Here is a 56,394-nt window from a genome sequence, read left to right as displayed (position 1 = left end):
TGCCGACGACCACCGGCGCGGTCGGGAAATCGAAGCGCCGCATCGCCACCCCGAGCAGGCCGATCGCATACAGCAGCACCAGATCGAAGGCCGATTGGCGCATGCCGTACACGCCCACCGTCGCGAAGATCAGGATGCCCGCGTACAGCGGCGCCTTCGGGATCTTCAGCAACTTGACCCACAGCCCGACGAGCGGCAAGTTCAGCACCAGCAGCATCACGTTGCCGATGTACAGCGACGCGATCAAGGCCCAGACCAGCGCCCCGTTGGTGTCGAACAGCTGCGGCCCCGGCTGGATACCGTAGTTCTGGAAAGCCCCCAGCAGGATCGCCGTCGTGTTCGAGGTCGGGATGCCCAGCGTCAGCAGCGGCATCAGGGTGGCGGTGATCGCCGCGTTGTTGGCGGCCTCCGGCCCGGCCACACCCTCGATCGCGCCGATGGTGCCGAACTCCTCCTTGTGCTTCGAGAGCTTCTTTTCGGTCGCGTAGCTGAGGAAGGTCGGAATCTCGCTGCCACCGGCGGGAATCGTGCCGAAGGGCACGCCGATGAAGGTGGCGCGGATCCACGCCGGCCACGAGCGCTTCCAGTCGCTGCGGCTCATGTGCACGCGGCTCATCCGGTTCTGCGTCTCGACCGCGCGGCCCTCGTACAGCACGTTGTAGAGCGCCTCGCCGACCGCGAACAGGCCCACCGCGATCAGCACGACCTCGATGCCGTCCATCAACTCCGGCACGCCGCCGGTGAAGCGAGCGGTGCCCGAGATCTGATCCAGCCCGACCAGGCCGAAAGCCAGCCCGACCGCCAGCGCCGTCAGCCCGCGCAGCGTGCTCTGCCCCAGCACCGCCGACACGGTGGTGAAGGCCAGCAGCATCAACATGAAGTACTCGGGTGGTCCGAGCTTGACCGCGTAGTTCGCGACGATGGGGGCGCAGAACGTGACCAGGACCGTGGCGATCGTGCCCGCGACGAAGGAGCCGATCGCCGCGGTGGCCAGCGCCGCGCCGGCACGGCCGCTCTTGGCCATCTTGTTGCCTTCCATCGCGGTCACCATCGACCCCGATTCGCCCGGCGTGTTCAGCAGGATCGAGGTCGTCGAGCCGCCGTACATGGCACCGTAGTAGATGCCGGCGAAGAAGATCATCGAGGCGGTCGGCTCGACCTTCAGCGTGATCGGCAGCAGCATGGCCACCGCGGTGGCCGGCCCGATGCCGGGCAGCACGCCCACCGCCGTGCCGATGATGCAGCCCAGGAGCGCCCACATCAGGTTGATCGGGGTGCCGGCGGTCGCGAAACCGTGCAGCAGTTGATTGAGGATTTCCATTTCAAATCCATCCGGTCGAGGTGAGGCCCGGCAGGCCGATCGCCAGCAACTGGGTGAACATCCAGAACACCGGGGCCGAGATCGCCACGCCGATCAGCGCATCTACGGCAATCGCCTGCAGGCCGACGCCGCGCGCCCCCTGGGCCCATTTGAAGCCGCGCGCCGCGAGCACGAAGCACAAGGTGCAGCTGAGGATGAAGCCGATCGTCGTGATCAGGGCCGCGTTGGCGAGGATGCCGGCGCTGACCCAGGCGAACCCGACCCAGTCGCCCCGCGCGGCGCCCGACGCCTCCTCCATGTTCCGGAAGCCGCCCGTGGCGGCCTCCCAGACCAGCCAGCCGCCGCACAAGGCGAGCATCGCGCCCACCAGAAGGGGCAGGAAGTTCGGGCCGACGCCGGCATAGCCGGCCTCGGCGCTGAGCTGCAGCCCGCCGACCAGGAACAGCGCACCGGCGCCGAGCACGCCGGCACCCAGGAGGGCTTGCTTCACGTCCACGTCAGATCATCCCGGCCTTGACCATCACCGCACGCAGGCTGGCGAACTCGTCGTCGACGAACTTGTCGAAGTCGGGGCTGGTCAACAGCGCCGGCGTCCAGCCGTTCTTCTGCAGCGCCTCGGCCCAGGCCTTGGTCTTGGTGGCCTTCACGATCATGTCGACGAGCGCCTTGCGCTGCTCGGGCGTGATGCCGGGTGCAGCGTAGACACCGCGCCAGTTGCCGATCACGACATTGATGCCCTGCTCCTTCAGCGTCGGCACGTTGATGCCCTTGAGCCGCGCATCGGAGGTGACGCCGATCGCGCGCATCTTGCCGGCCTCGATGTAGCTCTGGAACTCGCTGTAGCCGCTGCCACCGATGGTGACGTTGCCACCCAGGATCGCCGCCGTCGCCTCGCCGCCCCCGCGGAACGGCACGTAGTTGATCTTGGCCGCATCGACACCGACCTCGCGGGCGATCATCGCCGCGGCGATGTGCTCGGTCGAGCCGCGCGAGCCGCCGCCCCACTTGATGCTGCCCGGGTCCTTCTTCATCTGCTCGACCACGTCCTTCATCGTCTTGAAAGGCGAATCGGACGGCAGCACGAAGACGTTGTACTCGCTCGTCAGGCGGGCCAGCGGCGTCGCCTGCGACAGGCTGACCGGCGGCTTGCCGGTGATGATGCCGCCCAGCATCACCGCGCCCATCACCATGATCGCGTTCGGATCGCCCTTGCTCGCATTGACGAACTGCGCCAGGCCCAGCGCCCCGGCGGCGCCACCCTTGTTGTCGTAGCTCACCGTCGCCGCGGCGCCCGCCTCTTGCAGCGCCTTGCCCAGCGCGCGGCCGGTCGCGTCCCAACCACCACCCGGGTTCGCCGGGATCATCATTTTCAGGTTGGCGCCGGCGGCGAGCGCCTGCAGCGGCAGGCCGGAGCTCGCGGCCAGTGCGGCCAGGGATTTGAGGAAGGTATCGCGGCGCATCGCACAGTCTCCTTGTGATGATTGGGTGTGGACGTTCGCATGCTCGCGAATGGGGCTGTCATCCGGCTGTCGGCGGGGCTAGGGAAACCCCGAATGCCTGGGCGGACACGGTCGGCCGCCGGTGCTAAGGTCGCGCCCGTGAAACTGCTGTTGATCGAAGACGACCCCGCCCTGCAGGCCACGCTGCAACGCACGCTGGAACGGCGCGGCATGCGCGTGGCCACCTGCAGCGATGGCGCGCGGGCATTGGAGCGCTGGCAGGCCGCCGTGCCCGACGTGGTCCTGCTCGACTTGAGCCTGCCCGGCCTGGATGGCCTGAAGGTGCTCGAACGCGCCCGGGCCGAGGGCCTCACCACACCGGTCATCGTGCTGACTGCCCGCGGCACGATCGGCGACCGCATCATCGGCCTGAACACCGGCGCCGACGACTACCTGCCCAAGCCCTTCGACCTCGACGAGCTGGAGGCGCGCATCCGGGCGCTGGCACGCCGGCACGCGCAGGCCGGCGCCGCGCCAGCCGCGCCCGAGTTCGCGGGCCTGCGATGCGACCCCGACAGTGGCGCGGTCTACTTTCGCGGCGAGGCGATGGAGCTGCCTCCGCGCGAGGCCACGCTGCTGCGCGCGCTGCTGCAGCGCCCGGGCCATGCGCTGGCCAAGGAGCGGCTGTTCGAGACGGTGTTCCCGGGCCAGCCCGAGGTGCAACTGGAAGCGATCGAGGTCGTGGCCTACCGGCTGCGCAAGCGCCTGGCGCCCACCGGCGTCCAGCTCGTCACGCTGCGTGGCCTGGGCTACCTGCTGAAGGCGCCGGCGTGATCCGGCGCTGGTGGGCCCGCCGCTCGCTGCGCGATCGGCTGATGATCGGCATCCTGGCGCCGGTGCTGGTGTTCTCGCTCGTCAACACGACCGTGCTGTACCGCCAGGCCTTGAAGGCCGCGGACACCGCCTACGACCGCACCCTGCTGGCCACCGCCAAGTCGATCGGCGACCTGCTGGAGGTCAGCCTGGAGGCCGACCGCCCGCACCTGAAGTCGACGCTGCTGTATTCGGCGCTGGAAGCCTTCGAGGCCGACAACCGCAGCCGCCTGTACTACCGCGTGACCGGCTTCGACGGCGAGATCGTGTCGGGCTTCGACGCCCTGCCCGCCTGGCACGGCAGGATCCCGCAGAAGGGCCCCTACGCCGCCCTGGTCGACTTCTACGACGACCACTACCGCGGCACGCCGGTGCGCGTGGCGGTGCTGCTGCAGCCGGTCACCTGGGCCGGCGGCCAGGGCATGGCGACGATCCAGGTGGCCGAGACGCTGGAGCTGCGCGAGACGCTGGCGCGCAGCCTGCTGCTGGACACGCTGTGGCGCCAGGCCGCGCTGCTGCTGCTGATCGCCGGCGTCGTCGTCTTCGTCGTGCAGCGCGCGACGCGCCCGGTGCAGGATCTCAGCCTCGCGCTGCGCTCGCGTGCCGAGGGCGACCTGGCGCCGCTGGACGACAGCGGCGTGCCGCGCGAGCTGCAGCCGTTGGTGGCGGCCACCAACCACCTGATGGGGCGCCTGAGCCGCTTGCTGGACCACCAGACGCGTTTCGTGCGCGACGCGTCGCATCAGCTGCGCACCCCGCTGGCGGTGCTGAAGACCCAGGTCCAGTCGGCCCAGCGCGGCGATCTTGAGCCGCAGCAGGCGCTCGGCGAGATCGGCGACACCGTCGACCGGGCGACCACGCTGGCCAACCAGATGCTGGCGCTGGCCAAGGTCGAGCAGGTGCGCCAGCAGGCCGACGCACCGGTGCTGGACTGGGCCGAGATCGTGCGCGCGGTGGCACTCGACCTGTCGGCGTTGATCGTCGAGCACCAGCTCGATTTCGACATCGACACCCAGCCGGCGCCGGTGCGCGGCCACGAATGGGCGCTGCGCGAGCTGTCGCGCAACCTGATCCACAACGCGATCAAGCACGGGCGTGACGGCGGCCGGCTGGCGATCCATCTCGTGACCGACGCTCGCCACGCCGCACTGACGGTGTCCGACAGCGGCATGGGCATCACCGACGAGCAGCGTCATCGGCTGTTCCAGCCCTTCTCGGCCGGCCTGGGCGCCGGCAACGCCCGCGGCGGGTCGGGCCTGGGGCTGGCCATTTGCCACGAGATCGTCTCCACGCTGGGCGGCCAGATCGAACTTGACAACCGCATCGTGCGCGGCGCGGTCGAGGGCCTGGATGCGACCGTACGCCTGCCGCTCGCCACGACACCGAAGTGACGATCGGCCTGAGCGAAAATCAAGCCGTGAAGGAACCCAAGCTGACGACAGCACCGGTCCGCCTGGACAAATGGCTCTGGGCGGCGCGCTTTTTCAAGACCCGTGCGCTGGCGGTCGAGGCCATCGGCAAGAACCGGGTCGACGTGAACGGCCAGCCGGCCAAACCCTCGCGCGACCTGCGCGTGGGTGACCAGCTCAGCCTGCGCGAGCCGGGCCTCCCGCCACGTACCGTGCAGGTGCTTGGCCTGAGCGAGATCCGCGGCCCGGCGCCGGTGGCGCAGACCCTGTACACCGAGACCGCCGAGAGCCTGGCAGCCCGCGAGGCGGCGCGCGAAGCCAGGCGCCAGGGCATCGAGCCGGCCCAAGCCATCGAGCATGGGCGCCCGACCAAGCGCGATCGCCGCCAGTTGGCCGACTGGAACCGCTGGAGCGCCTCGGCCGACGAATAGGCCCGCTGCGCCGCCAGCACAGATTCGCGGTTTTCTTGCGCCCGAGCGCAAAAAGCCCTCTTGAACCGGTGGGAAACGGCCCCAAATGGCGGCGGAACCCGGTAATTCGACGTCCTTCGACCCTTTCGACAATGAGCAACAACGACGCCACCCCGACCCCGCAGCCCGAAGCCACGCCCGCCGCGGCGAACGCCGCCGACGCCACCACCAGCCCGGAGGCCCAGCTGGCGCAGGTGCAGGCGCAGCTGAACGAGGCGCAGGATGCCTTCCTGCGCGCCAAGGCCGAGACCGAGAACGTGCGCCGGCGCGCCGACGAAGAGATCAGCAAGGCGCGCAAGTTCGCCGTCGAATCTTTCGCCGACAGCCTGCTGCCGGTGAAAGACAGCCTCGAAGCGGCCATCGCGATGCCCGACGCGCCGGCGCAGAAGGTGCTCGAAGGCGTGCATGCCACGCTGCGCCAGCTGAGCCAGGCGCTCGAGCGCAACAAGGTGGCCGAGATCAACCCGCCCGCCGGCACCAAGTTCGACCCCCACCAGCACCAGGCGATCAGCATGGTGCCGGCCGAGCAGGAGGCCAACACCGTGGTCGCGGTGCTGCAAAAGGGCTACCTGATCGCCGAGCGCGTGCTGCGCCCGGCGCTCGTCACCGTGGCGGCGCCCAAGTAAGCCGCTTCGAGGGCAGGTTTTTCACAGGCCCCGGCCCTTGAAGATGCCCGAGTTATCCACAAATCGAAACCAGACACCCTAACGATTCAGGAGCCACGAACATGGGAAAGATCATCGGCATTGACCTCGGCACGACGAACTCGTGCGTTGCCATCATGGAAGGCAACAACACGAAGGTCATCGAGAACTCGGAAGGCGCGCGTACCACGCCGTCGATCATCGCCTACCAGGAAGACGGCGAGATCCTCGTCGGTGCCTCCGCCAAGCGCCAGGCCGTGACCAACCCCAGGCACACCTTCTACGCGATCAAGCGCCTGATCGGCCGCAAGTTCACCGAGAAGGAAGTGCAGAAGGACATCAACCTGATGCCCTACTCCATCGTGGCCGCCGACAACGGCGACGCCTGGGTCGAAGAGCGCGGCAAGAAGCTGGCGCCCCCGCAGGTCAGCGCCGAGGTGCTGCGCAAGATGAAGAAGACCGCCGAGGACTACCTCGGTGAAGAGGTGACCGAGGCCGTGATCACCGTGCCGGCCTACTTCAACGACAGCCAGCGCCAGGCCACCAAGGACGCCGGCCGCATCGCCGGCCTGGACGTCAAGCGCATCATCAACGAGCCCACCGCGGCGGCCCTGGCCTTCGGCCTGGACAAGCACGGCAAGGGTGACCGCAAGATCGCCGTGTTCGACCTCGGCGGCGGTACCTTCGACATCTCGATCATCGAGATCGCCGATGTCGATGGCGAGAAGCAATTCGAGGTGCTGTCGACCAACGGCGACACCTTCCTGGGCGGCGAAGACTTCGACCAGCGCATCATCGATTACATCGTCACCGAGTTCAAGAAGGAACAAGGCGTCGACCTGACGAAGGACGTGCTGGCCCTGCAGCGCCTGAAGGAAGCGGCCGAGAAGGCCAAGATCGAGCTGTCGAACAGCACGCAGACCGACATCAACCTGCCGTACATCACGGCCGACGCCTCGGGCCCGAAACACCTGAACATCAAGCTAACGCGTGCCAAGCTCGAAGCGCTGGTCGACGAGCTGATCGAGCGCACGATCGAGCCTTGCCGCACCGCGATCAAGGATGCCGGCGTCAAGCTCAGCGAGATCGACGACGTGATCCTGGTCGGCGGCATGACCCGCATGCCCAAGGTGCAGGACAAGGTCAAGGAGTTCTTCGGCAAGGAGCCGCGCAAGGACGTCAACCCCGATGAAGCCGTCGCCGTGGGCGCGGCCATCCAGGGCCAGGTCCTGGGCGGCGAGCGCAAGGACGTGCTGCTGCTGGACGTCACCCCGCTGTCGCTCGGCATCGAGACGCTGGGCGGCGTGATGACCAAGATGATCAAGAAGAACACCACGATCCCGACCAAGTTCAGCCAGGTGTTCTCGACCGCCGACGACAACCAGCCGGCCGTGACGATCAAGGTCTACCAGGGCGAGCGCGAGATGGCCTCGGGCAACAAGAGCCTGGGCGAATTCAACCTCGAGGGCATTCCGCCGGCGCCGCGCGGGCTGCCGCAGATCGAGGTGACCTTCGACATCGACGCCAACGGCATCCTGCACGTCGGCGCGAAGGACAAGGCGACCGGCAAGGAAAACAAGATCACCATCAAGGCGAACTCGGGCCTGACCGAAGGCGAGATCGAGAAGATGGTGAAGGACGCCGAGCTGAATGCCGCCGAAGACGCAAAGAAGCTCGAGCTCGTGCAGGCTCGCAACCAGGCCGACGCGATGATCCACTCGGTCAAGAAGAGCCTGGCCGAGCACGGCGACAAGCTCGACGCTGGCGAGAAGGAAAAGATCGAGTCTGCACTGAAGGACGCCGAGGAAGCGCTCAAGAGCGACGACAAGGCGACCATCGACGCCAAGACCGAAGCACTGATGACGGCAAGCCAGAAGCTCGGCGAGAAGATGTACGCCGAGCAGCAGGCGGCACAGGGCGCGGCAGGCGGCGCGGGGGCTGAGCAGCCCTCGGCGTCGCAAGCGCAGCAGCCGGCCGACGACAACGTGGTCGACGCGGAGTTCAAGGAAGTCAAGAAGTGATGAGCCGTCACGCCAACAGGCGTGACGTCCTATCTCGCCGAGTTCGAACGTCAGGCCAGGCGCCTGACGCTCAACTCGGCGGTTTGCGTTGAGACACCGAGACCTTGCATGGCAAAGCGTGACTACTACGAAATCCTGGGCGTGGCCAAGAACGCCTCGGATGACGACATCAAGAAGGCCTACCGCAAGCTGGCCATGAAGTTCCACCCTGACCGCAACCAGGGTGACGGCGCGAAGGTCGCCGAGGAAAAGTTCAAGGAGGCCAAGGAAGCCTACGAGATGCTGTCGGACGCGCAAAAGCGCGCGGCCTACGACCAGTACGGCCACGCCGGCGTCGACCCGAACGCGGGCGGCTTCCGCGGCGGCCCGGGGCCGGAAGGCTTCGGCGGCTTCGCCGAGGCGTTCGGCGACATCTTCGGCGACATCTTCGGCGGCCAGGGCGGCCCCGGCGCCGGGCGCCGGGGTGGCGGTGGCGGCCAGAAGGTCTACCGCGGCAACGACCTCTCGTACGCGATGGAGATCACGCTGGAGGAAGCGGCGCTCGGCAAGGACAGCCAGATCCGCATCCCCAGCTGGGAGCATTGCGAAGCCTGCAGCGGTACCGGTGCCAAGCCCGGCACCAAGGCCAAGGCCTGCACCACCTGCAATGGCGGTGGCACGGTCCACATGCGCCAGGGCTTCTTCAGCATCCAGCAGACCTGCCCGCACTGCCATGGCACCGGCAAGATCATTCCCGAGCCCTGCACCGTGTGCGACGGTGCCGGCAAGGTCAAGAAGCAGAAGACGCTCGAGGTCAAGATCCCGGCCGGCATCAACGAGGGCATGCGCATCCGCTCGGCCGGCAACGGCGAGCCGGGCACGAACGGCGGCCCGCCGGGCGACCTCTACATCGAGATCCGGATCAAGCAGCACGACATCTTCGAGCGCGACGGTGACGACCTGCACTGCACCGTCCCGGTCGGCCTGATCACCGCCGCGTTGGGCGGCTCGATCGAGGTGCCGACGCTGACGAGCAAGGTCGAGATCGAGCTGCCCGAGGGCACCCAGCACGGCAAGACCTTCCGCCTGCGCGGCAAGGGCATCAAGGGCATCCGCTCCAGCTACCCTGGCGACCTGTACTGCCACATCACGGTGGAGACGCCGGTCAAGCTGACCGAGCACCAGCGCAAGCTGTTCAAGGAACTGGACGAATCCTTGAAGAAAGGCGGCGACCGCCACTCGCCCAACGCCAAGAGCTGGACCGACCGGGTCAAGGACCTGTTCAAGTAAACGGCCCGGGCAGCCGATAAGCCCAGGGAAAGGCCCCCCGGCAGTCCGCCGGGGCCGCTCTGCTCGACCTTGGGCCCGGCTGCATGTTGTTTCGCCAGCTTTACACCGTCGACGATGCCGGGCCGGCTCGCCAAGGAGCGCAGCCGTGACGCGCGCCGACCGTGACTTCAGCTCCTGCAAGGCGCTGATCATCGACGGTCACCCGACCTCGCGCAGCATTCTCGCGGCCCAGTTGCGCGACCTCGGCGTCGGCACCGTCATCCAGTGCAGCCGCATCGCGGACGCCCGCAGACAGCTCGAGGCGCGTGAGTTCGACCTGGTGCTGTGCGAGCAGCACTTCCAAGACGGCAAGGCCTCGGGCCAGTCGCTGCTGGACGACCTGCGCCGCGCCCAGTTGCTGCCCTTTTCCACCGTGTTCGTCATGGTGACCGGCGAGGCGAGCTACACCGCCGTCGCCGAGGCCGCCGAATCGGCGCTCGACAGCTACCTGCTCAAGCCGTTTGCCGCTACGTCGCTCGCCGAGCGCCTGCTGCAGGCCCGCAAGCGCAAGCGCGTGCTGCGCGAGATCTTCACCGCCGTCGAGTCGGGCGATTTCGACCACGCCGCCCGGCTGTGCCTGGTCCGGTTCCATGACCGGGCGCCCTACTGGCTGTACGCGGCGCGCATCGGCGCCGAGCTGCTGCTGCGGCTGGGCCGGCACGACGCCGCGCAGAAGCTCTTCCAGGCCGTCATCGACGCCCAGGCCCTGCCGTGGGCGCGGCTGGGCATCGCGCGCTCCCAACTCGAGGGCGGCAAGGTGCAACAGGCCAGGCGCACACTCGAGGTGCTGATCTCCGACGATCCCAGCCATGCCGATGCCTACGACGTGATGGGCCGGGTGCACGTCGAACAAGGTGCGTTCGGCGAGGCGCTGGAAACCTACCGCATGGCGACGCAGCTCACGCCCGGCTCGATCGAGCGTCTGCAGCGCCAGGGCATGCTGGCCTTCTACGTCGGCGAGCACGCCGAGGCCCGGCGCGCGCTGGAGCGGGCGGCCAGCATCGGCATCACATCGAAGATGTTCGACCTGCAGTCGATGGTGCTGCTGGCTTTCGCGCGTTTTCGCGACAAGGACGGCAAAGGCCTGCAGCGCTGCGCCGACAACGTGCGCCACGTGCTGGAGCGCAATGCCGAGAGCCCGCGGCTACGTCGTTTCGGCGCGTTGATCGACACGCTGGTCCTGATGCTCAACCGCCAGGTCGCGCGGGTGCTCGACCAACTGCGTTCGATGGCACACGAGATCCGCCGGCCCGACTATGACGTGGAAGCCGCGCTGAACATGGTCACGCTGCTCTCCGAGCTGGCCGCCGCCGAGCTGCGGCTCGAGGAAGCCGACGAGTGGGTCGACAACCTGGCGATGCGCTTCTGTGTGTCCAAGAGCCTGTCCGAGTTGTTGGCCAAGGCCGCGGGAACCCACCTGCCCTATGCAGACCGCGTGCGTGGCGCCCACGCCAAGGTAACCGCGCTGGCCGAGGCGTCGATGAACCACAGCCTCAACGGCGAGCCGCGGACAGCCGCCAAGGCCCTGCTCGCCCACGGCGCCAAGACGCAGAACACCAAGCTGATCGACATGGCCCGCATGGTGCTACAACGCCACGCCGAGAAGATCGACGACGCGGCCGACCTGCATGCCATGGCTGACGAGCTCTACGCCAAGTTCGCCTCGTCCACCACGCCGGGCTTCAATGCGAGCAACCACAACCGCCAGTCCGGCGGTCTGGCGCTTCGCGCGTCGGCGACACCCTCAGTCGCCGCGCCCATGGCCCCTGCCGACCGCACCGTGTCGGCCGCCTAGAACAGGCTCTGCTGCAACGGCGCTGCACCCGCCGCCGGCCCGCGGCGCACGAAGCGTGTCAGATCCAGCTCGACGCGCTGCTGGTTCAACCCCAGCCTCGCCGCCGCCTTCTCGAACCGCTGCCGCACCAGTTCGGCCCAGAGCCCTTGGCCGGTCATGCGCTGGCCGAAGCGCGCGTCGTAATCCTTGCCACCGCGCAGGTCCCGCAGGCGCGACATCACCCGTTTCGCGCGCTCGGGGAAATGCGCCTCGAGCCATTGCTGGAACAGCGGGTTCACTTCCCAGGGCAGACGCAGCACGATGCTGAACGCGCTGCGTGCGCCAGCCTGGGCCGCGGCTTCGAGGATGCGCTCGATCTCGGGCTCGTTGATGAACGGGATCACCGGTGACACGCTCACCCCCACCGGCACCCCGGCTTGGGCCAGGCGCTCGATCGTGCGCAGCCGCCGCTCGGGCAGCGCGGCGCGTGGCTCGAGGATGCGCGCCAGCGCGCCATCCAGCGTGGTGATCGACACATAGGCAGCCGCCAGGCCCTGCGCAGCCATCGGCCCGATCAGGTCGAGGTCACGCTCGATGCCGGAAGATTTCGTGATCACCGAGAACGGGTGCTTGAACTCGGCGAGCACCTCGATCACCGAGCGCGTGATGCCGAGCTTGCGCTCGGCCGGCTGGTAGGCATCGGTCGCCGAGCCGATGTTGAGCGCCAGCGGTTCGTAGTTGGGGTTCTGCAGCGTGGCCCGCAGCCGCTCGGCTGCGTTGACCTTGGCAAAGACCTTGGTCTCGAAATCGACGCCCGGCGACAGATTCAGGTAGCTGTGCGTCGGGCGTGCAAAGCAGTAGATGCACCCGTGCTCACACCCGCGGTACGGGTTGATCGACACGTCGAAGTTGATGTCGGGCGAGTCATTGCCGGTCAGGATGGTCTTGACCCGCTGCTCGATGACCTGGGTGACCGCCGGCGCCGGCTGCTCCACGACGCGCTGCTCGAGCGTGCCCCAGCCGTCGTCGAAGCTCTCGTGGCGCTCTACCGTGAACCGGTGCTCGATGGCCCATCCGGTGCCCCGGCCCTTGGGCGGCACGATGAGCATGGGCTGGGCGACCCCGGTCGGCGTCGGGCGCTGGTGCGAAAGTTGGCTTGGCATACTGTGAATATATACAGTATGCCGGCACGTGCCAAGCGCCCGGGCGAATCCGGGACTCCGGCAGGGTCAGTATTCCTGCCCGTAGGCGTCCGGCGCCATGTTGTCGAACTTGGTCAGTGGCTTCAGGAAGGTCAGCTTCACCGTGCCGACCGGGCCGTTACGCTGCTTGCCGATGATGATTTCGGCGACGCCGGGCTCCTTCGAGTCCTTGTTGTAGTAGTCGTCGCGGTAGATGAACATGATCACGTCCGCGTCCTGCTCGATGGCGCCCGATTCGCGCAGGTCGCTCATCATCGGTCGCTTGTCCGTTCGGGTTTCGACCGAGCGGTTGAGCTGCGACAGCGCGATCACCGGGCAGTGCAGTTCCTTGGCCAGCGCCTTCAGGCCGCGCGAGATTTCGCTGATCTCGGTCGCGCGGTTCTCGCCGCTGGAGCTGTTGGTGCCGCTCATCAGCTGCAGGTAGTCGATCACGATCAGGCCCAGCTTGCCGCACTGGCGCGCCTGGCGCCGGGCGCGCGCGCGCAGCTCGGCCGGATTCAGCGCGGGTGTCTCGTCGATGAAGACCGAGGCCTTGGAGAGCTTGTCCACCGCTTCGGTCAGGCGCCCCCAGTCGTCGTCGCGCAGGCGCCCGGTGCGCAAGCCCGACTGGTCGATGCGGCCCAACGAGCCGACCATGCGCAAAGCCAGCTGCGACGCGCCCATTTCCATCGAGAACACGACGACCGGCAGGCCCTCTTGCACGGCAACGTTCTCGGCGATATTCAAGGCGAAGGCGGTCTTGCCCATCGACGGGCGCGCCGCCAGGATGATCAGGTCGCCGCCCTGCAGGCCGGCCGTCATGCGGTCCATGTCGAAGAAGCCGGTGCGGACGCCCGTCACCTCCTCGGCGCCGTTCTCGGCCAGCTCGGTGACGCGGTCGATCAGCTGCATCACCAGCTGATCCATGCTCTGGAAACCCTGCTTGGTGCGCTGGCCCTCCTCGCCGATCTTGAAGATCTTGCCCTCGGCCTCGTCGAGGATCTGCGAGACCTGGCGACCCTGCGGGTTGAAGGCCTGGGTCGCGATCTCGTCGCTCGCCGCGATCAGCTTGCGCAGGATCGCGCGCTCACGAACGATCTCGGCGTAGCGGCGCAGGTTCGCCGCGCTCGGCACGCTCTGCGCGAGCGCGTTCAGATAGGCCAGGCCGCCACATTCCTCGGCCTTGCCGAGCGACTGCAACTGCTCGAAGACCGTGATCACGTCGGCCGGCTTGGTCGCGTTGATCAAGCCGCCGATGGCGCCAAAGATCAGCCGGTGCTCGTAGCGATAAAAGTCGCTTTCGTTGAGCACGTCAGCTGCCCGATCCCAGGCGCCGTTGTCGAGCAGCAGGCCGCCCAGCACGCTCTGCTCGGCTTCGATGGAGTGCGGCGGCACCCGCAGCTTGGCGACTTCTTCGTCGCGCGGCTCGGCGCGCGGGTCGTGAGCGTCGAAGATCGTGGTCATGTCAACGGTGGATGTGACTCAACTGGTGAACAACCCTGTGGATTCTTGGCCGGAGGCTGTGGAAAACCATTGGGCCAAAACGCGAAAGGGCCGGGGTGACCCGGCCCTTTCATCGATCAGGAATCTACGCTGATCAGTCGGTTTCGCCAACCACCTTCACGGTGATCTCGGCCACCACATCGGTGTGCGCCGCAACGCTCACCGGGAACTCGCCGACCGCCTTGAGCGGGCCGTTGGGCAGGCGAACCTGCGCCTTGGCGACCGGGAAGCCGGACTTGCCCAGCGCTTCCGCGATGTCGTGGTTGGTGACAGAACCGAACAGGCGGCCGTCAACGCCGGCCTTCTGGCTGATCGTGACAGTCAGGCCGCTCAGCTTCTCGCCCACCGCTTGCGCGGCGGCCAGCTTGTCGGCGGCGACCTTCTCCAGCTCGGCGCGACGGGCTTCGAATTCCTTGACCGCGGCCTCGGTCGCGCGACGGGCGCGCTTGGTCGGGATCAGGTAGTTGCGGGCAAAGCCGTCCTTGACCTTGACGATGTCGCCCAGGTTGCCCAGGTTGGCCACCTTGTCCAGCAGGATGATTTGCATGGCGGGTGCTCCTTAGACCTTGTGTTGATCGCTGTACGGCAGCATCGCCAGGAAGCGCGAACGCTTGATGGCGTTGGTCAGCTGGCGCTGGAAGAAGGCGCGCGTGCCGGTCAGGCGAGCGGGCGTGATCTTGCCGTTCTCACCGATGAAATCGCGCAGCAGATCGACATCCTTGTAGTCGATCGACTCGACGCCGGTCACGGTGAAGCGGCAGAACTTCTTGCGGCGGAACAGCAGCGACTGCTGGTTGCGCTTCGGACGGCGATCCTTGGAAAAACGGGATTTGGGCGGGGGCATGATGACCTCTGAAAATTGATGATCCGGTGTTCAAACAGGTTCGTGGGCTCGTCAGGCGTCGATCTCGGTCACGTGGAACACGAGGCCTTTGCCGTTGCGCGAGGCAGCCAGGAAGCCGGCGAAGGTGGCCGGGGCTCCGAGCGCCAGGGCTGCGGCGGGCCGCGTGATCGCCCCGATCGCCACCGCCTTGAGCTGCATCGCAACCTGGCGGGGCTGGCCATCTTCGCTGACCTGGGACTGGTGCTTGAGCATCAGGTCCAGGGCCGGCAAACCGGCGGGGGTGTAACGCATCGCGCCTCGCTCGACCACCTCGGCGGCCAGAACCAGCCGGTTCATGGCGTGACCTCGGCGCCGGGCGACGAACCCGCGGGCTTCAGGCGGCGGACTCCTGGGCGGCCTTGCGGGCCTCTTCCTTTTCGACCGACTTCATCATCACCGACGGCGTCGTCTCGGCCTTGTCGACCTTGACGGTCAGGTGGCGCAACACGGCGTCGTTGAAGCGGAAGCCGGTTTCCAGCTCGGTCAGCACGTCCTTCGAGCACTCGATGTTCAGGCACAGGTAGTGCGCCTTCGCGAGCTTCTGGATCATGTAGGCCAGCTGGCGGCGGCCCCAGTCCTCTACACGATGCACCTTGCCACCACCGTTGGTGACCAGGGTCTTGTAGCGCTCCAGCATGGCCGGAACCTGTTCGCTTTGATCCGGATGGATCAGCAGAATGATCTCATAGTGACGCATGAACTCTCCTTGTGGATTCCGAAGAATGGAAGCCGCCCCGCGCGTCAAATGCAGGTGCGGCAAGGGGAAAAGCCGACCATCATAACAGATCGGGCCGATTGAACTGGGGCACGCGGTGCCGAGGAGTCCGGCACCACCCTCCGAGAGGGCGCACGGCCCCCTTCGGAACGGCCGTGCGCTGGCCGCGCAACCCGGCCCTGATCAGCGGACGCCAGCCAGGCGCGTCCAGGTCTCGATCACTGAATCCGGATTCAGCGAAATCGACGCAATGCCCTCGGCGGCCAGCCATTCGGCGAAATCTGGGTGGTCGCTCGGGCCCTGGCCGCAGATGCCCACGTACTTGCCGGTTGCCCGGCAGGCGGCGATTGCACGCGAGATCAGCGCCTTGACGGCCGGGTCGCGCTCGTCGAAATCCTCTGCCAGCTGCGCCAGGCCGGAATCGCGGTCCAGGCCTAACGTCAGCTGGGTCAGATCGTTCGATCCAATCGACATGCCGTCGAAGTGCTGCAGGAACTGCTCAGCCAGGATGGCGTTGCTCGGCACCTCGCACATCATGATCAGGCGCAGGCCGTTCTGGCCCCGCTTGAGGCCCCGCTCGGCCAGCGCCGCGGCCACCCGCTCGGCCTGCCGCACGGTGCGCACGAAGGGGACCATGATCTCGACGTTGGTCAGCCCCATGTCGTTGCGCACCCGCTTCAGGGCCTCGCACTCCATGCCGAAGGCATCGGTGAACTCGCCGCTGATATAGCGCGAGGCACCGCGGAAGCCCAGCATCGGGTTCTCTTCGTCCGGCTCGTAACGCGAGCCACCGATCAGCTTCTTGTACTCGTTGGACTTGAAGTCCGACAGGCGCACGATCACCGGCTTGGGCCAGAAGGCGGCGGCGATCGTCGCCACGCCTTCGGCCAGCTTGTCGACGTAGAAGGCGCGCGGCGAGGCGTGCCCGCGGGCCACCGACTCGACCGCCTTCTTCAGGTCCGGGTCGACGTTCGGGTAGTCGAGGATGGCCTTGGGGTGCACCCCGATGTTGTTGTTGATGATGAACTCGAGCCTGGCAAGGCCGACGCCCGAATTCGGCACCTGCGAGAAGTTGAACGCGAGCTGCGGGTTGCCCACGTTCATCATGATCTTCACCGGGCAATACGGCAGCTCGCCCCGCGTGACCTCGGTGACCTCGGTTTCCAGCAGCCCGTCGTACACGTGGCCGGTGTCGCCTTCGGAGCAGACCACCGTGACCAGCGCGCCGTCATGCAGCGTCTCGGTCGCGTTGCCGCAGCCGACGACCGCCGGAATGCCCAGTTCGCGCGCGATGATCGCCGCATGGCAGGTGCGCCCGCCGCGGTTGGTGACGATCGCGCTGGCACGCTTCATCACCGGCTCCCAGTTCGGGTCGGTCATGTCGGTGACCAGCACGTCGCCCGGCTGCACGCGGTCCATCTCGGCAATCGAGTGCACGAGACGCACGGGCCCGGTGCCGATCTTCTGGCCGATCGCGCGGCCTTCGGCCAGCACCGTCGAGTGGCCCTTGAGCTTGTAGCGGTGTTCGACCTGGCCGTCGGCCTGGCTGCGCACGGTCTCGGGCCGGGCCTGCAGGATGTAGAGCTTGCCGTCGACGCCGTCCTTGCCCCACTCGATGTCCATCGGGCGGCCGTAGTGCTTCTCGATCACCAGCGCGTACCTGGCCAGCTCGGTCACCTCAGCGTCGTTTAGCGAGTAGCGGTTGCGCTGCTCGGGCGGCGTGTCGACCGTCTTCACCAGCTTGCCGCTCTTGGCCTTCTCGTCCGGCGACGCGAACTCCATGCGGATCAGCTTGGAACCCAGGCTGCGGCGAATGACCGCCAGCTTGCCGGCTTCGAGGGCCGGCTTGTGCACGTAGAACTCGTCCGGGTTCACCGCGCCCTGCACCACCGTCTCGCCCAGGCCGTAGCTGGCGGTGATGAAGACGACGTCCTTGAAGCCCGACTCGGTGTCGATCGTGAACATGACGCCGGCGGAGCCGACGTCGGAGCGCACCATGCGCTGCACACCGGCCGAGAGCGCCACGTCCGAGTGGGCAAAGCCCTTGTGCACGCGGTAGCTGATCGCGCGGTCGTTGTACAGCGACGCGAAGACCTCCTTCATCTTGTGCAGGACCTCGTCGATGCCGTGCACGTTGAGGAAGGTCTCCTGCTGCCCGGCGAACGAGGCATCGGGCAGGTCTTCGGCCGTGGCCGACGAGCGCACGGCCCAGGTGGCGTCCGGCGAGTCGCCGGCCACGCGGGCGTATTCGGCACGCACGGCAGCATCCAGCGCCGGCGGGAACGGCGCATCGACCACCCATTGCCGGATCTCGGCGCCGGCCTCGGCCAGCGCGCGCACGTCGTCGGTATCCAGCGCAGCCAGGCGCTTGTTGATGCGCTCGGTCAGCCCGCCATGGGTGAGGAATTCGCGAAACGCGTGCGCCGTGGTGGCGAAACCGCCGGGCACGCGCACACCCGAGGCGGCCAACTGGCTGATCATCTCGCCGAGGCTGGCGTTCTTGCCGCCGACCGCCTCGACATCGGTCATTCTCAGGTGTTCGAACGGGGCGACCAGGGCGGTCGCCAGGTGGCTGGATGACATGGAAAAGCTCCTTGATGACAAAAAACCTGGCGCCGTGCCACCCCTGTTGCCACGCCGGGGGCCCACGCTGCAGCGCGTTGGAAGGATTGTTCGAGGCTGCAGGGGCTCATTTTCCGCGGCATGTTCCGGTGCGGTTACGCAACCGGACTCAAGGAGCACGTCATTGGCTTCATTCTACGAAGGGATTGCCTATCATCGCTGACTCCTGGCTGAAACCGAGCAGCGCATGCCCAATCGCACCGTGTTCTTTGTCTCCGACGGCACCGGCATCACCGCCGAAACCTTCGGTAACTCGATCCTGGCCCAGTTCTCGGCCAAGCCGCGCCACATCCGGCGGCCCTTCATCGACACGGTGGAGAAGGCCGAAAAGGTGGTGGCCGAGATCAACGCCACCGCCGCCACCGAGGGCAAGCGGCCGATCGTCTTCATCACGCTGGCCAACGAGACCGTGCGCGCCATCCTGACCACCGACCACTGCAAAGGCATGGTGATGGACATGTTCGCCGCCTTCGTCGAGCCGCTGGAGATCGAATTCGGCATCAAGTCGAACCACCGTGTCGGGCGCTTCTCGGATGCCGCCAAGAGCCAGGAATACAACGACCGCATCGAGGCCATCAACTTCTCGCTCGCCCACGACGACGGCCAGTCGGCCAAGAATCTGCAGGCGGCCGACGTGATCCTGGTCGGGGTCAGCCGCAGCGGCAAGACGCCGACCTCGCTCTACCTCGCGATGCAGCACGGGATCAAGGCCGCCAACTATCCGCTGATCCCCGAGGACTTCGAGCGCGGCCACCTGCCCTCTTCGCTCGCGCAGCACAAGCGCAAGTGCTTCGGCCTGACGATCGACCCGGAACGGCTGGCACAGATCCGCAACGAACGGCGCCCCGGCAGCAAATACGCAGCGATCGAGAATTGCCGCTACGAGGTGCACGAGGCCGAGCAGATGATGAAGCGCAGCGGTATCTCCTGGCTCAGTTCGACCCACAAGTCGATCGAGGAGATCGCGACGACCATCCTGCGCGACATCCGGCCGGACCGGCTGGTCTACTGACCCTCACCGAGCGTCGCGGCGAACAGGCACACCGCCGCGGCCGCCGCGACGTTGAGCGACTCCTCCCCGCCCGGCTGCGGGATGCGCACCGTCTGTGCGCAGCGCGCCATCAGCGCCGGGTCGACGCCCTGCCCCTCGTGGCCCAGCACCCAGGCGCAAGGCCGCGGGAGCCTGGCCTGGCCCAGCAGCAGGCCACCGTGCGAACTGGTGGCCAGCAGGGGCACCTGCAACTCGGCCAGATCACCAGCCTGCAAGCCCTCGATCAGGCGCAGGCCGAAATGCGCGCCCATGCCGGCACGCAACACCTTGGGCGACCACAGCGCCGCCGTGCCCTTGATCGCAAGAATCTGCCGCACCCCGAAGGCCGCGGCGCTGCGCAGGATGCTGCCGACGTTGCCGGCGTCCTGCAGCCGATCCAGCACCACGCTGGCGGCGGCAGGCTCGATGGCCGGCGCGTCGGGCGTCGGCAGCAACGCACCGATGCGCCCAGGCGACTCGAGCCCGCTCAGGCCCTTGAACATGGCGTCGGGCACGCGCAGCACGCGGCGCGCCCGGCCCGCCCAGGCGCGCCAGTCCGGCCGGTCGAGCCAGGCGCTGTCGGCGAACACCAGCGCGTCCAGCATGACGCCGCGCTGCAGCGCCGCCCCGACCAGGTGGTCGCCCTCCAGCCAGACCTCGCCCAGCTTGCGGTAGGCACCCGGGTCGCCCGCCAGCTTGCGCACCCGCTGCAGCAGCGGGTTGTCGCGCGAGCTGATCAGCAGCGGTTCGGTCACCAGGTTCTCTCCAGCGCTTCGCGCACCGGTGCGAATGTGCGCCGGTGCACCGGCGAGGCGCCGTGCAGACGCAAGGCCTCGAGGTGCTCGGGGGTCGAGTAACCCTTGTGAGACGCGAACCCGTACTGGGGATGGGCCGCATCGAGCTCGAGGCAGAGCCGATCCCGGTGCACCTTGGCCAGGATCGATGCCGCCGAGATCGACGGCACCGTCGCGTCACCCTGGACGATGGCCTCGGCCGGAATGCGCAGCACCGGCAGCCGGTTGCCATCCACCATCACCTTCGCCGGCAGCAGGCGCAGGCCCTCGACCGCGCGCCGCATCGCCAGCATCGTGGCGTGCAGGATGTTCAGGGTGTCGATCTCCTCGACACTGGCCTGGGCGATGCTGCAGCACAGCGACTTCGCGCGAATCTCGTCGAACAGCGACTCGCGGCGCTTCTCGGTCAGGACCTTCGAGTCCTTCAGGCCCTTGATCGGCTTCAACTCGTCGAGGATCACCGCCGCGGCCACCACCGGCCCAGCCAGGGGCCCGCGGCCGGCCTCGTCCACGCCGGCCACCAAGCCGGGCGCATCGAACACGAGCGTGATCTGCTCAGGCTTGCTGGAGGATTTGCGCGATCGCATCGCCGGCCTTGCGCGCCGTATCCTGGCGCAGTGACAGGTGCAGTTCATTCAGCCGGGTCGCCAGCGTCTCGCGGCGAGGCGCGTCGTCGAGCCAGGCCAGCGCCTCGCGGGCCAGGGCCGATGGGGTCGCGGCATCCTGCAGCAACTCGGGCACGATGAACTTGCGGGAAAGGATGTTGGGCAGGCCGAACCAGCGCTGGTAGGCCCGGCGCTTCATGTACTGCCAGTTGAGCCAATGCATGCGGTAGGTGATGACCATCGGCCGCTTGAACAGCGCCGCCTCCAGCGTGGCGGTGCCGCTGGCGATCAGCGTCACGTCGCAGGCCGCCAGCGCCTGGTGCGAACGGCCGTCGACCAGTTGGATGGCCGCGCCCCCTGCGTGTTCGGCGAGCAGCGGTTCGACCATCGGGCGCAGCCCGGGCGCCACCGGTAGCACGAAACGCAGGCCGGGCCGCATCCGCGCCATCAAGGCAGCGGCTTGCAGCAGCACCGGCGCGATGTAGCGGATTTCGCTGCGCCGGCTGCCCGGCAGCAAGGCGACCACGGTGTCTTTCTCGGCCAGACCGAGCGCGCCGCGTGCGGCGGCGCGCGGCGGTTCGAGCGGGATCGTGTCGGCCAGCGGATGGCCGACGAAGGTGGCCGCGACGCCGTGTTCGGCCAGCATCGCCGGCTCGAAGGGGAACAGGCACAGCACGTGGTCCGCCGCGGCCGCCAGCTTCCTGGCCCGCTCGCCGCGCCAGGCCCAGATCGACGGACAGACGAAGTGCACGGTCTTGATGCCGGCCTCGCGCAGCGGCGCCTCGAGGCCGAAGTTGAAGTCCGGCGCGTCGACGCCGATGAACACGTCCGGCCGCTCGGCCAGCAGCCGCTTGCGCAGCGCGTTGCGAATGCCGACCAGTTCGCGGTAGTGGCGCAACGCGTCCACGTAGCCGAAGACGGACAACTTCTCGCTCGGCCACCAGGCGTCGAACCCTTGGGCCAGCATGCGCGGGCCGCCGATGCCCGCCGCCCGCGTGCCCGGCCAGCGTTCACGCAGGCCTTGCAGCAGAAGGCTGGCCAGCAAATCGCCGGAAGCCTCACCGGCCACCATCGCGAGGCGCGGCGCTGTCGAAGCCACCACGGCGGCCCCTCAGCGCACGATGCCGCGCTTGGCGCCGGCGAGGAAGGCGAGCATCACCTCGATGTCGGTATCCGCCTCGGGCTGCGTACCGCGCAAGGCGCCGAGGGCGGCCACGGCCTGGTCGAGCGGCAGCGAATCGCGATACAGCAGCTTGTGCATCCGGCGGATCACGGCGATGCGCTCATCGCTGAAGCCGCGCCGCCTGATGCCGGTCAGGTTGACCGCACGCACCGTCAGCGGGTTGCCGTCCACCGTCATGAAGGGCGGCACGTCCTGCGCCACGTGCCCCTGGAAGCCGATCATCGCGTGGGCGCCGATGTGCACGAACTGGTGCACGCCCGACAGCCCCCCGATCACGGCCCAGTCACCCACATGCACGTGGCCTGCAAGCGTGGCGTTGTTGGCCAGCACCGTGTGGCTGCCCAGGCGCACGTCATGGGCGACGTGCACGTAGGCCATGATCCAGTTGTCCGAGCCGATGCGGGTGACGCCCTCTTCCTTCATCGTGCCGAGGTTGAGCGTGCAGAACTCGCGAATCGTGTTGCGGTCGCCGATCTCGAGCCGCGTCGGTTCGCCGCCGTAGCTCATGTCCTGCGAGATCGCGCCGATCGAGGCGAACTGGAAGATGCGGTTGTCGCGGCCGATCGTCGTGCGGCCCTCGATCACCGTGTGCGGGCCGACCGTGGAGCCCGCGCCGATGCACACATGCGGACCGATGACCGCATAGGGGCCGACCGTGACCGAAGCGTCGAGCTGCGCCGCCGGATCGACGATCGCGGTGGGATGGATCGTGGCCATCGCGGGTCGCCTCAGCTCAACCTACCTTGCGCATGGTGCACATCAGCTCGGCCTCGGCCGCCATCTCGCCGGCGACCGTCGCCTTCGCCTTGTACTTGTAGATGCCGCCGCGCACGCGGTCGATCGAGGCCTCGAGCATCAACTGGTCCCCTGGCTCGACGGGGCGCTTGAAGCGCGCGCCGTCGATGCCGGCGAAGTACACCACCATGTCGTCGCCCGGGTCGACATCCATCGAGGCGAACGACAGCAACGCGGCCGATTGCGCCATCGCCTCGAGGATCAGCACCCCCGGCATCACTGGCCGGTGAGGAAAGTGCCCGGTGAAAAAGGGTTCGTTGAAGGTGACGTTCTTCAGCGCCAGGATGCGGACATCCTTCTCCAACTCGACGACCCGGTCCACCAGCAGCAAGGGGTAGCGGTGCGGCAGACGCTTGAGGATCTGGTGGATGTCCATGACGGTCATGTTGAGCTCTTCTTCTCGAGCGCGCGCAACCGCGCGCGCAGGGTGTGCAACTGGCGCAGCGTCGCTGCGTTCTTTTCCCAGTTGGCATTTTCGTCGATCGGGAACACGCCGCTGTACTGGCCCGGCTTCGTGATGGAGCTCATCACCACGCTCGCAGCCGAGATGTGCACGTGATCGGCGATCTGCAGGTGGCCGAGGATCATCGCCGCACCGCCGAAGGTGCAGTGCTTGCCGATGCGCGCGCTGCCCGCGACGCCCACGCAGCCGGCCATCGCGGTGTGCGCGCCGATGTGCACGTTGTGGGCGATCTGGATCAGGTTGTCGAGCTTGACGCCGTCTTCGATCAAGGTGTCGTCGAGTGCGCCGCGATCGACACAGGTGTTGGCCCCGATCTCGACATCGTCGCCGATCCAGACGGCCCCCAGCTGCTCGATCTTCTCCCAGCGGCCCTCGCAGGGGGCAAAACCGAAGCCGTCGGCACCGATCACCGCACCGCTGTGGACGATGCCGCGCGCGCCGATGCGGCAGCCGAAGCCGAAGGTCGCGCGCGCGCGCAGCTGGGTGCCCTCGCCCAGCTCGGCGCCCTCGCCGACCACCGCATGGGCGCCGACCGCCACATGCTCGCCAATGACGGCGTGGGCTTCGATCACCGCCATCGGCCCGATGCTGGCCGAGGGGTGGACCTGCGCACCGGGCGCGACATACGCACTCGGGTGCACGCCCGGCCCGGGCGCCGGGCGTGTGCGTGCAGCCCACCAGCGGGTCAGCCGGGCGAAGGCGAGGTAGGGGTCGGGCACCACGATCGCCACGGCGCCGCGAGCAAGCGCCGCCTCAGCTGCCTCGGCGCGCACGATGACGGCGCCGGCGGTGGTGCTCTGCAGCAGGTGCTTCAGGCGCGGCTGCGACAGGAAGCTGATGGTGTCGGGGGTCGCCGCTTCAAGCGGGCCGATGCGCTCGACGAGGCGCTCGCCATCGCCGCGCAGCTCGCCGCCAAGGGCGGCCGCGATGTCGGCCAGGCGGGCGGAGAGGGTCACGCCCGGCCGGGAGGGCATGGTCAGTCCGCCATTCACTTGCCGGCGTTCATCGCGTCGATCACCTTCTTGGTGATGTCCACGCGGGGGCCGGCAAAGATGACTTCTTGCAGGATCAGGTCGTACTTCTCCTGTTCGAAGATCTGCTTGATGACCTTGTTGGCCCGCTCGACGACGGCGGCGAGCTCTTCGTTCTTGCGCTGGTTCAGGTCCTCTTGCAGCTCACGGCGCTTGCGCTCGAAGTCGCGCTGCTGCTCGGCGAGCTCTCGCTGGCGGCGCCCGCGCTCGGATTCGGCCAGCGTCGGGCCTTCCTTCTCAAGCTTCTCCATCGCGGCGCGTACACGGCCGGCCTGGTCGTTCATCTCGGTCTCGCGCTTCTTGAACTCGGCTTCCAGCTTGGCTTGCGCAGCCTTGGCCGGGGCGGCCTCGCGCAGCACGCGCTCGCTGTTGACATAGCCGATCTTCAGTTCCTCGGCACTGGCGCCGACTGCCGCGAACGAAAGGGCCGCCGCAGCGACGAGAAATTTGCTAAGCGACATCTTCATCAAAAGGCCGTTCCGACTTGAAACTGGAAACGTTGGATTTTATCGCCCCGGAAGGAGCGAAGCGGGGTGCCGTAGCTGAGTTTCAGCGGGCCGACCGGCGAGATCCAGCTCAGGCCGAGGCCCGCCGAAACCCGCAGATCATCGAGCGTGCCGGATTGGCCGCGGTCGCGGTCATTCTGCGTCACACCGCCCGAATGATCGCGCCAGACGTTGCCGGCATCGGCAAAAAGGAAGATTCGCAGCGACTTGTCGTTCCCCGAGCCCGGCACCGGCAGGTAGAGCTCGGAATTCAGGTTCAGCTTCTTCGAGCCGCCGTCGTAGGCGCCGGTGACGTCGACGCCGCCGAACGAGTTCTGCTCGAACACGCGCACCGAGCCCAGACCACCGCCGTAGAAATTCTTGAACAGCGGATAAGGCTTGCCGCCCAGGCCGTAACCCGCCCCGACCTCGCCGTTGACACCCAACGTCAGCTTGTTGGTCAGGGTGAAGTACTGCTGGTACTGCGCATTCAGGCGCGCGTAGTGCACGTCGCCCGCCAGGCTGAAATCAAGGTTCACGCGCTGATACCGGCCCTTGGTCGGAATCATCGGGTTGTCGCGCTCCTCGCGCGCCCAGCCGACCGTCAGCGGCACGCTCAGCGCATGGTTGCCGAAGTTCTCGACGAAGGTGTAGTAGCTGTTGGGCACGCCTGCCGACGTGCCGATGATCGTCTGCTCGAGGCCGATGCCGAAGAAGACCGTGTCGTATTCGGTGAACGGCACACCGAAGCGCACCGAGGCGCCCGGGGTCGCCAGCTGGTACGCATCGCCCAGGCTGTTCAGCGGCTTGGAGGTGCGGTAGTACACGTCGATCGCGCGCGAGACGCCATCGTCGGTGAAATACGGGTCGACCGTGCTGATCACCAGGTTGCGGGCGAGCTTGCTGGTATTGACCTCGAGGCCGAGGTAGTTGCCCGTGCCGAAGACGTTCTCCTTGCGGATCGCGCCCGAGAACGACAGGCCGGCGGACGAATAGCCAGCGGCGAGCTGCAGGCTGCCGGTGGCCTTTTCCTTCACGTTAAGGATCAGGTCGACCTGGTCCGGCGCGCCGGGCACCTCTTGCGTGTCGACCGTGACCTCCTCGAAGAAACCCAGGCGCTCGACGCGATCGCGCGACAGCTTGATCTTGGCGCTGTCGTACCAGGCCGATTCGAACTGGCGGAACTCGCGCCGGATCACCTCGTCGCGCGTGACGGCGTTGCCGGCGATGTTGACCCGCCGCACGTTCACGCGAACGCCCGGGCTGCCCTGTAGCACCACCACGACCTGGCCCGTCTTGCGGTCGATGTCCTGCCGCGGCTCGATGCGTGCAAACGCGTAGCCGTAGGTGCCGTACAGGTCGGAGAACGCGCGCGTGGTCGCCGTGACGTCGTCGCCGCGATACGGCTCGCCCGGCCTGATCAGCACGCGCTGCTTGAAGTCTTCCTCGCGGCCGAGGTATTCGCCCTCGAGCTTCACGCCGGCCACCGTGAAAGGCTGCCCTTCCTCGACGACGACGGTGATCGAGATCTCCTGCTTGTCCGGCGAGATCGTGACCTGGGTCGACTTGACGTCGAACTCGAGGTAGCCCTTGTTCAGGTAGTAGGCGCGGATCTTCTCGAGATCGGCGTTGAGCTTGGCGCGCGAGTAGCGGTCGGACTTGGTGTACCAGCTCAGCCAGCCGCCGGTCGTCAGATCCATCAGGTCGAGCAGCGTCGACTCGCTGAAGGCCTTGGTGCCCTCGATGTGGATGTCCTTGATCTTCGCGACATCGCCTTCGACCACGGTGAAGGTCACGTTGACCCGGTTGCGCTCGATCGGCGTTGCGGTCGTCACCACCTCGGCGCCGTACAGGCTGCGCGTCAGGTACTGGCGCTTGATTTCCTGCTCGGCGCGGTCGACGACGGCCTTGTCGTAGGGTTGACCCTCCGAGATGCCGTTTTCCTTCAAGGCCTTGGCCAGCGTGTCCTTGTCGAACTCGCGCAGACCGATGAAGTTGACCGACGCGATCACGGCGCGCTCTTCGACGATGACGACGACCACCTGGCCGTCGATGTCGATGCGCACATCCTTGAACAGGCCCGTGGCGAACAGCGCGCGCAGCGCGGCGGCACCCTTGTCGTCGTTGTACTGGTCGCCCACACGAAACGGCAGCGCCCCGAACACGCTGCCCGGGTCACCCCGCTGCAGGCCCTCGATGCGGATATCGCTGATCGTGAAGGGTTCGACGGCCCGGGCTGACGTGGCGACCGTGGCCGCAGCCACGAGGGCCACGTACGCGGGAACCGGACGCAGCGATGTCAAGGCAAAGGGAAATGGCATCGGGAGGTGTCACTGCAGGCCCAGCAAGCGGGCCACGTCATTGGAGAGAGCGATGGTCATCATCAGCAGGAGTACGAAGGCCCCACTGCGCTGCAGCCACTTGTGCCACAGATCCGAGACCGGTCGACCGGTCACGCCCTCGAAAAGATAATACATCAGGTGCCCCCCATCGAGCATCGGCAGCGGCAGCAGGTTCAATACGCCGAGGCTCACGCTGACCATGGCGAGGAAGCCGAGGTAGTAGCTCAGCCCCAGCTGGAGCGACTGGCCGGCATAGTCGGCAATCGTCAAGGGCCCGCTCAGGTTGCGCAGCGAAGCCTGGCCGACCAGCATGCGGCCCAGCATCTTCAGGCTCAGGCTCGCCATCTCCCAGGTGCGCTGCGCGCCGCGCACCAGGCCGTCCACGGGGCCGAGTCGTACCGTCACCATGCGGGGCGCGCCGCCGACCTGCGCGTCGATCCGGCCCAAGGTCTTGTCGCCTTCGGTCACCTGGCGCGGCGTCACGTCGAACTCGAGCCGCTCGCCCCGCCGCTCAACGACGAAATGCATCGGCGGCTGCGCCCCGCCTGCGTGGGCGCGAATGCGCTCGATCAGTGCCTGGGCGTCAGGCACCGGCCGGCCGTCGATCGCGAGCACCTGGTCGTCGGCCCGCAGACCCGCCTTGTCAGCCGGCCCGCCCGCCGCCGGCCGGCTGATCGTTGGCGTGCGGAAGGCTGCGCCGATCCCGACGTGTTGCATCGCGGCGGCATCGACCTCCTCACCGGCCAGCGCCGACAGGCGCAACGCGACCAGGCGCCGATGGCCACCGTCGGCATCGCTGACCTGCAGTTGCAGGTCTTCCCCGCGCAGCACGGCCTGGGTGGCCTGCCACTGCAATTCGTTGATCGAGGCGATCTCCTGCCACTCGCCGTCGGGCCCGGCGGTCGCCTGCACCCAGTCGCCTGCGGCCAGGCCCGCCTCGGCGGCCAGCGTGCGCGCCGGCGGCGTTGCGAGGATGGCCATCGGCTCATCGGTCCCGACCCAGTGCGCTGCTGCGTAGAGCAGTACCGCCAATGCCAGGTTGACCAGCGGGCCGGCCGCGACGATGGCAGCCCGCCGGGTCAGCGACTGGCGATCGAACGCCTGGTGTGCCTGCTCGGGCGGAACCGGCCCTTCGCGGTGATCCAGCATGCGCACATAGCCGCCCAGCGGGATGGCCGAGATCGTGAACTCGGTGGCGCCGCGCTGGCGCCGCCAGATCACCTGGCCGAAGCCTACCGAGAAGCGCAGCACCTTGACGCCGCACCAGCGCGCCACCTGGTAGTGGCCATACTCGTGCACGACGATCAGGATGCCCAGGGTCAGCACGAAACCGAGAAGCATGTTCATGCCGGGTCCCATCAGCGGCGCAACGCCAGCACGCAGGTCTCGGCCTGCTCGCGAGCGAGACGATCCAGGTCCAGCAAGGCTTCGACCGGCGCATCCAGGGCCAGCTGCGGCGACAACGCGTCCAACGTGCGCGCATTCACCTGGTGGATCGCGTCAAAGCCGATGCGCCGATCGAGGAAGGCCGCCACCGCCACCTCGTTGGCGGCATTCAGCACGGCCGTGCTGCCATGCGGGCCCTGCAACGCGTCCCAGGCCAGGAACAGGCCGGGAAAGCGGCTGCGCTCGGGTGCCTCGAAGGTCAACGCGCCCAGCTTGAGGAAGTCCAGCCCTTCCGCGCCGGATTCGATTCGCTCGGGGAACGACAGCCCATAAGCGATCGGCACCCGCATGTCGGGCGTGCCGAGTTGCGCCAGCACGGATTGATCTCGGCACACGACCATCGAATGGATGATGCTCTGCGGGTGGATCACCACCTTCACCTGCTCGGGCGCGAGGTCGAACAGCCAGCGGGCCTCGATGACCTCGAGTGCCTTGTTCATCATCGTCGCCGAGTCGACGGAGATCTTGCGGCCCATGACCCAGTTCGGATGGGCACAGGCCTGATCGGGCGTCACGCCGGCCAGCGTGGCCGGGTCGCGCTGCCGGAAAGGCCCGCCGGAGGCGGTGAGCACGATGTGGTCGATGCGCTGCTTCCAGGTCGACCGGTCTTCGGGCAGGCACTGGAAGATGGCCGAGTGTTCGCTGTCGATCGGCAGCAGCGTCGCGCCGCCTTCGGCCACGGCGGCCATGAACTGCGCACCGCCGACGACCAGCGCCTCCTTGTTGGCCAACAGCAGGCGCTTGCCGGCCCGCGCCGCCGCCATGCACGGCGGCAGGCCGGCCGCTCCGACGATCGCTGCCATCACGGTGTCGACTTCGGGGTGTGCGGCCAACTGGATCAGCGCATCGTCGCCGTCGAGCACTTCGGTGCGCGAGCCGGCTTCGCGCAGACGGTCGCGCAGCACGCGCGAGGCCTGCGCATCCGCCATCGCGGCAAAGCGGGGCCGCCACCGAAGGCACTGCGCCAACAGCTCATCGACTCGCAGGTGGCCCGTAAGCGCGACGACCTCGAAGCGCTCCGGGTGACGCGCGGCGACATCGAGCGTATTGCTGCCCACCGAACCGGTGGAGCCCAGGACACAAAGGCGCTGTCGCATCAGTTCCACTTCACAACCACAACTTGAACAGGGCGCCGTTCAGGCACCCGCGAACGCCATCACCGCCGGCAGCACCGGCAGCAGCGCGTCGATGCGATCGAGCACGCCGCCATGGCCAGGCAGCAGGCCGCTCGAATCCTTCGCGCCGGCGGCACGCTTGGCCAGCGATTCCATCAAGTCGCCGACGACACTCAATCCGCACAACGCCACGATGCCCAGCATGAGCCCGAACGCCCCCGCCTGCCGCAACATCACGGCAAACACGCTGGGCCCAATCGCCGGCCACACGGCCTCGAGCGATATCCAGCCCCAGGCCAACAGGCCGACGCCCACCATCCCCGACCATACGCCTTCCCAGCTCTTGCCGGGGCTGATGGATGGTGCGAGCTTTCGGCGCCCGAACCGTTTGCCACCAAAGTAGGCGGCGATGTCGGCGGCCCAGACGATGCAGAAGGCCGAGAGTATGAAGCCCAGGCCGCGCTGCTTCGCCGCCGCGATGGCCAGCCAGGCCACCGAAAGCATCAGCCAACCCAGTGCCAACCGAGCCACCCGGGGTGCATGAGGCCATGCCGCGGGCCCTGCCCGCAATCCCAGGGCGCCCCCCAGCAACCAGCCCGCCACTGCAAGCCACCAGACGGCCGCCGGTGCCGCCACGGCCCAGCCCGCCAGCCACGCCAGGCCACAGGTCAGCGCGATCGCGGCGCCCATGGCGACCGCACCGGGCATGCGAAGGCCGTTCAGCCGGCCCCACTCCCAGCCCGCGGCGCCGATCATCAACAGGGTCAGTGCAGCGAACGGCAACAGGCTCTCGGCCAGCAGCGCCGGCAACAACAGCGCCACCAGCACCAGCGCCGTGATCACACGCTGCAGCAGCATGACGGGTTCAGGCCGAAGCCTCGTTCAGCGCAACCGGCACACCACCGAAACGGCGCTCTCGCGCCGCAAAGGCGGCGATCGCCTTGTCCATCTCCGCGGCATCGAAGTCGGGCCAGAGGCACTCGGTGAAGTACATCTCCGCGTACGCCAGTTGCCACAACAGGAAGTTGCTGACCCGCACCTCGCCGCCGGTGCGGATGAACAGGTCCGGGTCGGGCGCATGCGCCAGGGCCATGTAGCGGCTGAGGATGTCTTCGCTCAGGGCCTCGGGTGTCACCCCATCGGCCAATGCCCGCTTGCAGGCTTGCACGATGTCCCAGCGACCGCCGTAGTTGAAGGCCACGGTCAGCGTCAGGCCGGGATTGTCCTTGGTCAGTTCCTCGGCTTCGGCCCAGGCCCGGCGGACCTTCTCGGACACGGCCGAGCGGTCACCGATCACCTTGATGCGGATGCCGTCCTTCGCCAGCCGCGTCAGGTATTTCGACACGCCGACCAGCACGAGGTTCATCAGCCCCGAGACCTCTTCGTCCGGCCGCTTCCAGTTCTCGGACGAGAAGGCGTAGACGGTCAGGTACTCGATGCCACGGCGCGCGCAATCGTCGATCACGCGCACCACGGTCTCCATGCCGTACTTGTGCCCGAACACGCGCGGCATGAAACGGCGCTTGGCCCAGCGGCCGTTGCCGTCCATCACGATGGCCACGTGGCGAGGCACGCCGGGGTTGCGGCGAGGCGCCGCCGGGGACGGATGGGCCATCAGGCTCAGACCGCCAGGACGTCGGCTTCCTTGGCCTGGACCAGCCGGTCGATCTCGGCGACGGTGCGGTCGGTGAGCTTCTGCACGTCTTCTTGCGCGCGGCGCTCGTCGTCCTCCGAGATCTCCTTGTCCTTCAGCAGCTTCTTCAGGTGCTCGATCGCATCGCGGCGCAGGTTGCGCACGGCCACCTTGGCGTTCTCGCCTTCGTGCCGCACGAGCTTGGTCAGCTCCTTGCGGCGCTCCTCGGTCAGCGCCGGCATCGGCACGCGAAGCAGGTCGCCCTGCGTCGACGGATTCAGGCCCAGGTCGGATTCCCGGATGGCCTTTTCGATCTTCCCGCCCATGCCCTTTTCCCAGGGCTGCACGCTGATCGTGCGGGCATCGAGCAGGCTCACGTTGGCAACCTGGCTGATCGGCACCATCGAACCGTAGTAGTCCACGTGCACCTGATCCAAGATGCCGGGATGGGCGCGGCCGGTGCGCACCTTCTGCAGGTCGTTCTTCAGGGCCTCGACGGACTTGGCCATCTTCGTCTCGGCGTTCTTCTTGATGTCGGCAATCGTCATGTATCGATCTCCTCAGACATGCACCAGCGTTCCCTCATCCTCGCCCTGCACCACGCGCTTGAGCGCACCGGGCTTGAAGATCGAGAACACCTTGATCGGCAACTTCTGATCGCGGCACAGCGCAAAGGCCGTCGCGTCCATCACCTGCAGGTTGCGGGCGATGGCCTCGTCGAACGTGATGTTCGCGTAGCGGGTTGCCTCCGGATCCTTCTTCGGGTCGGCGGTGTAGACGCCATCGACCTTGGTGGCCTTGAGCACGAGCTCGGCACCGATCTCGGCGCCACGCAGCGCCGCCGCCGTGTCGGTGGTGAAGAAGGGATTCCCGGTGCCCGCCGCGAAGACGACGACCTTGCCCTCTTCGAGGTACTGCAAGGCCTTGGGCCGCACGTAAGGCTCGACGACCTGCTCGATGCTGATGGCCGACATCACGCGGGCGGTCATGCCTTCCTGGCGCATGGTGTCCGCCAAGGCCAACGCATTCATCACGGTGGCCAGCATGCCCATGTAATCGGCTGTGGCGCGGTCCATGCCCACCGAGCCGCCCGCGACGCCGCGGAATATGTTGCCGCCGCCGATCACCACCGCCACCTCGCAGCCGAGCTGGGTGACCTCCTGGATCTCGCGCACCATGCGGACGATGGTGGCGCGGTTGATGCCGTAGGCGTCGTCGCCCATCAGGGCCTCACCGGACAGTTTCAGCAGGATGCGTCGGTACGCCGGCATGCAGGGCTCTCCTTGGGCGCCAGGGGTCGGTGACAGGGGCGCGGTGCTCTCGTGGATTTCCGCTGGAAGTGTACGCGGCGACCCGGGTGACGGGCCGCCGCGCGAAGCGCTCGAAACGCTTACTGCGCCTTCGCGGCAGCCACCTGGGCAGCCACTTCGGCGGCAAAGTCGTCGGTCTTCTTCTCGATGCCTTCGCCGACCACGTAAAGGGTGAAGCCCTTCACCGGGGTGGCCTTTTCCTTCAGCATCGCACCGACGGTCTGCTTGCCGTCGGCGGCCTTTACGAAGACCTGGTCGAGCAGCGAGACTTCCTTCAGGAACTTCTGCACCGAGCCTTCGACCATCTTGGCCACGATCTCGGCCGGCTTGCCCGACTCGGCGGCCTTCTCGGCAGCGATCTTGCGCTCCTTCTCGACCAGCTCGGCCGGCACCTCGGCCGACGACAGCGCGGCCGGCTTCATCGCCGCCACATGCATCGCCACGTCCTTGGCCGCCACGTCGTCACCGGTGTACTCGACGATCACGCCGATGCGGGTGCCGTGCAGGTAGCTGGCAAGCTTGCCGCCGCCCGCGTAGCGCTTGAAGCGACGGATCGACAGGTTCTCGCCGATCTTGCCGATGAGGCCCTTGCGAACATCCTCGACCGTCGGGCCGAAGCCGTCCTGCGACATCGGCAACGCGGACAGCGCAGCCACATCGGCCGGGTTGTTGTCGGCCACGAGCTGGGCGCAGGTCTTGGTGAAGGCGAGGAACGAGTCGTTCTTCGACACGAAGTCGGTTTCGCAGTTGACTTCCAGCAGCGCGCCGACGTCACCGCTCACGGCTGCGCTGATCACGCCCTCGGCGGTCACTCGCGAGGCGGCCTTGCCCGCCTTGCTGCCCAGCTTGACGCGCAGGATTTCCTCGGCGCGGGACATGTCGCCGTCGGCCTCGGTCAGCGCCTTCTTGCACTCCATCATCGGGGCATCGGTCTTGGCGCGCAGTTCGGCGACCATGCTGGCGGTAATTGCAGGCATCTTCATCTCTCCGTTTGCTGTGGCACCAGGCCGTGGCCCGACGCCGAAAGGTATGAAAAAGGGGCTGTGACAGCCCCTCGTTCGGCGGGCGCTGCTCGCGCCGCGATCAGGCGCTGCCTGTCAGGCGTTGTCGCTGACTTCGACGAACTCGTCGCCGTCAGCAGCCACGGCCTGCACCAGATCGCTGGCGGCATTGGCCTTGCCTTCGAGAACCGCGTCGGCCACCGCACGGGCGTACAGCGCCACGGCCTTGGCCGAGTCGTCGTTGCCCGGGATGACGTAGTCCACGCCTTCGGGCGAGTGGTTGGTGTCGACCACGCCGATGACCGGGATGCCGAGCTTCTGCGCCTCGGCGACGGCGATCTTGTGGAAACCGACGTCGATCACGAACAGGGCATCGGGCAGCGCGTTCATGTCCTGGATCCCGCCGATGTCCTTCTCGAGCTTGGCCAGCTCACGGTCGAACAGCAGCGCTTCCTTCTTGATGCGCATCTCGGCGCCAGATTCCTTCTGCGCCTGCATGTCCTTGAGCTTCTTCAGCGAGCCCTTGACCGTCTTGAAGTTGGTCAGCATGCCGCCCAGCCAGCGCTGGTCCACGAAGGGCATGCCGGCGCGCTGTGCTTCCAGGGCGACGACTTCGCGTGCCTGGCGCTTGGTGCCCACCATCAGGATCGTGCCGCGCTTGCTCGACAGCTGGCGCACGAACTTCATCGCTTCCTCGAACTTGGGCAGCGTCTTTTCGAGGTTGATGATGTGGATCTTGTTCCGATGGCCGTAAATGAACGGGGCCATCTTGGGGTTCCAGAAGCGGGTTTGGTGGCCGAAATGGACACCAGCTTCCAGCATTTCACGCATCGAAACGGACATGGAGGGACTCCGAAGGTTGGGTCTAGAATCCCGGCACACATCGCGACAATGCTTGCCTTCTGTAACAGAGGCCTGAGCACTGTACGCGACACCTTGATCAGCCGGGTTCGCGAACTTCGGAAGGCGCGGCGGTCTTGCACTGCCTCCCGGCTTCCCTGGCCGCCTGTTGATGGCTGCCAGCAAAACCCAAAGATTATAGCAGGCCGCTTCCGTCGCCCGGCCGCTGCCAACCACTCCAGCATGCACATTGCCGTGATCGGCGCCGGCCTGGCCGGCGTCACGACAGCTTACGAACTGGCCCGTGACGGGCATGAAGTCACCGTCTTCGAGCGCCGTGGTGGAATTGCCGCCGAAGGCAGCTTCGCCCCGGCCTGCGTCGTCGCGCCGGGCCTGTGGCTGGCCCACGCCGCCGTCGGGGCGGCGCCTGGGCTGGATCCGCTGGCCGCCCGCGCGCGCGATCTGCCGTGGCGCTATCGCCGCTGGCGAGCCGTGCGCCACGGTGCCCAGACGGACCGCCTGAAATGCATGGCCGACCTGGCGCAATTCAATCTGGATCGCCTCCAGGCACTGACCGCGGCGCACCAGCTCGAATACGAGCGCCACACCGGCGTCATGGCCCTGCTGCACACGGCGCGTCACGCCAAGCACGCCCGGGTCCTGCTCGACGAGCACGCCGGTCTGGCCCTGCCCGTACGGTGGCTGACGGCCGAGCAGGCGCGCGCCGTCGAGCCCGCGCTCAACCCGGCGCTGCCACTCGAAGGCGCGCTGCACTGGCCTGCGGGGGAAACCGCCAACGGCCGCCAGTTCGCCCATGCCTTGAAGGGCGTCGCGCAGCAGCTCGGGGCGCGCTTCCAGTTCCAGCTCGAGGTCGAGGCGATCGCTGCAGCGTCGGGCCCTGGCCCGCAGGTCGAATTGCACGTCGCCCGCCGCCATGAGCTCGGCGACAGCGCGCTTGCCCCGCATGGCACCGGCGACACGACGGTCCCGGACGACGCGATGCCTGACTTCGACGCCGCCGTGTTGTGCAGTGCCGAAGCCGTCGCCCACCTGCTGGGCAACCGGATCGCGTCACCGCACTTCATTCCCGGGCACCAGCACTCGGTCACCGCCCCGCTGCGCGAACCGGCCGAGGCCGGCGAGGCCTTCGCCCCGCTGGGCGCCGTGCTGGACCCGGCGTCGCGGGTCACTGTCAGCCGGATGGGCGAGCGCGTGCGGGCAGCGGGCGGAGCCGCGTACGGCGCGCCACCGGTGCGCGCCAACGAAGCCGCGTTGAGGCACCTGTATCGCGCGCTCGAAAGCTGCTTCCCCGGCGCCGCACGCACGGCCAAGGCCCTGCCATGGGTGGGCCGGCAAAGCTCGTCGGCCGACGGCCTTCCGGTCGTCGGCGCCAGCGGCCTGCCCGGCGTCTGGCTTCACTGCGGTCACGGCGCCAGCAGCTGGGCCTGGGCCGCCGCATCTGCCCGGCTGCTGGCCGACCAGATCGCCGGCAAACCAGCGTTGCTTGACACGGCACTGCTCGCACCCGACCGCCTGCGATAAGCTGGCCGCTTCGATGCCTTCGCGGCCGCCCCCGGCCGTGCACCTGCGATGACGCTGCCCCGCCGCCTGCTGCCTGGTGACGAGCCCGCCCCGCTTTTCGACAGCCGCGCCAGCCGCGCCATCGAGCAGGCGGCCCTGGCGGCCGCATCGCCGCATGCGCTGATAGAGGCCGCCGGCCTCGCCGTGGCCCGCCTGGCCCTGGCGCTCGCACCGCAGGCAGAGCACATCTGGGTCGCCGCGGGGCCCGGCAACAACGGCGGCGACGGCCTGGTGGCCGCCCGCTGGCTGCACCGCCTGGGCAAGCGCGTCCACGTGACCTGGCTGGGCGACCCGCAGCGCCTGCCGGCCGACGCTGCCCATGCACGCACCGAAGCTTTGACCGCCGGGCTGGTGCTGCATGCGCCGTCTACCCGGCCAGCCGACAGTGCGCCGCCGCCGCAATTGGTCATCGATGCGCTGTTCGGCCTGGGCCAGACACGCGCTCCCGAAGGCGCGTTCGCCGACACGATCGCCGCCCTCAACCGATGCCGCGAGCGTGGCGCGACACTGCTGTCGGTCGATCTGCCGACCGGCCTGTGCACCGACACCGGCCGCCGGCTCGGGAAAGCCTGCGTGCAGGCCGATGCAACCTTGGCACTACTGACGGCGAAGCCTGGCCTGTTCACCGCCGACGGGCGCGACGCCGCGGGCAGCGTGTGGTTGAGCGACCTGGGTGTCTCGCCCGACGAAGGCGTGCCACCAAGTGCCCGCCTGGCCGGCCGCCCCGATGCCCGCGCGGCCCTGGCGCCGCGCCTCGAGGCCGAACACGCCTCGCACAAGGGCCGCTTTGGCGACATCTGGATCGTGGGTGGTGCGCGCGGCATGGTCGGCGCCGCGCAGCTGGCGGCCCGTGCCGGGCTGCGCGCTGGCGCGGGCCGGGTCTACCTCAGCCTGCTGGCCGACGAGGCGCCATCGGCCCTGACCTCAGACGGGTTGGAGTTGATGCGTCGCTCGTGGGCCGACGCCCGCGCGATGGGCTTGGCGGAGCACGCCACGGTGGTCTGCGGCTGCGGCGGTGGCGACGCGGTTCGTCTCGTGCTGCCGGAGCTGCTCAGCCGCGCCCGGCGCCTCGTGCTCGATGCCGATGCGCTCAACGCGATCGCGGCCGACCCGACGCTGGCCACCCTGCTGGAAGCGCGCGGCCGGCGCGGCCCGCCGACCATCTTGACCCCGCACCCGCTCGAGGCCGCCAGGCTGCTCGACACGACCTCGGTCGCGCTGCAGGCCGATCGATGCGCAGCAGCGCGGCGGCTGGCCGACCGCTTCGGTGCGGTGGTGCTACTCAAGGGCTCGGGCAGCGTGATCGCCGCGCCCGGCACGACGCCGATCATCAACCCGACGGGCAGTTCGCGCTTGGCCACCGCCGGCACCGGCGACGTGCTCGCCGGCTGGATCGGCGGCAGCTGGAGCGGCCATGCCGGGCTCGACCTGGCAACCGCATCGCGCGCCGCGGTCGGCTCTGCCTGGCTGCATGGCCGCGCCGCGGAAGTACCTGGCGGTCGATCAGGCGGCCTGCCGCTGCCCGCCGGCGGCCTGATCGACGCGATGGCCGGCGCCGCAGCCCTGCTGACCTGAGCATCGCCGGCACGTTGGGACGCTTCAGCGCTTGGTGCGGCGCTTGGCCGGTGCAGCCGGCGCTCCGGCCTCCACCACCTTGCCAGCGCGCCCTTCGGCCCCTGCGCGCGACGTGCCGGCACGCGACGACGACACGGCGCGCTTGCCTTTCGCCGCCCCCTTGCCCGCACTCTTGCCCGTCTTCGCGGCGGACTTGGCCGCCTTTGCCGCGCGTTTGTGCGCACGATCCGCGATCTCCACGCCGGCCAGGGCCTCCGATGCCGTCGCCGGCTCGCCACGCGCCGAGGGGCGCCCGCGTCCGAGCAGTCGCTCGCCCTCGCCTTCGCGCACCATGCGGAAGTCGATCCGCCGGCCGTCGAGGTCGACCCGGCTGACCTGCACCCGCACCCGTGCGCCGATCGCGTAGCGGATGCCTGTGCGCTCGCCGCGCAGCTCCTGGCGCACCTCATCGAAACGGTAGTACTCGCCGCCCAGCTCGGTGATGTGGACCAGGCCATCGACGTACAACGCGTCGAGTGTGATGAACAGGCCGAAGCTCGTCACCGCGCTCACCGTGCCGGCGAATTCCTCGCCCAGGTGCTCGCGCATGTAGCGGCACTTGAGCCAGGCCTCGACGTCGCGCGAAGCCTCGTCGGCGCGGCGTTCGTTGGCGCTGCAGTGCACGCCGGCGCCTTCCCAGTGCTCCTGCTCGCTGATGTGCGGCTTGGACGTCTTGCCGGCCTTGCGCAGCCTGACCGCATGCGCGCTGGCATCGGCCAGTTCGCCCGTGGCCAGGTGATAGCGCTTCTTCGCCAGAATCGCCTTGATGACCCGGTGCACGAGCAGGTCCGGGTAGCGGCGGATCGGGCTGGTGAAGTGTGTATAGGCGGGATACGCCAACCCGAAGTGGCCACTGTTGGCTGGCGTGTAGATCGCCTGCTGCATCGAGCGCAGCAGCATCATGTGGATCTGGCTCGCATCGGGCCGGTCCTTCGTCGCCTCGGCGATCGCCTGGAATTCGCGCGGCGTCGGATCCTCGCCGAGGCCCAGGCCGACCCCCAGCGTCTTCAGGTAGTTCTGCAGCGTGGTGCGCTTTTCCGGCGTGGGGCCCTCGTGCACCCGGAACAGCGAGGCATGCTCGGCGCTGGCGATGAACTCCGCTGAGCAGACGTTGGCCGCCAGCATGGCTTCTTCGATCAGGCGATGGGCGTCCGTGCGCACGCGTGGAACGATCTTCTCGATGCGGCCGTTCTCGTCACAGACGATCTGCGTCTCGGTGGTCTCGAAATCGATCGCGCCGCGGCGCTGGCGTGCCTTTAGCAGCGCGCGATAGACCTCGTGCAGGTTCAGCAACTGCGGCATGATGTCTCGTCGCTTTGCCGCCTCGGGGCCACGGGTGTTGGCCAGGGCGGCCGCCACCTCGGTGTAGGTCAGCCGCGCGTGCGAACAGATCACCGCCGGGTAGAACTGATAGGCATGCAGTTCGCCGTCGGCATTGACGAGCATGTCGCAGACCATCGAGAGCCGATCGACCTGGGGGTTCAGCGAGCACAGGCCGTTCGAGAGCTTCTCCGGCAGCATCGGGATCACGCGGCGCGGGAAGTACACCGAGGTCGCCCGTTCGTACGCGTCGTCGTCAAGCGGCTCGCCAGGCTTCACGTAGTGGCTGACATCGGCGATCGCGACCAGCAGCCGCCAGCCATTGAAAGCCGACCTGCCACGGCCGCTCTTGTGCGGCTCGCAGTACACCGCGTCGTCGTAGTCGCGCGCGTCCTCGCCATCGATGGTGACCAGCGGCACGTCGGTCAGGTCGATGCGGTGCTTCATGTCGACTGCGCGCACCTTGTCGGGCAGCGCCGCGGCCTGCGCCAGCGTCTCGGGCGAGAAACGATGCGGCACCTCGTACTTGCGCACCGCGATCTCGATTTCCATGCCAGGGTCGTCGATCTGCCCGAGCACCTCGGTCACGCGACCCACCGGCTGCGAGTACATCGACGGCGGCTCGGTCAGCTCGATCGCGACCACCTGGCCCGCCGTGGCACTGGCGGTGGCGTTCTTGGGGATCAGGATGTCCTGGCCATAACGCCGATCCTCAGGGGCGACCAGCCACATGCCGTTTTCGTGCAGCAGCCGGCCGATGATCGGCGCCTTGCGCCGCTCGAGGATCTCCACGATACGGCCCTCGGGACGACCCTTGCGGTCGTAGCGGATGATGCGTGCCCGCACGCGGTCTCGGTGCAGCACGGCCCGCATCTCTTGCGGTGCGAGATAGATGTCGGGCTCGCCGTCATCGCGTTGCACGAAGCCGTGGCCGTCCCGGTGGCCGAGGACGGTGCCCTCGACTTCGCTCATCAGCGCGCCACCCAACACGGGGGCACTTGCATTCATTTTTGTTTTGATGGTATAGTCCTATCTTTCGTTGCAGCGCACTCAAGCGTACAGCGAATTAAGCCCAGGTGGCGGAATTGGTAGACGCACTAGTTTCAGGTACTAGCGGGTAACTCCGTGGAGGTTCGAGTCCTCTCCTGGGCACCAAAGATCAAGAGTAACAAGAACAGAAGAACAAGAAGAATCCAAGAAACTCAAGAAGGGCCGGCACGCAAGTGCTGGCCCTTTTTTCTTTCCCGGGCGCAGGTGTCGTGGCCACGCACGCCAGGACGACGTGCCCGGCATCAAACGGACAGCTTCCTGGCCAGCCCTTCCGGCCGCAGGTTGTCGTAGTCCTCGAAGGGCTGGTGGATCCACGGGCTCGTCGCCAGCATTTCCACATAATAGTCCGGCGTGTAGCTCGAGACCGCCTTCGTCCAGATGACGGCCGAACGCAGCTCGCTGATCGACGGAATACCGCGCAGCCGGTCCACCACCGCCTTGAGCGTCACGCCGGAGTCGGCCAGGTCGTCGACCAGCAGCACGCGGCCGGCCAACTCCCCTTTCGGCATCGTGATGTACTTGGCCAGATCGAGCCGGCCCTGGATCGTCCCGCCCTCGGCGCGGTATGAGCTGGTCGACATGATGGCCAGCGGCTTGTCGAACACGCGCGACAGCACGTCGCCCGGGCGCATGCCGCCTCGCGCCAGACACAGGATCTGGTCGAACTGCCAGCCCGAGTTGTGCACCTTGAGCGCCAGGCGCTCGATCAGCAAATGGTATTCGTCCCAGGAGACGTACAGGTGTTTGCCGTCGTCGGTGAGCATCGTGATCCTCTGGTCTCTCGGTGGTCGTCAGCCGGCCTGGTAAGGGTGGCGCAGCAGGATGGTGTGATCGCGGTCGGGACCGGTCGAGACCATGTCGATCGGCGCACCGATGAAGGCTTGAACGCGCTCGAGATACCGGCGCGCGTTCAGCGGCAGCTGGTCCCACTGCGTCAACCCGGCGGTCGAGCCTTCCCAACCGGAGAAGGTCTCGTAGACCGGCCGGCATGCGGCGATGTCGTCGGCATCGAGCGGCAGGATGTCCAGCGATTGGCCGCCGAGTTGGTAGCCGACACAGACCTGGATCTCCTTCAGGCCGTCCAGCACGTCGAGCTTGGTGATGCACAGGCCCGAAATGCCGTTGATGATGATCGAGCGCTTGAGCGCTGCGGCATCGAGCCAGCCGCAGCGGCGCGCGCGCCCGGTCACCGTGCCGCGCTCCTGCCCCACCGTCGACAGATGGTGGCCGACGGTGCCGGCCTGATCGATTGGCAGCTCGGTCGGGAATGGGCCCGAGCCGACGCGCGTGGTGTAGGCCTTCGTGATGCCCAGGATGTAGTGCAGCATGTCCGGCCCGACGCCGGCCCCGGCGGCCGCGTTGCCGGCCACGCAATTGCTCGACGTGACATACGGGTAGGTACCGTGGTCGATGTCGAGCAACGTGCCCTGGGCGCCTTCGAACAGCAGGTTGGCACCGGCACGGTTGGCGGTATAGATGCGATAGCCCACGTCGGCCATCATCGGCCTGAGGGCTTCGCCCATCTTCATCGCCTGGTCGAAGATCGGCTGGAACTCCAGCGGCGTGGACTTCAGGTAGCCGCTCAGCGCGAAGTTGTGCAGCTCGAGCAGTTCACGCAGCCTGGCGGCGAAGCGCTCGGGGTGCTTCAGGTCCTGAACGCGCAATGCGCGCCGCGCGACCTTGTCCTCGTAGGCCGGGCCGATGCCCTTGCCTGTCGTGCCGATCTTGCCTGCGCCGCTCGTCTCGCGCAGCGCCTCGCGCGCCTTGTCGACCTCGACGTGGAACGGCAGGATCAGCGGACACGACTCGCTCAGGTACAGGCGCGAGCGAACCTCCAAGCCGATCTTCTCCAGCCGCTCGATCTCTCCCAGCAGGTGCGACGGGTCGACCACCACGCCGTTGCCGATGTAGCAGGCCACGCCATCGCGCATGATGCCCGAGGGAATGAGCTGCAGCGCGGTCTTCACGCCCTTGATCACCAGCGTGTGGCCGGCATTGTGGCCACCCTGGAAGCGCACGACGCCCTGAGCGTGGTCGGTCAGCCAGTCGACGACCTTGCCCTTGCCTTCGTCACCCCATTGGGTGCCGACGACGACGACGTTGCGGCCGTGCGCGACGGCCGTGGAGCTGCTTTGTTGCATCGATGTCATCAGTTCAGTGGATTCGAGAGAACGGGCCGCGCGGCGGCTTCAGAGCGCGCGCACTGCCCATTGGCCGCCGACGGCGGCCAGCTCGCGGTCGCAGTCGAATTCCTGCGTTTCATGCTCGTGACCGGGCAGAATGCACACGACGGTCTCGCCGAGCGCCCGCAGGCGGCGAACGGCGGCGCGCAGCGAGGCGTCTTCGCCCCACGGCGCGCGGATGGCGGCGCGCGGCGGCGCAGGGGGCGTGACCTCGGTCAGGCCCTTCAGGTCCAGACTGCAACCGACTGCCGGCCGGTTGCGGCCGAACACCGCACCGACCTCGTCGTAGCGGCCGCCGCGCACCAGCGCATTGGTCGAGCCCGCCCCGTAGACCGCGAAGCGAACACCGCTGTAGTAGGCGTAGCCGCTCATGTCCGACAGGTCGAAGCCAATCTTCACGTCGGGGTTGGACTGGCGCAGATGTCGCGTAAGCCAGGCCAGGTCGTCCAACGCTGCGGCGATCGGCGCGCGGGCCGGTAGGCGCGCCCTCGCCTGCTCGAGCACCTCGTCGCCACCGTAAAGCTCGAGCAAGGCTGCGAGACCGGCACGGGCATCGGCTGGGCAATCGCGCGACATCGCCTGCACGGCGCTGCCGTCCTTGGCTGTCAGCGCGGCCACCAGCTCGGTCAGTGCCGCAGCGTCGAGCGGCACCCCGGCCAGCACCGAGCGCACGACGCGCGCGTCGCCGAGGTCGATCGTCAATTCACGGGCGCCGATGGCGGCCAGGCCATCCAAGGCGAGCTCCTGCACTTCGAGGTCGGCTTCCAGGCCGGCGTGGCCGAAGATCTCGGCACCGAACTGCAGCGGCTCGCGTGTCATGTGAAGGCCCGAGGGCCGGGTGTGCAGCACCGGGCCGCAGTAGCACAGGCGCGTCACACCTTCGCGGTTCAGCAGGTGGGCGTCGACGCGCGCGACCTGGGGCGTCGTGTCGGCGCGCAGGCCCAGCGTGCGGCCGGAGAGCTGGTCGACGAGCTTGAAGGTCTTCAGATCCAGTTCACGGCCGGTACCGGACAGCAGCGAGTCCAGGTACTCCAGCATCGGCGGCATCACCAGCTCGAAGCCGTAGCCCCGCGCGCGATCCAGCCATTGGCGCCGCAGTTCCTCGATGCGCCTGGCCTCGGCGGGCAGGACATCGGCAATGTGCTCTGGCAGCAGCCAAGCAGAGGACATGAAAATGCACCGGGGTTAAAACCGGCATTGTACAGGGGGGTCCCCTGAAGCGAAGCTGACGTCAGCCGCCGAAAAGCAGCAGCAAGGACAGCCCGATCAGCATGCTTGTCAGTCCGATGAATCGGATCTGGCCGTCGGTCATCTGCGTCGCGCGCAGGAAGATCTCGCGCCAACGGCGCGGGCTGAAGAACGGCAGCAGGCCCTCGAACACCAGCATCAGCGCCAGCGCCCCCAGCAGCAGATCACCCATCGCTCCGGCCCTGCCGGGTTACTTCTTGGCCGGCGCCGAACCGGCGCCACTGCCACGCATGGCCTTGAAGAAATCCGACGAGGGGTCCACGACCATCATGTCGGACTTGTTGCGGAAGCTCGCGCGGTAGGCCTCGAGGCTGCGGTAGAACTGCGCAAACTGGGCGTCGCGGCCGAAGGCCGATGCGTACAGCGCAGAGGCCTTGGCATCGCCTTCACCCTTGATCTTCTGCGCATCGCGGTAGGCCTCGGCGACGATCACCTCGCGTTGACGATCGGCATCGGCGCGGATCCGCTCGCCGTCGGCCTGCCCCTTGGAACGCAACTCGTTGGCCACCTGCTGGCGCTCGGACTGCATGCGGCGGTAGACCGAATCAGTGATGCTGGCGACGAAATCGACGCGCTTGATCCGCACGTCGATGATCTCGATGCCGAAGGACTTGGCCGGCTCGGCCAGGCGGGCCTTCACGTCGCCCATGATTTTCTCGCGCTCGGTCGCGAGGACGGCGCCCACCGTGCGCTTGGTCACCTCTTCGTTGAACGCGGCTTGCACGACCGGGCTCAGGCGATTCTCGAGGTTGCGCAGGTCCACCCCGTTGTTGCGGATGAACTGGCGCGAGTCGGCAATGCGCCACTTGACCAGCCAGTCGATCGCCAACGTCTTCTTCTCGGCGGTGAAGATCGGACGCGTCTCGGGGCTGTCCAGCGTCTGGATCCGGCGGTCGAGGAAGACCACGTTCTGCAGCGGTGGCGGTAGCTTGATCTTCAGGCCCGGCTCGGTGACGACCTCCCTGATCTCGCCCAGGGCGTAGACCACCGCCACCTGGCGTTGATCGACGACGAACAGCGTCGAGGCGGCGAGCACCAGCAGCACCAGCACGCTGCCGACAATCACGGCGAATCGGTTCATGGAGTTTTCTCTGTGTTCTGTTCTTGCGGCGCTTCGGGGGTGGACGGTCAGCGGCTGTCGCGATCGCGGCTGCGGATGTCGCGCGAGCGGTCGGTGCCGGCGCTGTCGGCCGGAACGGCGGGCGCGGGTGCCGGAGCGGCCGGCGCTGCGGCGCCGGTCTGCTGGACCAGCTTGTCCAGCGGCAGATACAGCAGGTTCGAGCCGCTGCGGCTGTCGACCATGACCTTGGTGACGTTGGCGTAGACGTCACGCATCGCATCGATGTAGAGGCGGTCACGCGTCACGCCGGGGGCCTTCTGGTATTCGGCCAACACCGAGTTGAAGCGCTCGGCATCACCCTCGGCGGTGGCGACGATGCGTGAGCGGTAGCCTTCGGCCTCTGCGCGCAGCCGGGCCGCCGTACCCTGAGCCTTCGGGATCACGTCGCTCGCGTAGGCCTGGCCTTCGTTCTTGAAGCGATCACGGTCGGCCCCGGCCTTGACCGCATCGTCAAAGGCGGCCTGCACCTGCTCGGGCACCTGCACGTTCTGCAGGTTGACGTTCTTGATCGTCACGCCGGCATTCAACCGATCGAGCTGCAACTGGATCGAGCGGACCAGATCGGCCGCGATCGCGTCGCGCCGCTCGTACAGCACCGAGTCGACCTTGCTGCGGCCGACGATCTCGCGCACGGCCGATTCGCTGGCCTGCACCACGGCCTGGTCGGTGTCACGGTTCTCGAACAGGAACGCGCGCGCATCCTTCAGCACATACTGGACGATGAAGCGGACGTCGACGATGTTCTCGTCCTGCGTCAGCATCGACGAATCGCGCAGGCCGGTGCCTTGGCTGACCGTGTTGCGGCCCACCTCAACCGAGCGAAGCTGGGTGACCGGCACCGTCTCGTGCGCCTGGAACGGGTACGGCAGCCGGTATTGCATGCCTGCCATCACCGTGCTGCTGTACTTGCCGAAGGTGGTGACGACCGCCTGGTGACCTTCCTGCACGATGAACAGGCCGCTGCCCGCCCAGATCAGCAGCACCAGGCCACCGATCAGGCCGGCGCCAATGCCGGCGCCCTTCATGTCGGGCTGAAAGCGGGGCTCGTCGCCCCCATCGCCGCGCGGTGACGTGCCGCCACCCTTGCCGCCGAACAGGTTGGACAGCTTGCGGTTGAAATCGCGCCAGAGCTCGTCGAGATCGGGCGGGCCGTCGTTGCGGCCATTGCTCATCACCAGCGCGCGCGCCGCATGCGCCAGCGCGGCCAAGCGGGCTCGCAAGCCGGGAGCGTCGGGTTCAAGGGTTCGCATGCTCATCCCAAGGGGCCAGGTTTGTTGATTCGAAGTGGTATGCCGCTCAGTGCCGTGGCGCGGGCGCGAGGCTGCCGTCGGGTAAGGTGATGGCCGCTGGCGTGGAACTCAAGGGCGGCGGCGCGGCATGGGTCGCAATCAGTTCGCGCAGCAGGCTCAGGCCTTCGCCGGTGAGCGCGCTGACGAACACGCGCGGAACCCGCACCCCGGGCGCGCGCTCGATCTCGTCGTGCAGGGCGCGCGGGCGCTGACCGGGTTCAATGCGATCGAGCTTGTTGTAGACGAGGATCTGCGGGATCTTGTCGGCGCCGATCTCCTCGAGCACCCGCTCGACCTCGGCCTGCTGCTCCAGCAGCACGGGGCTGCTGGCATCGATCACGTGCAGCAGCAGGTCGGCATCGGCCGCTTCCTGCAGCGTGGCCTGGAAGGCCTCGACCAGCTTGTGCGGCAGGTCGCGGATGAAGCCGACCGTGTCGGACAGCGACACCGAGCGCCCCGCCTCGCCGAGGTAGAGCGAACGCGTCGTCGTGTCCAGTGTGGCGAACAGCTGATCCGCCGCATAGGCCCGGGCCTTGACCATCGCGTTGAACAGCGTCGACTTGCCGGCGTTGGTATAGCCGACCAGCGAGACCTTGAAGGTGCCGCTGCGTTCGCGCGCGCGCCGCTGCGTGCCGCGCTGGCGCTTGACGCGCTCGAGCCGCTCCTTCACCGACTTGATGCGATCGCCGATCATGCGGCGGTCCAGCTCGATCTGCGCCTCACCAGGGCCGCCCCGGTGGCCGACACCGCCGCGCTGGCGCTCCAGGTGGCTCCAGCGACGCACCAGGCGGGTCGAGAGGTATTGCAGCCGCGCCAATTCGACCTGCAGCTTGCCTTCGTGGCTCTTCGCCCGCGCGGCGAAGATCTCGAGGATCAACGCGGTGCGGTCAGCCACCGGCACGCCCAGGTGGCGTTCGAGGTTGCGCTGCTGGGCGGGGGACAGGGCCTGGTCGAAGATCACACCATGGGCATGGTGCGCCTGCACCAGCAGCTTGATCTCGTCGGCCTTGCCAGAGCCGACGAACAGCGCCGGATCGGGCGCCTTGCGCTTGGCCGTGATCCGCGCGACCGGCTCGTCGCCGGCCGACTCGGCCAGCAGCGCCAGTTCGTCCAGCGTCGGATCGAACGAGGAACCGGGACCGAGATCAACGCCGACCAGCACCGCCCGCGCCGCCTCGGTGTCAGCGGGCCGGGGCTGGGAAGGTTCGGCGCTCAAGGTCGGGAATGGGCCAGGTCGCCGTCAGCGGCGACAGGTGGGTGAGGTTCAGGCGTTGTCGCCCGAATCGGCGGCGTGAAAGTTGACGGCGCGGCCGGGCACGACGGTGGAGATCGCGTGCTTGTAGACCATCTGCGTCACGGTATTGCGCAGCAGTACGACGTACTGGTCGAATGATTCGATATGGCCCTGCAGCTTGATGCCATTGACCAGGTAGATGGAAACCGGAACATGCTCCTTGCGCAGCAGGTTCAGGAAGGGGTCTTGTAGGAGTTGCCCTTTGTTGCTCACGATATGCTCCGTGTTGGAAAAGTGTTGGAGTGGTCACGTTAACACAGCAGGCCGACAAAGGCCTGCTGAATCTCAGTGTTCTCCCTCGGCGAAAGGGTTCCGGGAGAGTTTCATCTCGATTCTCATCGGCGTGCCGACGAGCTTGAAGTGGTCCCGGAAACGCCCTTCGAGGTAGCGCTTGTAGGCGTCGGTCACGTGCTCCAGCGAGTTGCCGTGGATCACGATGATCGGCGGATTCATCCCGCCCTGGTGCGCATAGCGCAGTTTGGGGCGAAATGCGCCGGCACGCTTGGGCGCCTGATGCTCGACCGCCTCGTGCAGCAGCCGCGTGAGCACCGGCGTCGGCAGTTTCTTGGTCGCCGAGGCGTGTGCATCGGCGATCGCCTTCCACAGCGGCCCCAGGCCCTGGCGCTTGAGCGCCGAGATGTGCAGGATCGGCGCGAACTTCAGGAAGGCCAGCCGCTGCTCGATCGACCGCTCCAGCATCTGGCGCTGGTAGCCATCGATCGCATCCCACTTGTTGATTGCGATCACGACTGCGCGGCCTGAATCGAGGATGTAGCCGGCGATGTGGGCATCCTGGTCGCTGACGCCCTGGGTGGCGTCGACCATCAGCACGACCACGTTGGCGTCGGCGATGGCCTGCAGCGTCTTGACGACCGAGAATTTCTCGATCGCCTCGAACACCTTGCCCTTGCGGCGCAGGCCCGCGGTGTCGATCAACTCGAAACGCCTGCCCTCGCGCTCGAAGGGCACATGGATCGCGTCGCGCGTGGTGCCCGGCATGTCGAAGGCGATCAGCCGCTCTTCGCCGAGCCAGGTATTGATCAGCGTCGACTTGCCGACGTTCGGCCGACCGGCCACCGCCAGCCGGATCGGCGCATTCGCGTCGACCTCGGCCGATTCGTCTTCTTCCTCTTCCGGGAAATCGACCAGCGCCGCTTCCAGCAGGCTGCGGATGCCCTGGCCGTGCGCGGCCGACACCGGGTGGGGCTCGCCCATGCCCAATTCGTGAAACTCGGCCAGCAGCGGCGAATCGGCCATGCCTTCGGCCTTGTTCACCGCCAACAGCACGCGCTTGTTGGCCTGCCGAAGGAACCGTGCGATGTCCTGGTCCTGGCCGGACAGGCCGGTGCGAACGTCAGTGACGAGGATCACCACATCGGCCTCAGCCACCGCCTGGCGCGTCTGGCGCGCCATTTCCTTGACGATGCCGGTCGAACTGTCGGGCTCGAAGCCGCCGGTGTCGATGACGATGTACTCGCGGCCGCCCAGCCGACCGTCGCCATAGTGCCGGTCGCGGGTCAGCCCGGCGAAATCGGCCACGATGGCGTCGCGGCTCTTCGTCAACCGGTTGAACAGCGTCGATTTGCCGACATTGGGGCGGCCCACGAGGGCGATGACGGGTTTCAAATTATTCCGGTTTGAAGGCAAAGACGCCGCCGGCGCGGGTGACGACCAGCAGCGTGTTGTCGGACAGTACAGGCGGCGCGATCACGCGCGAGCCGTCGGTGGGCAAGCGCAGCAGCGCCTTGCCCGCATCTTGCGACAGGAAGTGCAGTTGGCCCTCGAAGTCGCCGAACACCACCGTCGTGCCCAGGGCCACCGGGGCACTCAGGGCCCGATTGAGCAGCAGTTCGCTGGTCCAGGCCAGCTCACCGCTGGCGCGCTTGCGCGCGCTGATGCGATCGCTGCCGTCCGCCGAAACGACGTATTCGTCATTGCCGCCCACCGCCTCGACGCCACCGCCGTTCTGCACCCACTTCAGGGTGCCGCGCTCGGCGTCGATGCAGCCGACCGCGTTCTGGAACGCACGCATGCAGAACACACTGCCGGTACGCGAAGGCGGGCCCACCAGATCAGCCAGGCGCTCGACCTCGTTGGTGCCGCGCGGCGTGGTCAGCGCCGTGTCCCAGCGGACAGTGCCCTTCAGCGGGTCGACGCCCAGCAGCCTTGCACCCTGCCCGACCAGCAAGGTGTCCTTGTAGGCCGCCAGCACGCCGGCTTGCGACAGCGTCAGCGCGTCACCCGGGCGCTTGAGCGTCCACAGGCGCCGCCCATCCAGCACGTCGAAGGCATGGACGATGCGGTCGACACCGACGATGAAGACGCGCTCACCGGCCACCAACGGGGCGGTGACGACCGGGGATTCGAGCTTCAGGCGCCAGGTGACCGTGCCGGCGTCGAGCACGACCAGTTCGTTGTCGCGGGTCACCACGGCGGCATAGCGCCCGTCGGTGCCGACTCCGGCCGAGATTCGCCCGCCGACATTGCCGCGCCAGGCTTCCTGTCCGGTGGCGGCATCGAGTGCCAGTACCGTGCCATCGTCACTGGCCAGATGAAAGCGCCCGCCGCGCACCACCACCGACAGCGGGAAGGTGACCCCACCCAGCCGCGTACTCCACACCTGGCGGCCCGCGATCGGCGATTCGATCGGCTGCAAAGGGGCGGGCTTGGGCTTGTCGGCCGAGCAGCCGGCCAGGCCAGCCAGCGCGGACACCAGCGCCAGGCCAGTCGCGGCCAGCACGCGACGGTTCACGCACGCCACCGTCATTTGGCCACCCCGCTGGCCGCAGCGGCCGCCTCGGGCGCGGCGCCGAGGCTGGTCAGCTTCGATTCGACGACACGGCGGTAGTCGAGCTGCTCGTTCATCGCCTTCCAGGCGGCCTGGAAGGCCTTGACCGCTTCATCCTTCTTGCCCTGGGCCAGCAGGATGTCGCCGCGGCGGTCGTCAGCCAGCGCTGCGAACTCGGGCGACTTGACCGCGTCGACCTGCTTCTGCGCACCGTCGTAGTCCTTCTTGTCGAGCAACAAGGCGGCCAAGCGCAGGTGCGCCAGGGCCTGGTATTCCTCATCGCTCGCGTGTTCGGCCACCCAGCCAAGGCTCGCCTGCGCGGCATCGGCCTGGCCCTTGTCGGCCTGCAGCTTGGCGGCCAGCAGGCCGCCCTGGGCGGTGTAGGTGGCGCGCGAGTAACGTTCTTTCATGTCGTTGAAGACGCGGCCGGCCTGATCGGCGTTACCGGCCTGCACGGCACGGTCCAGCTCGTCGAACATCGCGCCAGCCTTGGCGCCCTGGTCGCGTTGCCACCAGTTCCAGCCATTGAGCGCGGCGAAGCCGGCGAGCACCAGCGTCAGGCCCCAGGTGATCAGGTTGCCGTATTGCTTCCAGAACGCCTTGAGCTCGTCAAGCTGTTCTTGTTCCTGCAGATCGAGATTGCTTGCCATGAACCGATGGGCCCGGTGGGTTCGGGCGGGCCGTGAATGTCGAAAGCCCGACGAGGTGTTCGCTCGGTCGGGCGGAAGCCGGGATTATGCGTCCCGGCGCTTGCTGCAAAGTGTCTCGGCCCAGCCGGCCACGTCCGCGAGGGGGCGCTCGACCTGGGCCACGCCCGCATCGCGCAGGGCCTTCACGCCGACCATGCCGCGCGCGAGCTCGTCGCCGCCGAAGACCAGTGCGAAGCGCGCGCCACTCGCGTCAGCCTTCTTGAACTGGGCCTTCATGCTGCCGCCGCCGGCATGCATCTGCACGGCAACACCCTCGCCGCGCAGCGCCTCCAGCGTCGTCAGCGCCTGGGGCAGTGCAGCTGCGTCGGCGACCACGGCATAGGCGTCGGCCGCGCCATCCGGCACCGGCAGGCCCAGCTCCTGGATCAGCAGCAGCAGCCGCTCGATGCCCAGCCCGAAACCCACTGCCGGCGCGCTCTTGCCGCCGAGCTGCTCGATCAGCCCGTCGTAGCGGCCACCGCCGCACACCGTGCCCTGCGAGCCGAGGTGGTCGGTGACCCACTCGAACACCGTCAAGTTGTAGTAGTCCATGCCGCGCACCAGACGCGTGTTCACCCGGTACTCGAGGCCGGCTGCATCGAGGATCGAGCGCACGGCGTTGAAGTGCGCGAGCGACTCGGCACCGAGAAAATCCATCAGCCTCGGTGCCGCTTCGACCAGCGCCTGCATCGCAGGATTCTTGGTGTCGAGGATGCGCAGCGGGTTGCTGTGCAGCCGGCGCTTCGCGTCCTCGTCGAGCTGGGCCGCGTGGTCCTGGAAGTAGGCAATCAGGGCGGCTCGGTGGGCCGCGCGCTCCGAAGGCTGGCCCAGGCTGTTCAACTCCAGCCGGACATGCTGGCCCTCGACCAGGCCAAGCTCCTTCCACAGGCGCCGCACCATCAGGATCAGCTCGGCATCCACGTCCGGGCCGGCGAAGCCCAAGGCCTCCACGTCCAGCTGGTGGAACTGGCGGTAGCGGCCCTTTTGCGGGCGCTCGTGGCGGAACATCGCGCCCAGCGTCCACAGCCGCAGCGGGCCGTTGTACAGCGCGTTGTGCTCGACCATGGCGCGGACGATGCCGGCGGTGGCTTCGGGCCGCAGCGTCAGGTGGTCACCGTTCATCGCGTCGTGCCAGGAGTACATCTCCTTCTCGACGATGTCGGTCACTTCGCCGAGGCCGCGCACGAACAGCGCGGTCGGCTCGACCAGGGGCGTCAGGATGTACTGGTAGCCATAGCGCGAGAGCACCGAGCGGACGGTGGTCTCGAACCATTGCCAGAGCGCAGAGTCGGGCAGCTTGTCCTTGCGCGGGACGCTGCCCGGCAGGATGTCGTTCATGCCCTTGATGGCCTTGAGAACGTCGGTCATGAAGAAGTGGTCTGGTCGGCCGCCACGGCGGCCTGGCCGGTGCCGTAACGACGCTCGATGTACTGCTCGACAATGGTCTGGAATTCGCGGGCGATGCCTTCGCCGCGCAGCGTCAGGGCCTTCTCGCCGTCGATGAAGACGGGGGCGGCCGGCGCCTCGCCGGTGCCCGGCAGGCTGATGCCGATGTCGGCATGCTTGCTCTCGCCCGGGCCGTTGACGATGCAGCCCATGACGGCCACCTTCATCCGCTCGACACCAGGGTAGCGGGCGCGCCAGACCGGCATCTGCGCGCGCAGGAAGTCGTCGATCTGCTTGGCCAGCTCCTGGAACGTTGTGCTGGTCGTGCGGCCGCAGCCGGGGCAGGCGGTGACGCTCGGGTTGAAGCTGCGCAGGCCGAGCGCCTGCAGGATCTCGAGCGCGACCACCACTTCCTGCGTGCGGGCCTCGCCGGGCTGCGGCGTGAGCGACACCCGGATCGTGTCGCCGATGCCCTGCTGCAACAGCACCGACAACGCCACCGCCGACGCGACCGTGCCCTTGGTGCCCATGCCGGCCTCGGTCAGGCCCAGGTGCAGCGGGTAGTCGCAGCGCACGGCCAGGGCCTGGTAGACCGAGATCAGGTCTTGCACACCGCTGACCTTGCAGCTGATGATGATCTGGTTCGGATCCAGCCCCACGTCGCGCGCGGCCTGCGCCGACTGCAGCGCCGACTGCACCAGCGCCTGGTACATCACCTGCTTCGCGTCCCAGGGCTCGGCACGGCGGTGGTTGTCGTCCATCAGCGAGGCCAGCAGTTCCTGGTCCAGGCTGCCCCAGTTGACGCCGATGCGCACGGCCTTGCCGTAGCGGCACGCGGCCTCGACCATCTGGGCGAACTGCCGGTCGCGCTTGTCGCCCTTGCCGACGTTGCCGGGGTTGATGCGGTACTTCGACAGCGCCTCGGCGCAGGCCGGATGCTCGCTGAGCAGGCGGTGGCCGTTGTAATGGAAATCGCCGATCAGGGGCACGTCGATCCCCATGCGGTCGAGCTGCTCGCGAATGTGCGGCACGGCCGCGGCCGCCTCGGGCGTGTTGACCGTGATGCGCACCATCTCGGAGCCGGCGATCGCCAGCTCCTTGACCTGGATCGCGGTCTCGATCACGTCGACCGTGTCGGTGTTGGTCATCGACTGGACGCGCACCGGCGCGTCGCCGCCGACGGTCACGACGCGGTCACCCCAGGCGACGCGTGCCTGGCGCGTGCGGCGCGCGGCCGGTGCGGCGGGGATGATCGGCTGTTCGTCGCCATGCGACGCCCGGCCGGGGTCTGTCTGTGCGGTCATGCGCCCACTCGTCATTTCAGTTCCAGCTTCGCAACGTTGTCGCGCGCCGCGGCGGTCAGGTCGACCGGCTTCCCCTGAAAGCTCAGCTGCGTGCCAGCGACGTTGCCGATCTTCACACGCAGCGGCAAGACCCCATCCAATCCGACGGCTTCTCCCGGCGCCAGCGTGCGCGCCAGCAGCACCTGCGAACGCCCGTCGACCACTTCGATCCACGAAGCCGCGCGGGCAGTCAGCTGCAGCACCGTGCGAACGGCCGGTGCCGGCATCGGTGCCGATGCGGCGGCTGCCGACGGCGCCGCAGGCTGCAGCGGCCGTGCAGCCTCGGGTTGGCTGGCCGGCGCGAGCGCCGGTGCGCTGGCCTCGGGCATCGCCATCGGTGCCGGCGCCGGCGCCGGCGCAAACGTCGGCTCGGGCACCGGCGCGGTGGTCGCCGGCAACGGCACACTGACGGTGCTCGTGCCGCTCGATTCCGGCGCCGCAGCCGACGACCCCAGGTTCGGCAGGCGCCAGTTGGCCGGCCACCACAGGAACGCCAGCGCCCCGAGCAGCAGCACGACCACCAGTCCCATCACGGCCCGGCTGACCAGCGGCGCGTCGGACGATTCGCGCCGCGCGCCCCGCTCGCGGAACGGCGTGTTCAGCCCCCGCTCGAGCTGGCTCAGGTTGCCACTGTCCTGCTCCGGCAGACGATCGAGCACCGGCGCGGGATCGACCTTGAGCGTGCGGCAGGCGGCCTGCGCCAGGGCCCGCACGAAGGTAGCGCCCTGGAATTCGTCGTAACGGTCGGCCTCGAGCGCCTCCAGCTTGCGCGGCGGCACCTTGAGCATCGTGGCCAGGGCCGCGATGTGCAGCCCCTGTTTCTCGCGCGCCGCGCGCAGCAAGGCGCCGGCGCTCTGTGCTGCCTCACTCATCGAAGCGACCCTTTTCGAACGACAGGGCTTCAGCGGATTGGGGGAACCGGTTGACCAACTGATTGCCCAGGAGCCTGACCTGGCCGGCCTGGCCCAGCTTGTTTTCGATGCGTATGGCCAGCCACAGCGTCTGCGCGCTGACCAGTTCGTCCACGGCGTTGACGCGCCGGATGTAGAAGCGCGCACGCTCGAACTCGCCACGCCGCAGCAGCACCTCGGAGAGGTTCACGGCCGTCGTCGGATTGGCCGGATCCAGCTCATAGGAGCGCTGCAGCGTGCGTTCGGCTTCGGGCCACTGGTTGTTCCGGGCCTGGCAAACACCCATCGTCAGCAGCGTGCGCGTTACGTCACGGTAGTTCGGCACGGCCAGCGCCGCATTGAACTGCACCTCGGCATCGGCGAAGCGGCGCTGCTGGCAGAGGAACCAACCGTAGTTCTGCATCGCATCCGCGTCGCGCGGGTTGAGCTGCAGCGCCTGCTTGAAGCTGTCCTCAGCCAGGCCGGCCTCGCCCATGCTGGCGTAGATCAGCCCGCGCAAGTTGTGGGCATCGGCCAAGTCCGGCTTGGCTTGCAGCGCGAGCTTGACCTCGTCGAGTGCCGTGGCCGCCTGGCCACGGCCGAAATAGGCTGCCGCCAGCTCCAGCCGGACGCGCGCACGGCGATCGGTATCGGTCTGGTCGGATTCGGTTCGCACGTCCTGCGGGGGCTTGGACGCAGGCGTCGTGCACCCTTGCAGGAGCCCCGACGCGAGCACCAGCGCAATGCCGGCAGCCAGCCACCATGTGCGGGCATTCCCGCTGTGCTTGGACGTCAATGCAGTGTCTCCTTCGGTGAACCGGTTCCGGATCAATGTGGCTTGTGGCGGGCGTCAGCCGGTGCCGCGACGACGCGCACCGGCAAGCGCTTCATGCGCTCGGCTGCACGCGTGCGATCCTGCACCTCGCCGGCCAGTTGGCCGCAGGCAGCGTCGATGTCGTCGCCGCGCGTCTTGCGCACAGTGGTGACGATGCCCGCGTCCTGCAGGATCTTCGCGAAGGCCAGCACGCGCGCGCGGGGCGAGCGCAGCAGGCCGGATTCGGGGAAGGGGTTGAACGGGATCAGGTTCAACTTGCAGGGCACGCGGTGTTCGCCGCGCCCGTGCACCAGCGCGAGCAGCTGCCGCGCGTGCTCGTCGCTGTCGTTGACCCCGTCGAGCATGCAGTACTCGAAAGTGATGAAGTCGCGCGGCGCCGCTTCCAGGTAGCGCATGCACGCGGCCATCAGCTCGGCAAGCGGGTACTTCTTGTTCAGCGGTACGAGGTCGTCGCGCAGCGCATCGTTCGGCGCGTGCAGCGACACGGCCAGCGCGACCGGGCAGTCCTCGCGCAGGCGATCCATCATGGGCACCACGCCGGAGGTCGACACCGTGACCCGCCGGCGCGACAGGCCGTAGCCATGGTCGTCGAGCATGACCTTCAGCGCCGGCACCAAGGCACCGTAGTTCTGCAAAGGCTCGCCCATGCCCATCATCACGACGTTGGTGATGGCGCGCTCGCCTGGCGCGAGCTTCAGCCGCGCGCGCAGGTGGTGCTCGGCGTACCACAGCTGCGCCAGGATCTCGCCGGTCGTCAGGTTGCGCGAGAAGCCCTGGTGGCCGGTCGAGCAGAAACGGCAGCCGACCGCGCAGCCGGCCTGCGAGGACACGCACAGCGTGCCGCGGTCGTCTTCGGGAATGAAGACAGCCTCGACGGCATTGCCGCCGCCGACGTCGAAGAGCCACTTGATGGTGCCGTCGGCCGAGGCCTGCTCGGCCGCCACCGGCAGCGGCCGGACCTCGGCCACCCCGGCCAGCTTGTCACGCAAGGACTTGGCCAGGTCGGTCATCGCGCCGAAATCGGCGGCACCCTTCTGGTGGATCCAGCGAAAAAGCTGGGTGGCGCGAAAGCGCTTCTCGCCCAGCCCTTCGCAATAGGCGGCGAGGCCGTCCAGGTCGAAGTCCAGCAGATTGATCAGTGCCATCGTTGCGACCTACGCCGCCCGCGCCGAGAGGTCAGCGCGAGTGGATCTGCATGCCGGGGAAGAAGAACGCCACTTCGACGGCAGCCGTCTCGGCGGCATCCGAGCCGTGCACGGCGTTGGCGTCGATCGAGTCGGCGAAGTCGGCGCGGATGGTGCCCTTGTCGGCCTTCTTCGGGTCGGTCGCACCCATCAGCTCGCGGTTCTTCAGCACGGCGCCCTCGCCTTCGAGCACCTGCACCATCACAGGGCCGGAGATCATGAAGGTGACCAGATCGTTGAAGAACGGGCGGGCCTTGTGCACGGCGTAGAAGGCCTCGGCATCGGCGCGCGACAGCTGCATCATGCGCGCGGCGATGATCTTCAGGCCGGCGCCTTCGAAGCGG

General features: G+C 67.8%; 54 protein-coding genes and 1 tRNA gene (2 of these 55 only partly in view). 11 read left to right on the top strand and 44 right to left on the bottom strand.

Going from position 1 to position 56,394, the window contains the following annotated elements; translation table 11 throughout:
* The 3 genes in view from VJ693_RS25015 to VJ693_RS25005 are tightly spaced (at most 1 nt apart) and all read right to left on the bottom strand, a layout consistent with a single transcriptional unit that may run on beyond the window.
* A protein-coding gene (locus tag VJ693_RS25015) for a tripartite tricarboxylate transporter permease (RefSeq protein WP_324158780.1) crosses the window boundary here: on the bottom strand, positions 1-1,321 show its 5' portion. It extends 191 nt beyond the left edge of the window; 1,321 of the gene's 1,512 nt are visible here — the first part of the coding sequence; it begins with the start codon at positions 1,319-1,321; its stop codon lies beyond the left edge, outside the window.
* A gap of 1 nt (position 1,322) precedes the next feature.
* Positions 1,323-1,817 carry a tripartite tricarboxylate transporter TctB family protein gene (locus VJ693_RS25010; RefSeq protein ID WP_324158778.1) on the bottom strand — a complete coding sequence of 165 codons (495 nt, stop codon included), beginning with the start codon at positions 1,815-1,817 and terminating at the stop codon, positions 1,323-1,325.
* 1 nt (position 1,818) lies between these two features.
* Positions 1,819-2,781, bottom strand: coding sequence for a Bug family tripartite tricarboxylate transporter substrate binding protein (locus VJ693_RS25005; protein ID WP_324158776.1), 963 nt, complete (start codon positions 2,779-2,781; stop codon positions 1,819-1,821).
* A 138-nt stretch (positions 2,782-2,919) separates the two neighbouring features.
* On the opposite strand from VJ693_RS25005, the gene VJ693_RS25000 reads away from it, so the two are divergent.
* From VJ693_RS25000 to VJ693_RS24970, 7 genes are all read left to right on the top strand, one after another.
* Positions 2,920-3,594, top strand: coding sequence for a response regulator transcription factor (locus VJ693_RS25000; RefSeq protein WP_324158774.1), 675 nt, complete (start codon positions 2,920-2,922; stop codon positions 3,592-3,594).
* 41 nt (positions 3,595-3,635) lie between these two features.
* On the top strand, positions 3,636-5,024 hold the full coding sequence (locus VJ693_RS24995) for a sensor histidine kinase (protein ID WP_324158824.1): 1,389 nt from the start codon (positions 3,636-3,638) through the stop codon (positions 5,022-5,024).
* Positions 5,025-5,065: 41 nt separating this feature from the next.
* Positions 5,066-5,473: an RNA-binding S4 domain-containing protein gene (locus VJ693_RS24990; protein WP_414652369.1), complete on the top strand. Its 408-nt coding sequence runs from the start codon at positions 5,066-5,068 to the stop codon at positions 5,471-5,473.
* A gap of 131 nt (positions 5,474-5,604) precedes the next feature.
* Positions 5,605-6,138 (top strand): nucleotide exchange factor GrpE, encoded by a 534-nt coding sequence (gene grpE, locus VJ693_RS24985; RefSeq protein ID WP_324158770.1) that lies wholly within the window; start codon positions 5,605-5,607, stop codon positions 6,136-6,138.
* Positions 6,139-6,200: 62 nt separating this feature from the next.
* Entirely contained in the window at positions 6,201-8,177 is a 1,977-nt protein-coding gene (gene dnaK / locus VJ693_RS24980; protein WP_324158822.1) for a molecular chaperone DnaK, read from the top strand.
* A gap of 108 nt (positions 8,178-8,285) precedes the next feature.
* Entirely contained in the window at positions 8,286-9,446 is a 1,161-nt protein-coding gene (gene dnaJ, locus VJ693_RS24975) for a molecular chaperone DnaJ (protein WP_324158769.1), read from the top strand.
* Positions 9,447-9,591: 145 nt separating this feature from the next.
* Positions 9,592-11,280 (top strand): response regulator, encoded by a 1,689-nt coding sequence (locus VJ693_RS24970; RefSeq protein ID WP_324158767.1) that lies wholly within the window; start codon positions 9,592-9,594, stop codon positions 11,278-11,280.
* On the opposite strand, the gene VJ693_RS24965 is transcribed toward VJ693_RS24970, so the two are convergent.
* The 7 genes from VJ693_RS24965 to ppsA all read right to left on the bottom strand — a co-directional run bounded on the left by VJ693_RS24965 (position 11,277) and on the right by ppsA (position 18,124).
* Positions 11,277-12,368, bottom strand: coding sequence for a PA0069 family radical SAM protein (locus tag VJ693_RS24965; RefSeq protein WP_324158765.1), 1,092 nt, complete (start codon positions 12,366-12,368; stop codon positions 11,277-11,279). The two genes, VJ693_RS24970 and VJ693_RS24965, sit on opposite strands and share 4 nt — an antisense overlap.
* A gap of 120 nt (positions 12,369-12,488) precedes the next feature.
* Positions 12,489-13,904 (bottom strand): replicative DNA helicase, encoded by a 1,416-nt coding sequence (gene dnaB / locus VJ693_RS24960; RefSeq protein WP_324158763.1) that lies wholly within the window; start codon positions 13,902-13,904, stop codon positions 12,489-12,491.
* Between the two features lie 133 nt (positions 13,905-14,037).
* The gene (gene rplI, locus VJ693_RS24955) at positions 14,038-14,490 is read right to left on the bottom strand and encodes a 50S ribosomal protein L9 (RefSeq protein ID WP_324158761.1); all 453 of its coding nucleotides are present in this window, start codon (positions 14,488-14,490) and stop codon (positions 14,038-14,040) included.
* Positions 14,491-14,502: 12 nt separating this feature from the next.
* Positions 14,503-14,787: a 30S ribosomal protein S18 gene (rpsR, locus tag VJ693_RS24950; protein WP_324158759.1), complete on the bottom strand. Its 285-nt coding sequence runs from the start codon at positions 14,785-14,787 to the stop codon at positions 14,503-14,505.
* A gap of 51 nt (positions 14,788-14,838) precedes the next feature.
* Positions 14,839-15,123 carry a primosomal replication protein N gene (priB, locus tag VJ693_RS24945; protein ID WP_324158757.1) on the bottom strand — a complete coding sequence of 95 codons (285 nt, stop codon included), beginning with the start codon at positions 15,121-15,123 and terminating at the stop codon, positions 14,839-14,841.
* 37 nt (positions 15,124-15,160) lie between these two features.
* Positions 15,161-15,523 carry a 30S ribosomal protein S6 gene (gene rpsF, locus VJ693_RS24940; protein WP_324158755.1) on the bottom strand — a complete coding sequence of 121 codons (363 nt, stop codon included), beginning with the start codon at positions 15,521-15,523 and terminating at the stop codon, positions 15,161-15,163.
* A gap of 201 nt (positions 15,524-15,724) precedes the next feature.
* The gene (gene ppsA / locus VJ693_RS24935) at positions 15,725-18,124 is read right to left on the bottom strand and encodes a phosphoenolpyruvate synthase (RefSeq protein ID WP_324158753.1); all 2,400 of its coding nucleotides are present in this window, start codon (positions 18,122-18,124) and stop codon (positions 15,725-15,727) included.
* A 226-nt stretch (positions 18,125-18,350) separates the two neighbouring features.
* Between ppsA and ppsR the strand changes: the two genes are divergently transcribed.
* Positions 18,351-19,175 (top strand): posphoenolpyruvate synthetase regulatory kinase/phosphorylase PpsR, encoded by an 825-nt coding sequence (gene ppsR / locus VJ693_RS24930; RefSeq protein ID WP_324158751.1) that lies wholly within the window; start codon positions 18,351-18,353, stop codon positions 19,173-19,175.
* On the opposite strand, the gene VJ693_RS24925 is transcribed toward ppsR, so the two are convergent.
* From VJ693_RS24925 to rpsB, 16 genes are all read right to left on the bottom strand, one after another.
* A complete protein-coding gene (locus VJ693_RS24925) occupies positions 19,169-19,951 on the bottom strand; it encodes an RNA methyltransferase (RefSeq protein ID WP_324158820.1) in 783 nt (260 codons plus the stop codon). The genes ppsR and VJ693_RS24925 overlap by 7 nt on opposite strands.
* Positions 19,945-20,574 (bottom strand): ribonuclease HII, encoded by a 630-nt coding sequence (rnhB, locus tag VJ693_RS24920; RefSeq protein WP_324158749.1) that lies wholly within the window; start codon positions 20,572-20,574, stop codon positions 19,945-19,947. The genes VJ693_RS24925 and rnhB overlap by 7 nt, the downstream gene beginning before the upstream one ends.
* A complete protein-coding gene (gene lpxB / locus VJ693_RS24915; protein ID WP_324158819.1) occupies positions 20,543-21,664 on the bottom strand; it encodes a lipid-A-disaccharide synthase in 1,122 nt (373 codons plus the stop codon). The genes rnhB and lpxB overlap by 32 nt, the downstream gene beginning before the upstream one ends.
* Before the next feature lie 39 nt (positions 21,665-21,703).
* Positions 21,704-22,492, bottom strand: coding sequence for an acyl-ACP--UDP-N-acetylglucosamine O-acyltransferase (lpxA, locus tag VJ693_RS24910; protein ID WP_324158747.1), 789 nt, complete (start codon positions 22,490-22,492; stop codon positions 21,704-21,706).
* Positions 22,493-22,508: 16 nt separating this feature from the next.
* Entirely contained in the window at positions 22,509-22,955 is a 447-nt protein-coding gene (gene fabZ / locus VJ693_RS24905; RefSeq protein WP_324158745.1) for a 3-hydroxyacyl-ACP dehydratase FabZ, read from the bottom strand.
* Positions 22,952-24,007, bottom strand: coding sequence for a UDP-3-O-(3-hydroxymyristoyl)glucosamine N-acyltransferase (gene lpxD / locus VJ693_RS24900; protein ID WP_324158744.1), 1,056 nt, complete (start codon positions 24,005-24,007; stop codon positions 22,952-22,954). The genes fabZ and lpxD overlap by 4 nt, the downstream gene beginning before the upstream one ends.
* 14 nt (positions 24,008-24,021) lie before the next feature.
* Positions 24,022-24,531: an OmpH family outer membrane protein gene (locus VJ693_RS24895; protein ID WP_324158742.1), complete on the bottom strand. Its 510-nt coding sequence runs from the start codon at positions 24,529-24,531 to the stop codon at positions 24,022-24,024.
* Entirely contained in the window at positions 24,531-26,870 is a 2,340-nt protein-coding gene (gene bamA, locus VJ693_RS24890) for an outer membrane protein assembly factor BamA (RefSeq protein WP_324158740.1), read from the bottom strand. Before bamA ends, VJ693_RS24895 begins: the two co-directional genes overlap by 1 nt.
* Before the next feature lie 9 nt (positions 26,871-26,879).
* Positions 26,880-28,238: an RIP metalloprotease RseP gene (gene rseP / locus VJ693_RS24885; RefSeq protein WP_324158738.1), complete on the bottom strand. Its 1,359-nt coding sequence runs from the start codon at positions 28,236-28,238 to the stop codon at positions 26,880-26,882.
* 11 nt (positions 28,239-28,249) lie between these two features.
* On the bottom strand, positions 28,250-29,434 hold the full coding sequence (ispC, locus tag VJ693_RS24880; protein ID WP_324158736.1) for a 1-deoxy-D-xylulose-5-phosphate reductoisomerase: 1,185 nt from the start codon (positions 29,432-29,434) through the stop codon (positions 28,250-28,252).
* A 39-nt stretch (positions 29,435-29,473) separates the two neighbouring features.
* A complete protein-coding gene (locus VJ693_RS24875) occupies positions 29,474-30,310 on the bottom strand; it encodes a phosphatidate cytidylyltransferase (RefSeq protein WP_324158734.1) in 837 nt (278 codons plus the stop codon).
* Between the two features lie 7 nt (positions 30,311-30,317).
* On the bottom strand, positions 30,318-31,067 hold the full coding sequence (uppS, locus tag VJ693_RS24870; RefSeq protein WP_324158733.1) for a polyprenyl diphosphate synthase: 750 nt from the start codon (positions 31,065-31,067) through the stop codon (positions 30,318-30,320).
* A gap of 5 nt (positions 31,068-31,072) precedes the next feature.
* The gene (gene frr, locus VJ693_RS24865; RefSeq protein ID WP_324158731.1) at positions 31,073-31,633 is read right to left on the bottom strand and encodes a ribosome recycling factor; all 561 of its coding nucleotides are present in this window, start codon (positions 31,631-31,633) and stop codon (positions 31,073-31,075) included.
* 12 nt (positions 31,634-31,645) lie between these two features.
* Positions 31,646-32,356, bottom strand: coding sequence for a UMP kinase (gene pyrH, locus VJ693_RS24860; protein WP_324158729.1), 711 nt, complete (start codon positions 32,354-32,356; stop codon positions 31,646-31,648).
* 119 nt (positions 32,357-32,475) lie between these two features.
* Positions 32,476-33,372: a translation elongation factor Ts gene (gene tsf, locus VJ693_RS24855; RefSeq protein WP_324158727.1), complete on the bottom strand. Its 897-nt coding sequence runs from the start codon at positions 33,370-33,372 to the stop codon at positions 32,476-32,478.
* Between the two features lie 120 nt (positions 33,373-33,492).
* On the bottom strand, positions 33,493-34,239 hold the full coding sequence (gene rpsB, locus VJ693_RS24850; protein ID WP_324158726.1) for a 30S ribosomal protein S2: 747 nt from the start codon (positions 34,237-34,239) through the stop codon (positions 33,493-33,495).
* Here rpsB and VJ693_RS24845 point away from each other — a divergent pair.
* Complete coding sequence (locus VJ693_RS24845; protein ID WP_324158724.1) at positions 34,198-35,778, top strand: FAD-dependent oxidoreductase; 1,581 nt, start codon at positions 34,198-34,200, stop codon at positions 35,776-35,778. The two genes, rpsB and VJ693_RS24845, sit on opposite strands and share 42 nt — an antisense overlap.
* 48 nt (positions 35,779-35,826) lie before the next feature.
* Positions 35,827-37,392, top strand: a complete 1,566-nt coding sequence (locus VJ693_RS24840; RefSeq protein ID WP_324158722.1) for an NAD(P)H-hydrate dehydratase — start codon at positions 35,827-35,829, stop codon at positions 37,390-37,392.
* Between the two features lie 24 nt (positions 37,393-37,416).
* Here VJ693_RS24840 and rnr read toward each other — a convergent pair whose 3' ends face one another.
* Positions 37,417-39,723 carry a ribonuclease R gene (rnr, locus tag VJ693_RS24835; protein ID WP_324158817.1) on the bottom strand — a complete coding sequence of 769 codons (2,307 nt, stop codon included), beginning with the start codon at positions 39,721-39,723 and terminating at the stop codon, positions 37,417-37,419.
* 98 nt (positions 39,724-39,821) lie between these two features.
* Between rnr and VJ693_RS24830 the strand changes: the two genes are divergently transcribed.
* Positions 39,822-39,906: transfer RNA gene (locus tag VJ693_RS24830), tRNA-Leu, on the top strand.
* Between the two features lie 137 nt (positions 39,907-40,043).
* Here VJ693_RS24830 and VJ693_RS24825 read toward each other — a convergent pair.
* From VJ693_RS24825 to ndk, 17 genes are all read right to left on the bottom strand, one after another.
* Positions 40,044-40,565, bottom strand: a complete 522-nt coding sequence (locus VJ693_RS24825; protein WP_324158720.1) for a phosphoribosyltransferase — start codon at positions 40,563-40,565, stop codon at positions 40,044-40,046.
* Between the two features lie 27 nt (positions 40,566-40,592).
* Positions 40,593-41,942, bottom strand: coding sequence for an adenylosuccinate synthase (locus tag VJ693_RS24820; RefSeq protein WP_414652366.1), 1,350 nt, complete (start codon positions 41,940-41,942; stop codon positions 40,593-40,595).
* Between the two features lie 48 nt (positions 41,943-41,990).
* Positions 41,991-43,154 (bottom strand): ATP phosphoribosyltransferase regulatory subunit, encoded by a 1,164-nt coding sequence (locus VJ693_RS24815; RefSeq protein ID WP_324158717.1) that lies wholly within the window; start codon positions 43,152-43,154, stop codon positions 41,991-41,993.
* Positions 43,155-43,215: 61 nt separating this feature from the next.
* Positions 43,216-43,404, bottom strand: coding sequence for a DUF2065 domain-containing protein (locus VJ693_RS24810; protein ID WP_324158715.1), 189 nt, complete (start codon positions 43,402-43,404; stop codon positions 43,216-43,218).
* A gap of 18 nt (positions 43,405-43,422) precedes the next feature.
* Positions 43,423-44,313, bottom strand: a complete 891-nt coding sequence (hflC, locus tag VJ693_RS24805) for a protease modulator HflC (RefSeq protein WP_324158713.1) — start codon at positions 44,311-44,313, stop codon at positions 43,423-43,425.
* 47 nt (positions 44,314-44,360) lie between these two features.
* Entirely contained in the window at positions 44,361-45,602 is a 1,242-nt protein-coding gene (gene hflK / locus VJ693_RS24800; protein WP_324158711.1) for an FtsH protease activity modulator HflK, read from the bottom strand.
* 46 nt (positions 45,603-45,648) lie between these two features.
* Positions 45,649-46,857, bottom strand: a complete 1,209-nt coding sequence (gene hflX / locus VJ693_RS24795) for a GTPase HflX (RefSeq protein WP_324158709.1) — start codon at positions 46,855-46,857, stop codon at positions 45,649-45,651.
* 48 nt (positions 46,858-46,905) lie between these two features.
* A complete protein-coding gene (gene hfq / locus VJ693_RS24790) occupies positions 46,906-47,148 on the bottom strand; it encodes an RNA chaperone Hfq (protein WP_324158706.1) in 243 nt (80 codons plus the stop codon).
* Positions 47,149-47,220: 72 nt separating this feature from the next.
* Positions 47,221-48,561: a ribosome biogenesis GTPase Der gene (der, locus tag VJ693_RS24785; RefSeq protein ID WP_324158704.1), complete on the bottom strand. Its 1,341-nt coding sequence runs from the start codon at positions 48,559-48,561 to the stop codon at positions 47,221-47,223.
* A 1-nt stretch (position 48,562) separates the two neighbouring features.
* Positions 48,563-49,687 carry an outer membrane protein assembly factor BamB gene (bamB, locus tag VJ693_RS24780; RefSeq protein WP_324158703.1) on the bottom strand — a complete coding sequence of 375 codons (1,125 nt, stop codon included), beginning with the start codon at positions 49,685-49,687 and terminating at the stop codon, positions 48,563-48,565.
* A gap of 11 nt (positions 49,688-49,698) precedes the next feature.
* A complete protein-coding gene (locus VJ693_RS24775) occupies positions 49,699-50,373 on the bottom strand; it encodes a tetratricopeptide repeat protein (RefSeq protein WP_324158701.1) in 675 nt (224 codons plus the stop codon).
* An 84-nt stretch (positions 50,374-50,457) separates the two neighbouring features.
* Positions 50,458-51,780 carry a histidine--tRNA ligase gene (gene hisS, locus VJ693_RS24770; protein WP_324158699.1) on the bottom strand — a complete coding sequence of 441 codons (1,323 nt, stop codon included), beginning with the start codon at positions 51,778-51,780 and terminating at the stop codon, positions 50,458-50,460.
* On the bottom strand, positions 51,777-53,102 hold the full coding sequence (gene ispG / locus VJ693_RS24765; RefSeq protein ID WP_324158697.1) for a flavodoxin-dependent (E)-4-hydroxy-3-methylbut-2-enyl-diphosphate synthase: 1,326 nt from the start codon (positions 53,100-53,102) through the stop codon (positions 51,777-51,779). The genes hisS and ispG overlap by 4 nt, the downstream gene beginning before the upstream one ends.
* A gap of 11 nt (positions 53,103-53,113) precedes the next feature.
* Entirely contained in the window at positions 53,114-54,013 is a 900-nt protein-coding gene (locus VJ693_RS24760; protein WP_324158696.1) for a helix-turn-helix domain-containing protein, read from the bottom strand.
* Positions 54,006-54,827, bottom strand: a complete 822-nt coding sequence (gene pilW, locus VJ693_RS24755; RefSeq protein WP_324158695.1) for a type IV pilus biogenesis/stability protein PilW — start codon at positions 54,825-54,827, stop codon at positions 54,006-54,008. Before pilW ends, VJ693_RS24760 begins: the two co-directional genes overlap by 8 nt.
* A 32-nt stretch (positions 54,828-54,859) precedes the next feature.
* The gene (rlmN, locus tag VJ693_RS24750; protein ID WP_324158694.1) at positions 54,860-56,011 is read right to left on the bottom strand and encodes a 23S rRNA (adenine(2503)-C(2))-methyltransferase RlmN; all 1,152 of its coding nucleotides are present in this window, start codon (positions 56,009-56,011) and stop codon (positions 54,860-54,862) included.
* Between the two features lie 31 nt (positions 56,012-56,042).
* Positions 56,043-56,394, bottom strand: partial view of a nucleoside-diphosphate kinase gene (gene ndk, locus VJ693_RS24745; protein WP_324158692.1) — the 3' portion only. Its footprint extends 74 nt past the window's final position; only the last 352 of its 426 coding nucleotides appear in the window; the start codon falls outside the window, past its right edge — the gene reads right to left on this strand; its stop codon occupies positions 56,043-56,045.

It is taken from the genome of Ideonella sp., from assembly GCF_035254525.1.
In the GTDB taxonomy this organism is placed as follows: Bacteria; Pseudomonadota; Gammaproteobacteria; order Burkholderiales; family Burkholderiaceae_C; genus Ideonella.
Note: the sequence above shows the minus strand (reverse complement) of the source record. Positions and strands in the feature narration are given on the sequence as shown.

Excerpts from the sequence above, each read along its gene's own strand:
- VJ693_RS25005 (WP_324158776.1), bottom strand. The coding sequence starts at position 2,781 with ATGCGCCGCGATACCTTCCTCAAATCCCTGGCCGCACTGGCCGCGAGC.
- VJ693_RS24995 (WP_324158824.1), top strand. The coding sequence starts at position 3,636 with ATGATCGGCATCCTGGCGCCGGTGCTGGTGTTCTCGCTCGTCAACACG.
- grpE (WP_324158770.1), top strand. The coding sequence starts at position 5,605 with ATGAGCAACAACGACGCCACCCCGACCCCGCAGCCCGAAGCCACGCCC.
- dnaJ (WP_324158769.1), top strand. The coding sequence starts at position 8,286 with ATGGCAAAGCGTGACTACTACGAAATCCTGGGCGTGGCCAAGAACGCC.
- VJ693_RS24965 (WP_324158765.1), bottom strand. The coding sequence starts at position 12,368 with ATGCTCATCGTGCCGCCCAAGGGCCGGGGCACCGGATGGGCCATCGAG.
- dnaB (WP_324158763.1), bottom strand. The coding sequence starts at position 13,904 with ATGACCACGATCTTCGACGCTCACGACCCGCGCGCCGAGCCGCGCGAC.
- rplI (WP_324158761.1), bottom strand. The coding sequence starts at position 14,490 with ATGCAAATCATCCTGCTGGACAAGGTGGCCAACCTGGGCAACCTGGGC.
- rpsR (WP_324158759.1), bottom strand. The coding sequence starts at position 14,787 with ATGCCCCCGCCCAAATCCCGTTTTTCCAAGGATCGCCGTCCGAAGCGC.
- priB (WP_324158757.1), bottom strand. The coding sequence starts at position 15,123 with ATGAACCGGCTGGTTCTGGCCGCCGAGGTGGTCGAGCGAGGCGCGATG.
- rpsF (WP_324158755.1), bottom strand. The coding sequence starts at position 15,523 with ATGCGTCACTATGAGATCATTCTGCTGATCCATCCGGATCAAAGCGAA.
- ppsA (WP_324158753.1), bottom strand. The coding sequence starts at position 18,124 with ATGTCATCCAGCCACCTGGCGACCGCCCTGGTCGCCCCGTTCGAACAC.
- ppsR (WP_324158751.1), top strand. The coding sequence starts at position 18,351 with ATGCCCAATCGCACCGTGTTCTTTGTCTCCGACGGCACCGGCATCACC.
- rnhB (WP_324158749.1), bottom strand. The coding sequence starts at position 20,574 with ATGCGATCGCGCAAATCCTCCAGCAAGCCTGAGCAGATCACGCTCGTG.
- lpxB (WP_324158819.1), bottom strand. The coding sequence starts at position 21,664 with ATGGTGGCCGGTGAGGCTTCCGGCGATTTGCTGGCCAGCCTTCTGCTG.
- lpxA (WP_324158747.1), bottom strand. The coding sequence starts at position 22,492 with ATGGCCACGATCCATCCCACCGCGATCGTCGATCCGGCGGCGCAGCTC.
- fabZ (WP_324158745.1), bottom strand. The coding sequence starts at position 22,955 with ATGACCGTCATGGACATCCACCAGATCCTCAAGCGTCTGCCGCACCGC.
- lpxD (WP_324158744.1), bottom strand. The coding sequence starts at position 24,007 with ATGCCCTCCCGGCCGGGCGTGACCCTCTCCGCCCGCCTGGCCGACATC.
- VJ693_RS24895 (WP_324158742.1), bottom strand. The coding sequence starts at position 24,531 with ATGAAGATGTCGCTTAGCAAATTTCTCGTCGCTGCGGCGGCCCTTTCG.
- bamA (WP_324158740.1), bottom strand. The coding sequence starts at position 26,870 with ATGCCATTTCCCTTTGCCTTGACATCGCTGCGTCCGGTTCCCGCGTAC.
- rseP (WP_324158738.1), bottom strand. The coding sequence starts at position 28,238 with ATGAACATGCTTCTCGGTTTCGTGCTGACCCTGGGCATCCTGATCGTC.
- ispC (WP_324158736.1), bottom strand. The coding sequence starts at position 29,434 with ATGCGACAGCGCCTTTGTGTCCTGGGCTCCACCGGTTCGGTGGGCAGC.
- VJ693_RS24875 (WP_324158734.1), bottom strand. The coding sequence starts at position 30,310 with ATGCTGCTGCAGCGTGTGATCACGGCGCTGGTGCTGGTGGCGCTGTTG.
- uppS (WP_324158733.1), bottom strand. The coding sequence starts at position 31,067 with ATGGCCCATCCGTCCCCGGCGGCGCCTCGCCGCAACCCCGGCGTGCCT.
- frr (WP_324158731.1), bottom strand. The coding sequence starts at position 31,633 with ATGACGATTGCCGACATCAAGAAGAACGCCGAGACGAAGATGGCCAAG.
- pyrH (WP_324158729.1), bottom strand. The coding sequence starts at position 32,356 with ATGCCGGCGTACCGACGCATCCTGCTGAAACTGTCCGGTGAGGCCCTG.
- tsf (WP_324158727.1), bottom strand. The coding sequence starts at position 33,372 with ATGCCTGCAATTACCGCCAGCATGGTCGCCGAACTGCGCGCCAAGACC.
- VJ693_RS24845 (WP_324158724.1), top strand. The coding sequence starts at position 34,198 with ATGGACACCAGCTTCCAGCATTTCACGCATCGAAACGGACATGGAGGG.
- rpsB (WP_324158726.1), bottom strand. The coding sequence starts at position 34,239 with ATGTCCGTTTCGATGCGTGAAATGCTGGAAGCTGGTGTCCATTTCGGC.
- VJ693_RS24840 (WP_324158722.1), top strand. The coding sequence starts at position 35,827 with ATGACGCTGCCCCGCCGCCTGCTGCCTGGTGACGAGCCCGCCCCGCTT.
- rnr (WP_324158817.1), bottom strand. The coding sequence starts at position 39,723 with ATGAGCGAAGTCGAGGGCACCGTCCTCGGCCACCGGGACGGCCACGGC.
- VJ693_RS24825 (WP_324158720.1), bottom strand. The coding sequence starts at position 40,565 with ATGCTCACCGACGACGGCAAACACCTGTACGTCTCCTGGGACGAATAC.
- VJ693_RS24820 (WP_414652366.1), bottom strand. The coding sequence starts at position 41,942 with ATGCAACAAAGCAGCTCCACGGCCGTCGCGCACGGCCGCAACGTCGTC.
- VJ693_RS24815 (WP_324158717.1), bottom strand. The coding sequence starts at position 43,154 with ATGTCCTCTGCTTGGCTGCTGCCAGAGCACATTGCCGATGTCCTGCCC.
- VJ693_RS24810 (WP_324158715.1), bottom strand. The coding sequence starts at position 43,404 with ATGGGTGATCTGCTGCTGGGGGCGCTGGCGCTGATGCTGGTGTTCGAG.
- hflC (WP_324158713.1), bottom strand. The coding sequence starts at position 44,313 with ATGAACCGATTCGCCGTGATTGTCGGCAGCGTGCTGGTGCTGCTGGTG.
- hflK (WP_324158711.1), bottom strand. The coding sequence starts at position 45,602 with ATGCGAACCCTTGAACCCGACGCTCCCGGCTTGCGAGCCCGCTTGGCC.
- VJ693_RS24775 (WP_324158701.1), bottom strand. The coding sequence starts at position 50,373 with ATGGCAAGCAATCTCGATCTGCAGGAACAAGAACAGCTTGACGAGCTC.
- hisS (WP_324158699.1), bottom strand. The coding sequence starts at position 51,780 with ATGACCGACGTTCTCAAGGCCATCAAGGGCATGAACGACATCCTGCCG.
- ispG (WP_324158697.1), bottom strand. The coding sequence starts at position 53,102 with ATGACCGCACAGACAGACCCCGGCCGGGCGTCGCATGGCGACGAACAG.
- VJ693_RS24760 (WP_324158696.1), bottom strand. The coding sequence starts at position 54,013 with ATGAGTGAGGCAGCACAGAGCGCCGGCGCCTTGCTGCGCGCGGCGCGC.
- rlmN (WP_324158694.1), bottom strand. The coding sequence starts at position 56,011 with ATGGCACTGATCAATCTGCTGGACTTCGACCTGGACGGCCTCGCCGCC.